The organism is Shewanella putrefaciens (genome assembly GCF_016406305.1).
GTDB lineage: Bacteria > Pseudomonadota > Gammaproteobacteria > Enterobacterales > Shewanellaceae > Shewanella > Shewanella putrefaciens_C.
This window is the reverse complement of sequence record NZ_CP066369.1, coordinates 3,797,441-3,854,961: the sequence shown is the minus strand read 5'-3', so window position 1 is coordinate 3,854,961 and position 57,521 is coordinate 3,797,441. Positions and strand designations below refer to the sequence as shown.

Here is a 57,521-nt window from a genome sequence, read left to right as displayed (position 1 = left end):
ACTGCCGAGCAAAATCTGCCTGACCTGATCGCTTAACTCATAGATATTCAAGTTCGATGTATCTATGTAGTGATCCATTTGCTGGGATAGGGGTTCGAGCAGTTTGCCTTCGAGCTTAATGGCTTCTTGCAGTGAGACACGGCTCTTAGATAAAGGATGTAAGCGGCGGGTCTCGCTATAGCGTTTAAGCAGTATCTTATCGCTAGAATTGAGGAAAAAGCTGGTTAGCTCGGTGCCCTCGGGGAGACTGGCAAGCTGTTGAACCAGCACTTTATCTTGCTCTGGCAGGTTACGCACGTCGACACTGATGGCGACGAGATCGTTACTGCCCTTGAGCTGTTCAAGCAGGCTGCCAATCAGCGGCAAGGGGAGATTATCGACACAGTAGTAGCCGAGATCTTCAAGCACTCTTAGTGCGACAGATTTGCCTGAGCCCGAGCGCCCTGACACTATGACCAGTTTCATCCAGTGATTACCTGATAGAGTTCCGTTTCATCATGCGTCTTGCGCAATTGTTTCAATACTTGTTTGTCACTGAGCTTTTCGGCCATACAGGACAAAGTACTTAAATGCTGCTGACATTGATCAGCAGGGACAAGCAATGCAAATAAAATATCGACAGGTTGCTTATCGATAGCATCGAAGGCTATCGGCTCCTCACATTTTACGAGTATCGCAATGGGTTGTGTTATATCGGTTAATCGACCATGTGGAATGGCGATACCGTTACCTATACCTGTGCTCCCCATCTTTTCGCGCGCCACAAGGCTTTCGAATATCTCTTGAGATGAGAGGGTGGGGTACTGGGCAGCGGCTAAGTCACTGATGAGTTCCAGTACCTTTTTCTTACTGCCCGGAGTGGCGCAGGTAGTGCACTCCGGCCGCAGTATGGTACAAAGTTCCATGGTTAGTGTTTTGTTAACTTCTCTTTGTGTTTAATAACCTGACGGTCAAGTTTGTCTATCAGGACGTCTATGGCAGCATACATGTCTGCATGCTCTGAAGTTGCAAAAACTTCACCACCGGTGAGGTTAATTCTCGCTTCGGCAATTTGTTGCATTTTCTCAACATTGAGCACAACGTGCACATTATTGATCTGTTCGAAATGACGTTCAAGTTTTGAAAACTTTTCCTCTACATATGCCCGTAACGATTCAGTAATCTCTATATGGTGTCCACTTAGGTTTATTTGCATAGAAACGTCCTCCGATATCCACTGTAGGCTATAAACTTTTACGCTGATTAGAAGGGGGAATAAGCATAGCTTCTCGATACTTCGCAATGGTTCTGCGGGCTACGTTTATCCCCTGTTCTGCCAGAAGTTGCGCCATCTTGCTGTCGCTTAATGGTTTTTTCTGGTTTTCCGCGGCAACCAGTTTCTTGATGAAGGCTCTGATTGCGGTGGATGAGCACTCGCCGCCATCGTCGGTCCCGACGTGGCTTGAGAAGAAGTATTTTAGTTCAAAAAGTCCCTTAGGGGTATGCATGTATTTTTGTGTGGTCACCCGAGAAATGGTGGACTCATGCATTTCAACGGCTTCGGCAATATCATTGAGCACCATAGGCTTCATCGCCTCTTCACCATATTCGAAGAAACCCTGCTGATATTGGACGATACAGTTCGCCACCTTGAGCAGAGTCTCGTTGCGGCTCTCTAAGCTTTTGATAAACCACTTGGCTTCCTGCAGATGGCCACGGATAAACTGGCTATCGGCTTGGCTCTTAGTGCTGCGAGCCATAGCAGCATATTGCTGATTGACATTGATTTTTGGCATGCAATCTGGGTTTAGCTCCACCACCCAGCGGCCATTTTTCTTCGAGACTGAGACATCGGGGATGACATATTCTTCATCCACTGGCGTGATCAATAAGCCCGGACGAGGGTTGAGCGTCTGGATCAGGGCAATGCCGTCCCTTAATTCATCTTCTTTGAGTCTTGTCTTACGCATTAACAGTCTAAAATCGCGGGCGGCGATCAGATCTAAATGATCTCTGATCAACATGCGGGCGTTTTCGAGGTGCGGTGTATCCGGTGAGAAATGGGATAGCTGGATAAGCAGGCATTCGCTTAAATCCCTCGCGGCCACGCCAACGGGGTCGAAGTGCTGAATACGTTTAAGCACGGCCTCAACTTCATCCAGTTCAATTTCTGGATTGCCCATGGCTTCGAGAATATCTTCGGTGCTTTGGGTGAGATAACCTTGATCGTCAATGGCATCAATAATGGCGGTAGCGATCGCTAAATCTGTCTCAGAAAAGGGCGTGAGATTTTTTTGCCATTCTAAATGTTCGTATAGGCCTTCGCTGGTTTCACCTTGGAAGGGCATATCGTCTTCACGGCTGCCACCTGGACCCGAGTTCGGTGAGGCGGTAAAGACTTCATCCCAAGTGGTATCCATGGGGAGTTCGTCCGGCATGGACTCTTTAGTCAAAGACTCCGCCGTGTCGACCGTAGAGCTATCCTGTTCGGGCGGCAGAGTGCTGGACTCGCTGAAATCTGTGTCTGCTATGGTCTGGTTGCGTTCGCTAGGTGCGTCAAATTGCTCCTCTTCCAGCTCGAGAAGAGGATTAGAGTCTAAGGCTTGCTGGATCTCTTGCTGCAGTTCCAATGACGATAGTTGCAACAGACGAATGGCCTGCTGTAATTGTGGCGTCATAGTTAACTGTTGACCCAGTTTGAGCTGGAGTGACGCTTTCATGTTACCGCTGATCCCTAGGTTATTATTTTAGAATGAGGTCGCTTGTTATCATTATGAAGGGAGCCGGATGATGTTAAATTTAATGATCATTGGCTCCATTTCAGTAACTATAGCCTGAATTGTTCACCTAAGTACACAGCCCTAACTTGCTGATTGTCTAAGATCTCTGCGGGTGTGCCTTCGGCGATCAGGTTTCCGTGACTCACGATATAGGCATGTTCACATACATCTAATGTTTCGCGCACATTGTGGTCGGTGATCAAGACACCCAGTCCACGGCTCTTAAGTTGCTCGATAATTTTTTTAATATCGATAACTGAAATCGGGTCTACACCGGCAAAGGGTTCATCGAGCAAAATAAACTTAGGGTTGGCGGCAAGGGCTCTGGCTATCTCCACTCTGCGACGCTCACCACCGGACAATGACATGCCCTGGCTGTCGCGAATATGGGTGATATGGAACTCTTCGAGTAAGTGCTCCAATTCTTCCTCGCGCTGCTCAGCCTTTAGCTCTTTACGGGTTTGCAGTACCGCCATGATATTGTCGTGCACTGTGAGTTTACGAAAGATACTGGCTTCCTGTGGCAGGTAACCAATCCCTTTACGAGCACGCAGGTGCATAGGGTCGGCAGTTAAATCGTCATCGTCGATAAAGATATGGCCCTTATCGCTTTTAACTAGCCCGACTACCATGTAGAAAGTGGTTGTTTTGCCGGCACCATTCGGGCCGAGTAGGCCAACGACCTGACCCGTTTTGACCGTTAGGCTGACATCTTTAACGACTTGGCGGCTCTTATAGCTCTTCGCCAGATTTTGTGCTCTTAGGGTGATCTGGGTCATTTAGAGTCCTGCTGTTTCTTCACAGGTTTATCCACCGGGGTTTCTGGCTTGGCATCATCTTGATAGCTTTCGGGTTGGATGATAGTGATCACCCGATCATTGCCGCTGCCCGTGCTTTCAGCGATGAGTTTTTGCTGAGTGATGTTGTAACGGATGAGATTTCCCGTCACTTGGCTACCCGCTTGATCTAGGGAGGCAGATCCCGTCAGCGTTAGGGTGCGAGTCGCCATTTCGTAGCGAATTTCTTTCGCGCTGGCGGAGGCGGGGCGACCATCGTCTAAAATTTGGGTATAAGTTGCAGGATTACCCGTGGCCACCAAAATTTTACTGCTTTCACCCTCTGCCGAAAATGCGCGCAGCTGTTGTGCATTGATTTTAATCGAGCCCTGGGTGACTTCTACCGGGCCAAAGAAGATGATTTGGTTGTTTTTAATATCCGCCGTTTGGCTCACAGCCTTGATTTTTACTTCTTGCTTTAGATCATCCACTTTTGCGAAGGCGCCCATGCTTATCATTAGCATTAGGCTGGCAAGTAATACGTTATTTTGCTTCATAGGTTCCTACTACCTGACTGGTCAATTGCACTTCCTGCGCGTTTAGGTCGGCATAAAGGCCTTGCCCTTGAATATGAAAATCTTTCCCTGTGACATAAATGATACGGTCTGAGGTCATTATCATAGTATTGAGATCGAGTTCCAGAAAACTGGTGGACAGGGTCTGTATCGGCTCCTGCGAGTTAATGGCATCGATAATAACATTATTTTCTAATACAACCTTGCCGGTATTTTTATTGAGCCGACCTTGATCTGCCCGAACCTGCCATTGTGCTTTACCTTGGTCGGGGTAGACAAGGTATACGGGTTGCGTGAAGAAGGTTTGGTTCTTTAGCTCGTAGTGCTCCATGTGCTTCGCCGTGACGCGGCTATTCACTTGGCCCTGATCGTTAAATTCAACGCTGTGTAGGTCTTCGATTATGTAATCGGGTCTGTCAGTGTTGCTCAAACTACCATCCGTATCACCACCACGCTTTTGTTGCACTTGCCAATAGAGGATAAGTGCGGTGCCAAAAAAGGCGATGATGGCGAGGGTCACACGACTCATATACTCATCCCGTGTGCCGTGGTGAACTTATTCTGGCTAAGCAACAACAAGTCGGTTAATTCCCTGAGTGCGCCGTGACCGCCGTTGAGGTTGGTGACTAAATGGGCGTGTTGGCGTACATAGGGATGACCATCGGCGACACTGACGGCTAGGCCGACAAGATTCATCACCGGCAAATCGACAATATCATCACCTATATAGGCGACTTCTTCAGGTGAGACATTATAGAGCGCTAACAGTTCTTCATAGGGTTCGAGTTTATTATCAACCCCTTGATAAATATGGGTGACGCCCAGCGCCGTCATGCGGTTTTCAACAATTTTAGATTGACGCCCCGTGATCACGGCGATGTTGAAACCGCTGGTTAACAGTGAGCGCACGCCGTAACCATCACGGGTGTGAAAGGCTTTAAGCTCTTCCCCCGAGTTACTTAAATAAATGCGTCCATCGGAAAACACGCCATCGACATCACAGATGAGCAGTTTAATCTTTTGTGCCCTTTGCCACACATCATCACTGATGGGGCCATAAAATCCTTGCTGTGGCATTAAATCACTCCCGCTTTAACCATGTCGAGCATGTTGAGTGCACCGATAGGATGGTGGTCTTTGTCTATCACTATCAGGCCGTTGATATTTTTCGAATCCATCACTTGCAGTGCTTGTGCCGCGAGTACGTTGTCGGTAATTGTGACACAGTTTCGGGTCATCACGTCGGCAATCGGTGTGGTGCGCAGATTGACTTGTGCATCAATCACTCGGCGTAAATCACCGTCGGTGAAAATCCCGACCAACTTCTGTTGTTCATCGATAATCGCCGTCATTCCTAGGCCTTTTTTGGAGATTTCATACAGGGCTTCGGTGATGCAAATATCGTGATTAACCAGTGGTAAGTCGTCACCGCGGTGCATCACATCGCTGACTTTTAACAACAATTTGCGCCCCAGCGCGCCCCCTGGATGGGACATGGCAAAATCTTCCCGGGTAAAGCCTTTGGCCTGAAGCAGGGCGATAGCGATAGCATCACCCATCACTAAGGTTGCAGTGGTACTCGATGTTGGGGCAAGCCCGAGTGGGCAGGCTTCTTCCGGTACTTCAATACATAAATGAATTTTAGCCAAGCGCGCCATATTGGAATCAGGTTTACCTGTCATGGCGATCACTGGGATAGCCTTGCGCTGGATCACTGGCATTAAGGTGAGGATTTCACTCGACTCGCCGGAGTTGGAAATCGCTAAAATAATATCGTTGTCGGACAATACGCCTAAATCGCCGTGGCTGGCTTCCCCTGGATGTACAAAGAAGGCTGGCGTCCCCGTGCTGGCGAGGGTGGCGGAAATTTTATTGCCAATATGGCCGGATTTGCCCATGCCCATAACAATAACTTTGCCAGTACAGTTGAGGATCAGTTCGCACGCCTGTGCAAATTCGGCGGAATCCACGTACTGATATAGATTGTCTAGGGCCGACTTTTCAATGTCGATAACGTTGCAGCCCCACTGGCGTAGTTGTGATTGGTCTACCATGTCTATCTCTCTTCTTGCATTGTCTTTGTCGCCCCATTGATGGGATTGGAATAGCACAATTTGGTACGCGATAAAGATGATAAAAAAATTGGGCGTCCTGCCAGGGTTAGGTTGCTCTTAGGCTATTTTTCTAGTTAGGTGCATGTCTATCATATCTAACCAGCCTATTGCGGCAGGCTAGTGTTAAGGCGTTTGCGCGTCAAGTAGCCTATGGCTAATGGCTCAGAATAGCCTGTTTAGTGCCCCAATGTCTTGAGCAGTATCATCGTCTTTGCCGTTTATGCCGATGAAATCATTCTATAGGGCCAGCCGCCTTGCCATGGCCTCTTCGAATATGACCGCCAGGGTTAGTTTTTGCATCCTTTGCCGCCGGTCAGGATACAGTGCTATTTAGCGATGAATTAAACGGCGATGACCAATTTCATAACCCACTGGAAAACATTAAGTAACATTTTACCCTGAGGGATCGGAAACTTCGCGCGCATTTTCGCTGGAAATGAGGCAAATTGAAAGTATCGCAGGACGATAGTGTCGATTCGGTTGTAGGTTAAAGCGCAATTACGTACAATTTGCGGCTCTTCGATTGGTCTGCATCAGGAAGGCGCAGATCACCTCTTTTCAAATATCGGAATCAAGCATGACTCAAGAACAAACGCCGTTGGTTGAGATCCGTCATTTGGGGTTTAGCCGTGGCCAACGTGTCATATATGAAGATATTAGCCTGTCTATTCCTAGGGGCAAAGTGACCGCCATCATGGGGCCGAGCGGTATTGGTAAAACCACATTATTAAAGTTAATCGGTGGTCAGCTCACTCCCGACCATGGGCAAGTATTGTTTGATGGTCACGATGTGCATGGCGTGAGTCGTAATGAGTTATTCGAATTACGTAAACGCATGAGCATGTTGTTCCAAAGTGGTGCTTTATTTACCGATATCAATGTCTTCGATAACGTGGCCTTTGCCCTGCGTGAACATTCTGGCCTACCCGAAGAAATTATTCGCACTATTGTGCTGATGAAGCTTGAGGCAGTCGGGCTGCGTGGGGCGGCGCAAATGATGCCTAGTGAATTATCCGGCGGTATGCAGCGCCGTGCAGCATTGGCTAGAGCTATCGCCCTTGAGCCAGAAATGGTCATGTATGATGAACCTTTTGCTGGGCAAGATCCTATCTCTATGGGCGTGTTAGTGAAGCTTATCCGTGAATTGTCCGATGCGCTTAACCTCACCTCGATAGTGGTCTCCCACGATGTGGATGAAGTGCTAGGGATTGCCGATTATGTCTATGTGGTTGCAGATAAAAAGGTTATCGCCCATGGTACACCTGAGCAGCTGAAATATGCGGATAACCCGCAGCTTAAACAATTTATTCAAGGGGCGCCGGACGGTCCTGTCCCATTCCATTATCCAGCGAATAATTATCAGCAAGAATTGATGGCAAAAGGAGTTGGCAAGTGAAGTTATTAGACAGTATTGCCGACTTAGGTCGCGGTGCGATTGAGCTAGTGCTCGGTTTTGGCCGTGCGGGCCTTATGCTGTGGGGCGCGATTTTTCGCTGGCCACGCGTGCGTAAAGGTTTTCCATTATTAGTGCGCCAGATCTATGTGGTCGGCGTGCAATCTATGGTGATCATCTTAGTGTCAGGCCTCTTTATCGGCATGGTTTTGGCGCTGCAAGGCTACAACATCTTAGTCGGTTTTGGGACAGAGGAAAGCCTAGGTCCCATGGTGGCTTTGAGTTTGTTACGTGAACTTGGGCCCGTGGTCACTGCATTGTTATTTGCCGGACGTGCGGGTTCGGCATTAACCGCTGAAATCGGTTTAATGAAGAGTACCGAGCAGCTCTCAAGTTTAGAAATGATGGCTATCGACCCATTAAGACAAATTATTGCGCCACGCTTTTGGGCAGGGGTTATCAGTATGCCACTGTTAGCCTTGATGTTTACCGCTGTGGGTATCTATGGCGGTCATTTAGTGGGCGTGGAATGGAAAGGGATAGATAACGGTGCCTTCTGGTCGATTTTACAGGCATCGGTAGAATGGCAAAAAGATATAGTTAACTGCTTGATCAAGAGCGGTGTCTTTGCCGTAGTGGTCACTTGGATTGCCCTTTATCGTGGTTATCAAGTGATCCCTAACCCTGAAGGAATTAGCCGGGCAACGACATCGACCGTAGTGCAATCAAGCCTCGCCGTACTGGCATTGGATTTTTTACTGACAGCCCTGATGTTTGGCCGCTAACGGAACACTGCGGATTTCGACACAGGTTAAATGGATTAATAGAGTGGTAACTGAGCATGTTGACACGAAAAATTGAATTATTAGTGGGTGTGTTTCTTTTAACGGGTTTAGCCGCCTTCTTGGTATTGGTGTTTAACGTCGCCAATATCGAGGTGAAAACCAGCGACAGTAGCTACACCTTAACGGCCAATTTCACTAATATTGGCGGCCTTAAAGTGCGCTCTCCGGTCAAAGTGGGCGGGGTTGTGGTTGGACGGGTGAGTAATATTGACCTCGATCCAGTCAAACTGGTGGCCGTCGTGACGATTGTGATGGACAAACGTTACGATAAATTCCCAGAAACCAGTAGTTTAGCTATTTTGACTTCGGGTTTGCTTGGAGAGCAATTCCTCGGTTTAACCCCAGGGTTTATGGATGACGATGTGGGCATGCTTAAGGATGGCGATAAGATTGACGATACTCGCTCAGCCTTAGTATTAGAGGACCTGATTGGTCAGTTTTTATATAGTATGGGTTCAAAGGATAAATAGGGGTTACCACTATGTTTAAAAGCTTATCTCGCTTTTTACTGCCGTTAGTGATGGTTTTTACCGCGGCGAATACTATGGCAGCCGATGCCACGATTAACACTATGGATCCTTATGCCATGGTGAAAGCCGCTGCGAATAAAACCTTCGATCGTTTCCACCAAGATAAGGCCTTAATCGATGCCGATGCGGATCATCTAAAGGTGATTGTGCGCGAAGAATTAATGCCATACGTCGACTATAAATATGCCTCTTACAAAGTATTAGGCCAGTATTTGAAGGAGTCTACCGAAGATCAACGCAATCGATTCGTCACAGCCTTCGAGGGATATTTAATCTCTACCTACGCACAGGCATTTACCGAATACACTAATCAGAAAGTTGAATTTTCACCCGGTGTCGATTTTAGCAACGAGAAAATTGTCGACGTTAACGTGCAGATCATCGAAGCGGGTCGTCCACCGATAAAGTTATTGTTTAAAGTGCGTCGTTTGAAGGATGACTCATGGAAAGCGTTTGATTTAGTGGCTGAAGGCGTGAGTTTGCTGTCATCTAAGCAATCTGAAATCTCTAACCTTATCCGCCAACAGGGGATTGATCCCGTGATTAAGATGCTTGAAGAGCGCACTAAAGAAAAAGTGGTTAAACAATCTAAATCAGGGAAGTAATCGCGGTGGTTGAATTTGTGCAGCAGGGCAGAGTGTGTCATCTCAAAGGACGCCTTTCACAGGCGCAAGTGATAGCGCTGTGGCCGCAGAGACAAAGTTTGCTCGAAAAACAGACGCAAGTGTTGTCTTTGTCAGAGCTTGAATATAGTGATAGCGCCGGAGTGGCTTTTTTGTTGGCCTTAGTGCGTGCCCATCACTCGCCCCTGGCACTTGATTCAGCCTCGGAGCAACTTAAAAAACTAATTGATTTATACGATTTACAGTGCTTCTTTACCGAAGAAGCACTTTGAAAACAAGGTAATAGATTTATGGAATGCAGCTTAATAGAACAGATTTTACGTGATGCGTTAGCGCTTGATGAAGTTCACGCTAGCTCCGATGGCAGCCATTATAAAGTGATCGCCGTGGGCGAATGTTTCGATGGTATGAGCCGAGTCAAACAGCAACAAGCCATTTATGCACCGCTAACGGCACACATTGCCAGCGGTGAATTACATGCATTAACGATTAAAACTTTCACGCCGACTCAATGGAAACGCGAAAAAGTTTTCAACATGCCTAGCTAGTGAGGAAAAGTGGATAAATTAACGATTCAGGCAAGCCCTCCGCTTGCCGGTGATGTGATCATTTCTGGTGCCAAAAATGCGGCCCTGCCTATTCTGATGGCGGGCGTATTGGCCGAAACCGACTTTGTGGTTTCCAATGTGCCGAATCTGCGCGATGTGAGCACTAGCTGTAAATTATTACGCTGCCTAGGCGCCGAAGTGACCGAGCTTGGCGACGGACAGATCCGCATTTCGACCACTAATCTGAATGAGTTTTGTGCTCCCTACGATCTAGTGAAAACTATGCGCGCTTCTATCTTGATCTTAGGGCCGTTATTGGCCCGTTATGGTACCGCTGACGTTTCATTACCGGGCGGCTGCGCCATTGGTGCGCGTCCAGTGAACTTGCACTTACATGGCCTCGAAATGATGGGCGCCAAGATTGAAGTGAAAGAAGGTTATATCAAGGCCCGTGTCGATGGACGTCTTAAGGGCGCACATATTTTCATGGACATGGTGAGTGTTGGCGCGACCGAAAACCTACTAATGGCGGCGGCATTGGCCGATGGCGAAACCGTGATTGAAAACGCGGCCCGCGAACCTGAAGTGATCGATCTGGCTAATTGCTTAATTGCCATGGGCGCAAAAATTACCGGAGTAGGCAGTGCAACCTTACGTATTCAAGGGGTTGAGCGTTTACAGGGCTGCAATTACCGCGTGATGCCAGACCGTATCGAAACCGGTTCATTTCTGGTTGCAGCGGCGGTGACCCGTGGCCGTATTCGCTGCCTAAAAGCCGATCCAGCTTCATTAGAATCCGTTATCGCGAAACTTGAAGATGCGGGCGCTAAGATCACCACAGGTGAAGATTGGATTGAGCTTGATATGCAAGGTAAGCGTCCAAAGGCCGTGAATATCAAGACGGCGCCTTATCCTGGCTTCCCAACCGATATGCAAGCGCAGTTCTGCGTGCTCAATGCGTTAGCACAAGGTACAGCAACCATTACCGAAACCATCTTCGAAAACCGCTTTATGCATGTGCCAGAACTTATCCGTATGGGCGCAACCATGGAGCTTGAAGGCAATACCTGCATTATCCAAGGCATTGAGTCTTTGAGTGGTGCGCAGGTAATGGCCACCGATTTACGCGCGTCAGCGAGTCTAGTGATTGCGGGCCTAGTGGCCGATGGCAAGACAATCGTCGATCGTATCTATCATTTAGATCGTGGCTATGAGCATATCGAGCAGAAATTCCAAGGATTGGGCGCGCATGTAGAGCGTGTGCAATAACATTTGCTTAGAACTAGCTCCTAATAAAAAACCAGCCAAGTGCTGGTTTTTTATTGCGCGCAATTTGTTCAGCTAAAAAGGAAATGGACAGAAGTGCGTTAGATTTAATGCACTAAAGGTGAGTAATAGCATTTAGATTCGTTGGCTGATATCCACTAACGCAGGCTTGCCATGGTGTTCACTCTCCGACACGCAGCAAGTCCATCCGTGGATGCTCGACCGCCCCGTCCATGGGGCGGACGGTCGTCTCGCTAATCACCATGGCTAGCCTTTTTAGCACTAGCGTAATCTGTAAGTTTTAAAGAAATACACAGCACGTTTTGGGACAAAAGCCTGCTGCGTTTTGCGCGGAATTATCTTCATTTCGGATAAACAAAAATAATCCCAAGCGCTGAATCGTGAGCAGTTATGAGCCTAAGGATGTAACGCTTGGCTTGATGCTTTGCCTTTACACCATTTCCCGCTGTTGTGCTGCTTTTTAAACTCGCACATGCTATCCCAACGGCCACTTATACCACTGTATTGACGGCGAAATTCTTTGGCTGAAGTCAACCAAGCATCGAGCGCAATGCCTAGTTCATTGAGTAGTTTGGGTCGTTGATTATCGATATAGCCTTTTTTATCAAGGCGGATGGCTCTGCCTGTCCAATCAATCAGTTCCAGATAATCGGCAAAATGAAACGGAATGCCCGTTTGCTGACTTAGATGTGTTGAACCATCAAATTTAGCAAGGGATTGGTGTGTTGTTTGCGCTCGTTTATTGGCAGATTGAGCCAATGTGCTAAGTGAGTCAAAATCGTCATCTTGCGGGTCTAGCGAGTTAATCCGCTCTTGAATCGATGTAAAATCAGAGGATTGCAAAGAGTCAGCAATGCCCGCTCGAATTGGATTTAAATCCACATACATCATGCACGCCAGCAAAGCTTGTTCATCCAATAATGCTTGCGACTTAAACCTCCCTTCCCAAAAGGCGCCTTTGCACTCATCTTCACGATTGGCCTTACGGGCAATTTCTTCATTTAAACAGCGCATAAACCAAGAGATACTGCTCAATCGCTCATGCCACTCGGCAAGTAAGCCATCGAGTAACATGACTTCACCGTCGATCAAAGCATCACCATTCATATACTTAGTGGCGACGGCATGGCCTTTAGTGATTTGACACCAGCGGCTGATAATGTCTTTGGGGGTTAGCGATTTGGCCTTCTCAAGATCAATTTTAAGCACTAAATGATAGTGGTTACTCATCACTGCATAAGCGCAGATATCAATGCAAAAAATCGCAGATAATGCCTTGATTTTATCCACAATCCAGCCACGCCTATGCTCGTAATTGCGGCCAGTGAGTTTATCCTCACCACATAAAAAAGCCCTACGAACACAGCGATTTATCACATGATAGAAAGGCGTCGCATTGGCATCAATTAACTGTCTTCTGGCCGAGGTCATCACAAACTCCACACAGACAAAATCAGGATAGTTTAAAGCCTAGTAGAAGATGCTGAAAAACACAAAAAGATATGGCTGTCCTTGCCTTCTTTGCCATACTTTACTTGAAGAACTCATTGATCCAAGCGATATGGCTTTTGCTGACATTTTTTAAAGGAGCCAAAGAGTTAAAATCTAGCTCCCAACGTTTAAATAATACGAACAACTGGTTTATTGTACTCTGCGATACTGGCTCATTTAACTCAATTATTAAATCCAAGCCGCGGCCAGTTACCGACTGATAATTTGGCAGAGAGTAAATCCACTCAAAAAACTTATCTTCATCTTCCTGACACCAGAAACTTGGCCCTTTTACTGTAATCTTCACGAATTTTCCTTGTATGGCTAACTTCTTAGTATTTATGCGCTGCGCTGTTTGCAGGGCATAAATCGTTTGTTGGACTCGGCCGCTGCCACATTCGTAAATTTTGGTATTAAGGATGAGGTTACATCCATTATTGGTAGGTACTTTGTATTATTACTAAAAAATGGTCAACTGAAATGCTTAAATTGGAAAGGTTCCTACATCCGTAACACTGAATGTGGCATCGTATAGATTGCAAATCTAATTAGAAAAAAGATAATTTTAGGAAAACAACATTAACACTCACTAATAGTTATAGGTATTTAAAACCACTTCGCCCACTGTATAGTTTTGATTGTACCGAACAATATCGTGAAAATATTACAAAAATACCTTTCAAATTATATGACTAATTGTTTCCTCTCAGGTAACTTACACATCATATTGGCTAATTAGCAGCGGAAGCGTCAATGCACGAACAAGTATCCAAATGGGTCGACATATTTGAAAAGATTGTTAATCTCATCAGGCCCAATGCGTATAACGTCATAGCTAAATGGGTAATCGGTGTCGGTTTGTGTCAAATTGCAGAGTCCCAAGTAAAGATTGCTCATGCTTTCGCTATTGCACTGTTTGAGGAATATGTAAGCAAGTCTGAGATTCTTCGAGCTTTTCTAAATGCGACTAGCGACCCTACTTCTGGCATCATTCTTGTTCTAAGCGGATTGGGATATCACCTTATAGCCACAATAGGCAAAGGATACATCGATACACGAAAGGCAGAGCTTCCAAAACTTCCTTCACTTAATTGTCAATTACTGAACGGTGATAATGAAGTACTTGAGGCACAATTTACTATCCGTGGCAGCAGAGTAAACCTACCTAATAACGATGACATACCAGATTATAAAGAAGATAAGCCCGACTTTAACCACCCTATCTTTGGTCATCTGCATATAATAGCTGCTATACAAACTCCTAACTTTGGTAAACATAGGAATACCGAATTATTCAGAGAAAGAGCTAAGGTGCTTTCTGAGTGGGCCGGTGCAGAGCTTCTTTATCTAAAGATTACGAATGACAGCCGCATTTTAGCGAGCGGCGTATCAATTAAGCTAGAGATTCCTAGGCATAAAGGTTTATCAGTAACTATGCCTGGTAAACTGCCTAGTACACCTCAGAAAGATATTGACGATTTTCCCAATCTTGTTCCTCACTACCAAAGAGCAAAGCATATTGACCCTAAGGCTATAACTCTACATTCGGAACATAATTTTTATTACATATCTTGGAGCATATCTAAGATGCAAGCGCAAACAGAAGAGGTATCTACTGAAAGCATTTTGCTCAAGACGGATAAGACGGTAGAGATTGAGTGTACCATATTCTGTGACGAGCTACCTGAGCCAATCACAACTAAATACAAAGTTCATCCATCCCTAGAAATTATTGATATAGATGTAGAGCAACTTATTGATGGCGATTCATACAATAAAATTAGCGATAAACTAATAATGGACGGCTATGAGACTAGAGTCTTTAGATCATTGTTTGAACAACGTGAAATGGATGAAGCTAGGTAATCCTTGTTACGAACTGTGATGGTCACAGTTTCAGTCGTCACTTTGTCGCATTACTCAACTTTGATCAACATTAGACAAGTGATGCTCATCTCAAGTCGCGTTCCTAACTTCGAATGGGGCAATAGCTTTTTAGCTAAACGAACAGCAGAAGTGTTAGTTAAGATTGGCATTGTTGCACCAGTGACCGTTGGCGACATGGATGTCGCCGTCGAGCCTATAGGGAAGCCTATAGGGATGATGAGATGGACACCTCTTGTAAAGTAGGCGTCATTAACGCCATATTGAATCTGCAAGCTCAATATCAACAAAGGTGTCCACTATGAAAATTACTCTAATTGGTATCGATTTGGCAAAAAATGTTCTCCAGGTTTGTGGTGTTAATCAAGCAGGGAAAGCCGTATTTAATCGCACAATTAAACGCACCCAACTATTAAAAACGCTTGTTCAATATCCCGATGCTGTCATTGCTATGGAAGCCTGCAGTGGCTCAAATTATTGGGGCAGAGAACTTATCTCTCAGGGTTTTGAGGTCAGATTAATTCCACCACAACATGTGAAACCATTCGTGAAAGGGAATAAAAATGACCGCAATGATGCTTTTGCTATATGTGAAGCGGCTCAACGTCCTAACATCATCTTTGTTAAACCAAGATCTTTAGAGCAGGTCGATGTGATCATAAGCCATCGGATCCGAGAGCGCCGTATTAGGGTCAGAACGGCATTAACTAATCAGATCCGTGGTTTATTAAGTGAATATGGCATCGTTATCCCTAAAGGTCGTGATCCACTTAACCTAGCACTTCCTGAGTTACTCGAAGATGCAAGTAACTCGCTTACCACTATCGCTCGTCGGTACATCAGGGAATTGCTCGATGAGCTTTATGCCGTAAATGCTTCGATTAAGTCATTAGAAAAAGATATTCGGATACAAGCAATGAATCATCCAGATACCAAACGGTTAACCGCAATACGAGGTGTCGCTGAGATTATTGCCACAGCAGCGGTATCCTTTGCTGGAGATGGCTCCAGTTATCAAAATGGTCGACATTTTTCTGCCAATTTAGGGCTCGTTCCAAAAGAGTTTTCAAGTGGTGGAAAACAGAAATTAGGTGGCATAACCAAGCGTGGTAACAGCTATCTAAGGCGTCAGTTAATTCAAGGTGCATGGTCTGTCATACGCTACGCAACAAACAACGATGATAGGCTGTCTGTATGGGCGAGAAATATCATTGAACGAAGAGGCAAGCAAAAAGCAGCCGTGGCAGTTGCAAATAAACTGGCGAGGATAATTTGGGCGATGCTCTACTATAAAACAGAGTACAGACCCTGTTAACTAAATGAAGCAATAACATACCCTAAAAAACCGAACGCAATTAATGAAGTAACAGGTAATACCGGCCTTTGCAAATGCTGAGAGAGTATAAGGAGTTATAACTCCGAAGGGACGATAAGCAGCAAAGGCGCGGTTCTCATTAAGGCCAGAGAGCAAAGATTCTCACGAACAGGTCGGATATACGTACGCAGTATTACTTTCTGTTACTCAAAAAGTGGTTGATCTATTCGAGGTGTCCATATATATATTCACGGCGAGTCACTGGGGAAGCAATGACAATTAATGCGTAATGCGCGTAGCTCAACTGTCTTGCTCTGGGGCAAAAGTAAGCTAGAAATTACAGTGCTATTTTAGCTCTGCCATTTGAGGGATGAGGTAGTAGGTGATTTTAGGATGACTCAGAATGAGGTTTTATACATGCCTCATTCTGAGGTTAACAAGGTCAGTTACTGAGCTTAATTATCAACCACAACCTTTTCATCAATAATGACGGGTAATTCTTGCGGTTTACCTTGGCGGATGACTGTCATCATGACTTTTTTGCCTGGGGTGGTTTCTGCGATGCGGTCCATCAGCATCTCGACGCCGGGGACATCTTCGCCATCATATTTAATAATCACATCCCTTGGCATTAACTGGGCCCGTGCCGCAGGGCCGTTAGGGTCGACTCCTGTGACTAATACCCCCCGCAAATCGGGCAGATTTAGAATTTGTGCCACCACGGGGTTTATCGGCTCGCCGGAAATCCCTAAGGCACCGCGGATCACGCGGCCGTTCTTAATCAACTTGCCCATAATGCTGTGGGCTAATTTAATCGGGATAGCGAAGTTAATGCCGTGGCCACCACCTTCTTCACCTATTTGGAATGCGGCGGTGTTAATCCCAATGAGGCTACCATTGGTATCGATTAAGGCGCCGCCGGAATTGCCCGCGTTAATCGCGGCATCGGTTTGCAGGAAGTCTAAATAACCCGAACTTAAACCGTTACGGCCAGTGGCACTAATAATGCCTTGGGTAATGGTTTGGCCTAAATTGTAGGGGTTGCCAATCGCGAGCACCACGTCACCGACTTGGGGTGGGCTATCTAGATTAACGGGGACAATCGGTAAGTTATCGCCTTCGATTTTAAGGACAGAGAGATCGGTTTCAGGATCGAAACCCACTACTTCCGAGGTAAATTTACGGCCATCCTGTAGGGCGACCACAATTTCATCGGCTTTTTTAATTACATGATAATTCGTGAGAATATAGCCCTCTTTACTCATTATCACCCCAGAGCCTAGGCCTTGGAGTGAGCCTGAATTGAGTGGGCGACTCTGATCTATGCTGAGGCTGTAAATATTGACAACGGCAGGGGCTGCGCGGCGCACCGCCTTGGCAAAGGACAACTCTACCGTGTTATTCGCCCTGGGCTGGAGCAGACTATTGCCAAGGTGTTGATTATCGAAATAACGGGTGACCAATAAGAACATTGCCGCCATGATAAGACCGAAAAGGATGGCTTTACCTAGATATAACAGGGTGTCTTTTATTGTCATGGCAGGATAAATATTGGAAAAGGTGAGTTAGATTAACATGGTTAACCGCGCGAAGCATAGGGAACGAGTGTTCCCTATGCTGATCTGAGTCTGAAAAATTGCTGAAATTTCAGACACGAGCGTCGATTAACGTAACACTAAGTACAACATGCTCTTATTGCGGAGGATCTTCAGTGCTACCGCTCCTTCTTGATCTTTAAGTTGTGCTTTGAGTGACTTGAGATCCTTCACCGCAGAACGGTTAATTCCCACAATCACATCGCCTTTTTGTAAGCCACTCATGGCCGCGGGTGAACCTTGCGCCACTTCGGTAATTTCAATGCCCTTAGCTGAGTTTTCTAGGGAAGCGCCCTGCAGCATTGGGTGAACTGCGCCAGCGGCAGCCTCAGTGGTTTGGCTGGCTTCGCCTAAGGTCACTTTAACCGTTTTAGTGTCGCCATCGCGGATCAGCCCTAACTCGACTTTAGCGCCAGCGCCCATAGTGGCAACTTTAGCGCGTAGCTCTTGGAACGACTTAATCGCACGTCCATCGACACTGACGATAATATCGCCCGCTTTAATACCGGCTTTTTCGGCAGCACTGCCCGCAGTGACTTCATTTACAAAACCACCGTGCTGGGTATCTAAACCAAACCCCTGTGCGAGTTGGCTATCGAGGTCGCGTCCTGAAATCCCGAGCACGCCGCGGCGAACTTCACCGTGTTCGGCAATCTGTGCAACCAAGTTTTTCACCATATTGGCGGGGATCGCAAAGCCAATACCGACGTTACCACCGCCAGGCGCAACGATTGCGGTGTTAATCCCAATCAGTTCTCCGTTTAAGTTAACGAGTGCGCCACCCGAGTTACCGCTGTTAATGGCGGCGTCGGTCTGGATAAAGTTTTCGAGCATTTCAATGCCGAGGCCACTACGACCTAAGGCGCTGACGATACCGGATGTGACTGTTTGCCCTAAACCGAAGGGATTACCAATGGCAACAGCAAAGTCGCCTACACGCAAGTCATCTGAGTTTGAAGACTTAATAGCAACAAGGTTTTTGGCCTCAATTTGCAGTAATGCGATATCAGACTCTGAATCAGTACCAATGAGTTTGGCTTTAACTTCACGGCCATCGTGCAGCCCGACTTGAATATCATCGGCACCATCAATCACGTGATTGTTGGTGACTATATAGCCCTTCTCTGCATCAATAATCACCCCTGAGCCTAAGCCTCTAAAGGGGCGTTCTTGCACTTGCTCCTGTGGCGCATTGGGGCCGAAGAAATAGCGGAATACATCGGGAACACGTTGCTTAGACACATGGGTGCCTGTCACTGCCACAGAAACCACCGCGGGAGTGGTGCGCTCCAACATGGGTGCTAGGCTTGGAATAGGTTGTCCCTCAACAGATTGTGGAATTGCGGCCTGTGAGATGGCAGGCATTATAGTCAAGGTAGCGGCTAACATTGCGGCTGAAAGTACAGATAGTTTTGTTTTCATCTATTCATAACTCCAAATAAGGGATCAAGGATCTGGATGTAATGCGTCGTTATAGAGTGCGCACCAGATCAAATCTGTATCGGTACCGGCTATTTGCCTAGGTAACCATTCGGACACGCACCTATTTGAAAAAGTTCATCAATATTAACAAAGGTTAATTTCTTTATGACTATTTTATCGGCTCTTCCTTGAATGTAACTGAAGTGAAAATTATGGACGCCGAGCGTATTTTTCAAGACCAAAAAGTCAAATAGTGAGCTATTGCCTAAAGGGTTATAACACAGACTATGGCAATAGGGACTGGGTTTTAAGGGAATAGGGCATTTACCTTGTTTGCCCAATGCGGCATTAATATATCCTGCGTCATATTTGCCGTGCTAATATCGTCACAGTTTTATTAAAGGATATAAGAGAATTAAAAAGTGCCTCAGTTAAGCCCTTGGCTGCATTATCAAAGAGATCTTACCCGAGATGGTTTTTCCCATGATCCGGCTCAAGAAATTGCCGTTAAGGCATTGCAACGAGTCTATGAGGATTTAACCGCCGCAGAGGAACCCAGTTCGGTCATCACTAAGTTGTTTACGGCAATAGGATTAACATCTGCACCTGCTGCAACTAAAGGTCTGTATCTTTGGGGCGGAGTGGGGCGCGGTAAAACCTATCTGATGGATACCTTTTATGATGCGCTGCCTGGCGATAAAAAATTGCGGGCTCACTTTCATCGCTTTATGCACCAGTTGCACTTAGATTTGGATAGCCTCAAAGGCACACGGGATCCCTTATTAGCCATCGCTAAACAGATGGCGGCCAAGTATCGAGTGATTTGTTTTGACGAATTTTTTGTCTCCGATATTACCGATGCGATGTTGCTCGGCACACTCTTTCAGGCCCTATTTAAAGAGGGCGTCGTATTAGTCGCCACATCGAATATCATTCCCGATGACTTATATAAAAACGGCTTACAGCGGGCTCGTTTCTTACCGGCAATCGCTTTGATTAATCAACATTGTGAAGTGTTAAATGTTGACTCTGGCATTGACTATCGACTGCGAACATTAGAGCAGGCGGAGATTTATCACTATCCCTTAGATGCGCAGGCCGATACTAACCTGCTGCATTACTTCGAACAATTGGCGCCTGAGGCTGAAGTATCAACCGAAGCCATTGAAATTGAAGGGCGTGAAATCCAAATACGTCAGCAAGCACAGGGCGTGTTACTCGCAGATTTTAGGGCGCTCTGTGATGGGCCGCGTAGCCAGCGGGATTATATGGAGTTAGCGCGGATTTATCATACAGTGCTTATAAGCGGTATAGAGCAAATGGGCGCTTTTCTGACGGGAGACGATATTGCCAGACGTTTTCTCGCCATGGTGGATGAGTTTTACGAGCGCAATGTAAAACTGATTGTATCGGCCCAAGTGCCGCTGGAGGACATCTACGCCGACGGATTGTTGAGTTTTGAATTTAGACGTTGCCGCTCACGTCTTATTGAAATGCAATCCCATGATTATTTAAAAACCGAGCACCTACCTTAACCTTGTATGGCCGTGTTTTTTTACAATTTCCTCCTCGAATCGCTAGTGGCTTGTTAATCCGTCGGATGACGGGCCACATTGAGCGAAATATTGTAATTTTTGGCAAAAAATCAGGTGATTTTTAACTCAGCTTTGTCTATACTCCGCCACCTGCCCACGTTACTCCGCCAATTGGGCGGAAGTTGTAAGCCGAATTAAGTGCTCGAAGGGGTACCGAAAGGCAATTTTGTGTTGTTTGCAAATGCAAACAGCATGTGAGACAGAAAATTAACTTTGGGTTTTTGTAATAATGAAGACTTTTACTGCTACACCAGAAACTGTAACTCGTGACTGGTTCGTCGTTGATGCAGACGGCAAAACTTTAGGTCGTATCGCTACTGAAATTGCTACCCGTTTACGCGGAAAGCACAAGCCAGAATACACTCCTCATGTTGACACTGGTGATTACATCATCGTTATCAACGCTGAGAAAGTTACTGTTACTGGTAACAAAGCGAAAGGCAAAACGTACTACTCGCATTCAGGCTTCCCTGGTGGCATTAAGCAAATCAGCTTTGAAAAGCTGCAAGCGCATAAGCCAGAAATGATCATCGAGAAGGCAGTTAAGGGTATGTTACCAAAAGGTCCTCTGGGCCGTGCCATGTTCCGTAAACTGAAAGTTTACGCTGGCGCAGAACATAACCACGCTGCACAACAACCTCAAGTTCTTGATATCTAAACGGGATTAAGCAAATGGCTGCAACTCAGTACTACGGCACTGGCCGTCGCAAAACCTCTACAGCTCGCGTATTCGCTAAAGCTGGTAGTGGCAACATCGTTGTAAATCAACGTCCTTTGGATCAGTATTTTGGTCGTGAAACTGCTCGTATGGTTGTTCGTCAGCCATTAGAGTTAGTTGAAATGACTGACAAGCTGGACATCTATGTAACTGTTAAAGGCGGTGGTATCACTGGCCAAGCAGGCGCAATCCGTCACGGTATTACCCGTGCTCTGATGCAATTAGATGAAGCTCTGCGTCCATCGTTACGTTCTGCTGGTTTCGTTACCCGTGACGCTCGTAAAGTTGAGCGTAAGAAAGTGGGTCTACGTAAAGCACGTCGTAAGCCACAATTCTCTAAGCGTTAATACGTTTTCGGAATATCAAAAAACCCAGCTTATGCTGGGTTTTTTATTGGCTGAATTTGGCTATCATCTGGAAAATAAAGTAGAACTTGAGAGGGGAAGATGACATTTCAATTATTTATGCTGGCGGTTGCATTGGTGTTGATTCTAGAGGGCGTAGGCCCGCTGTTATTCCCCAATAAATGGCGTCGTTATTTGAATGAACTTTCTAATCAAAATCAGCAAGTTTTACGCAGAATAGGCGGTGCTTTAGTCACTTCTGGGGTCGTTATTTTGATTATTTTTTCATAAATGCCTTACCACTTGGCCGTTAAAATCTGTTAGAATTCTTTTTTAACCACAACCTTGCAGCAAACAATGGGCAAAAACGTAGTTGTTCTCGGCACCCAATGGGGTGACGAAGGAAAAGGTAAGATTGTCGACCTTCTAACAGAACAGGCAAAATATGTAGTTCGCTATCAAGGTGGCCACAATGCTGGTCATACTTTAGTTATTAATGGCGACAAAACCGTACTTCATCTGATCCCATCGGGTATTTTACGCAATAATGTGAAATGCATTATTGGTAACGGCGTGGTGCTTGCCCCCGACGCCCTGATGAAAGAGATCAACATGCTCAAAGATCGCGGTATTCCCGTTGAGGAACGTCTGCTGATTTCTGAAGCATGCCCGCTGATCCTACCTTTCCACTGTGCCTTAGATATCGCCCGTGAAAAAGCCCGCGGTAACAAAGCTATCGGTACAACTGGCCGTGGTATCGGACCTGCGTATGAAGATAAGATCTCCCGCCGCGGTCTACGTGTAGGCGATCTGTTCAACGCAGAGCTATTTGCTGAAAAGCTAAAAGAAGTGATGAAATATCATAACTTTATGCTGACAGAATATTATCAGGTTGAAGCCGTAGATTACGAACAGACGCTAGCAGATGCATTGGCGATGGCCGATTATCTGAAGAGCATGTGTGTTGACGTGACTGAACTTTTGGATACCGCCCGTAAAGCCGGTGAGCCAATACTGTTCGAAGGCGCCCAAGGTACACTGCTAGACATCGACCACGGTACTTATCCGTTTGTAACCTCTTCAAATACCACTGCCGGTGGTGTTGCGACGGGCAGCGGTTTTGGTCCACGTCACTTAGATTATGTCCTAGGTATCATGAAGGCTTACACCACTCGTGTGGGTGCAGGTCCTTTCCCGACTGAACTTTTATGTGAAGTGGGCGATCATTTAGGTACTAAAGGCCATGAGTTTGGTGCGACTACGGGGCGTAAGCGCCGTCCAGGTTGGTTGGATGCAGTAGCAATGCGCCGCGCGGTACAAATCAACAGTGTCAGTGGTTTTTGCCTGACTAAGTTAGACGTACTCGATGGCCTGAAAGAAGTGAAGATTTGTGTTGGTTATCAACACCCTGATGGCACTATTGCAAAGGTTACGCCACTGGCAGCTGAAGGTTATGAGCAGGTTACGCCTGTTTATGAAACTATGTCGGGTTGGAGCGAGTCGACTTTCGGTGCGACGTCGATTGATCAATTGCCACAGGCGGCGATCAATTACATCAAGCGTATTGAAGAGTTGCTAGAAACACCTATCGACATTATCTCTACGGGTCCTGACCGTAACGAGACGATGATTTTAGTGAGTCCGTTCAATTAAGACTTAAAAGGCCGTGTTTCACGGCCTTTTTCTCCGCTGCTTTATGCCTTTCTCTATTCGTTTCTGTGGTTAGATGTTTAGCTCAAGAAATCAGCTCAAGCTCAAGAAATAGGTTATACTGCCGATGCAAGTATTCACCCTATTGTCATTGAGAGTCGTTATGCTACGTACAGCATTAGTTGCACTACTGCCCTTAGTATCTTCAATGTGTTTTGCAGAAACACAGGCTGTGGATATTTATAGTCAAGCTCAGCTGCTTGAGTTGATCAATAGTAATCAATACTTAGCGAAAGTGAAGCGTGATGACTGCCAGCTAGTTCAAGATATAGAGGCGCGTGCCGAAGTCTTGAAACAGCCGCTATATCAGTTCCTATGGGGCGAAATGCTTAATCATGGGGCCTGTGTGAAGGCAAATCCCGGGAAGGGGATGAACTTGCTACGGGACTCGGCCGAGCAAGGCAGCCCTGAGGCTATGGTAAAACTTGCCGAGTATTACCAGAGTGGTAAATTTGTTATTCGTAATAAAGACCGTGCAGTTAACTATTTACTGCCGGCAGCAGCGGGTGGCAGCTTACCCGCTCGTATGATGTTAGTGCGTTTATTCGGTGAAGGTTATGGTAGTCCACGAGATTATGAGATGGCCTATCACTGGTTATATAACGATGTTTTTGCGGATGAGGCGACTAAGAATAAAGCCTTATCTTTACTGCAGGTGTTAGCAGCTAAAATGCCCCCAAGTGCAGTGGCGCGGGCTCAGCAAGCTCAGTTGCGAACCCATTAGGATGTCTCTGAAAGCAGGGACACATTATTTGGATATTGAATGATTAAAGACCCTCATTTTGAGCGTGAACAGGATAAGTACGAAAACCCTATCCCAAGCCGTGAGTATATTATCGATTACTTACGTTCTCAGAAATCACCTATAACCCGTGACAGCATTGCCGCGGCGTTAAACATCCACGAAGAAGAGCAGCTTGAAGCCCTGCGCCGTCGCCTACGGGCGATGGAGCGCGATGGCGAGCTAGTGTTCACCCGTGGGCAGAGCTATGGCTTACCCGAGAAGATGGATCTTATTTCCGGAACTGTGCTTGGGCATAGAGAAGGCTTCGGCTTTTTCAAACCCGACGAAGGTGGTGATGATTTATTTATCTCTAACCGCGATATGCTGATGTATTTCCACGGCGATAAAGTGCTGGCTCAAAAGGCGGGCATGGACCGTAAAGGCCGCCGTGAAGCACGTATCGTGCGACTTATTCAGCCACGCAGCGCCGCGATTGTCGGCCGTTACCACGTGGACAGCGGCATGGCCTTTGTGATTGCCGATGATAAGCGAATTACCCAAGAAATCTTAGTCGCCAATGAAGACCGCAATGGCGCCCGTCAGGGCGATGTGGTCGTGGTGGAGTTAACCCGCCGTCCCGGGCGTTTTGTTAAAGCTGCGGGTAAAGTCACCGAAGTGCTCGGTAAGCAAATGGCGCCGGGGATGGAAATCGAAATTGCCCTGCGTAATTATGATTTACCCCATACTTGGTCACCTGTGATCGAGAAGAAACTGCGCCGCATCCCCGATGAAGTGGTCGAAGCCGATAAAGTCGGCCGTGTTGACCTGCGTCATCTGCCATTAGTGACTATCGATGGGGAAGATGCCCGCGATTTCGACGATGCGGTTTATGCCGAAGTTAAGCCGAGCGGCGGCTGGCGTTTATGGGTCGCGATTGCGGATGTGAGTTACTATGTGCGGACCGATTCGGCCTTAGATGCCGAGGCGCGTGCCCGTGGTAACTCGGTATATTTCCCGTCGCAAGTTATCCCTATGTTACCGGAAAAAATCTCCAACGGCCTGTGTTCACTCAATCCCCATGTTGACCGTTTATGTATGGTCGCCGAGATGACAGTGTCTGCTAAAGGCAAGTTATCGGGTTACAAGTTTTACCCAGCGGTGATGCACTCACACGCGCGTTTTACTTATACCCAAGTGGCAGCCATGTTAGAAGGTGGGCCGATTGCGCCTGAACATGAAAGCTTGTTCCCGCATTTGCAGTGTTTACAGTCATTGTACCTCGCGCTCGATGAGCAAAGAGCCGAGCGTGGCGCGATTGCGTTTGAGACTATGGAAACTCAATTCATTTTCAATGAGCAGCGCAAGATTGAGAAAATTGTGCCGCGTGGTCGTAATCAAGCCCATAAAATCATTGAAGAATGTATGATTTTGGCTAACGTTTCCGCGGCCAAATTTGTGAAAAAACACAAAGGCGAAGTCTTGTACCGTGTGCACGAAGCGCCATCTGAGCAAAAATTGGCGAACTTCAAAGAGTTTCTTGCTGAACGCGGTTTGACAATGACCGGCGGCCTTGAACCTACTCCGTCGGATTATCAGAACGTCATGTTACAAATCGCCGACCGTCCCGATGCCGAACTTATCCAAGTGATGTTGCTGCGCTCAATGCGCCAGGCGATTTACACGCCGGATAATGAAGGCCATTTTGGTTTGGCTTTAGAAGAATACGCGCATTTTACCTCGCCAATTCGACGTTATCCTGATCTTATACTCCACCGAGTCATTCGTTATTTGCTGGCGAAGGAGCGTGGTGAGGCGACAGAGAAGTGGACGCAGGATGGTGGTTATCACTATCAACTCGATGAGCTCGATCAATTAGGTGAAGAGTGTTCGACCACAGAGCGCCGTGCCGATGAAGCGACTCGCGATGTTAGCGATTGGCTCAAGTGCGAGTTTATGCAGGATCACGTTGGCGATACCTTTGATGCTGTGATTGCTTCAGTAACCAGTTTTGGTTTGTTTGTTCGCCTCAATGAGCTATTTATCGATGGCTTAGTGCATATCTCAAGCCTAGGAAGCGATTACTATCAATTTGACCCTATGCGCCAGCGTCTTATCGGCGAGAATACGGGGCAGATCTATCAGGTTGGCGATCCTGTGACGGTTAAGGTTGCGGCGGTTAATCTAGATGACAGACAGATTGATTTGCTTATGCTTGGCGATGACAGTAAAGGCGGCAAGCGTAAAGCATCTGCCAGCCGCGATAAGCCGCTAACGGCCCGTGAGCGCGTCAATCGTGAAGGCGCAAAGTTGGCTAAGGCGACTAAAACTGGGACGGCTAAATCGAAAACCAGTTCCGCTAAGGCTAAACCCAAGGCGAGTGCCAAAGCAAAGAAAGATGTAAAAAGTCCGGCTAAAAAGCCTAAGGCCGCTAAGCGGAGCACGAGAAAGAAATAAATGAAAAAACAAGATATTATTTTTGGGATCCACGCAGTCGAGGCCCTGTTAAAGCATAGCCCCGAGCGGATTATTGAGCTTTGGTTATTGCAGGGCCGTGATGATGAGCGTTTAACTGTATTGGCTAATCAGGCCAAGGCCTTTGGCACAACGATTCAAGTGGCTTCCCGTAAAGCGTTAGACGACAAGGCTGAAAGCAGCCAACACCAAGGCATAGTTGCACGTGTAAAAGCGGCAAAGGTATTGAGTGAGCATGATTTAGACGATTTATTGGCTAAAACAGAATTGCCCTTTTTGCTGATTTTAGATGGTGTTACCGATCCCCATAACCTAGGTGCTTGCCTACGTAATGCCGATGCGGCGGGTGTACAGGGGATTATCGTTCCTAAGGATAACTCCGTTGGTTTAACCGCTACCGTGAGTAAAGTGGCCTGCGGCGCAGCCGAAACTGTGCCCTTATTCCAAGTGACTAACCTTGCGCGCACTATGCGCCATCTGCAGGAAAAAGGCATTTGGATCGTGGGTACGGCGGGCGAGGCGGATTGTGAGTTATATCAAGCCGATCTTAAGGGGCCGCTGGCGATTGCTATGGGCGCTGAAGATAAAGGATTGCGCCGTTTAAGCCGCGAGTCCTGTGATTCGTTGATTTCCATTCCGATGGCGGGAAGCGTGTCGAGTTTGAACGTGTCGGTAGCCACTGGCATTTGTTTATTCGAAGCCGTGCGTCAACGCCGCAGCGGATTGTAATATCCACTAGTGCATTGTCATAAATGAAAAAGACGGATAAATTCCGTCTTTTTTTATGGCTTTTTAGTCGCTAAAGCGCTTTTGTTAAGTCATTCTGGGCGGATACGGGGTCAACTGTTTGCTGCTCGGTTTGCTCATCGGCCTGTGTTAAAGAATCACCCAGTGGGCTGAGTGTACTAACGGGCTCAAAGTCAAAACTAAACACAAGTTGTTGCTCCTCCTCTAAGTCTTCTTCATCTTCACCCTGTTCAGTCGCATCGGCCCCTAAGTCATCTTCATCATTGTTAGATGTCGGGGTCATTTGATCCTGAATCGACTCGACATCGACACGGGGATCGAGGGCTGCTGCAAGGGGCGATGACACTAAGTCCCCCGTTGCCATCATATAGTCTTGGGTCACATGGGTTTCGGCCTTTTGCTGTGAATGTACATAACGCAGGCGTAAAAACAAGATTAAGGTGCAGGCCGACATAAAGCCATAGAGCATACTGTTACCAAGCCATTGCATCAGTGTCGAGGCGATAAGGGGGCCAATACTGGCACCTAGGCCAAAGGTGAGCAAAATAGTGGCCGATAATCCCACTCTATCGCTCTGTTCAACCCGAGAGTTGGCGAGTGCGGTGGCGAGCGGATAGAAGGTAAAGCCTAAAATACCGAAGAGAAACGTCATCACCAGTGAAACCACAGGGTGATAGGGGGTGATGGCGATGCCTAAAGCTAGAATCCCCAAGAGAATGCAATTGATACGGATAAGTCGGCTGCGGGACATAATGTCGGACAGTTTTCCCATTGGCCATTGTGCCAAAAGACCCGCGAGAATAGTGGCCGTCATATAAGTGGCGACTTTCTCTGGGGGTAACCCTAAATTGCTGGCGTAGGCTGGGGCGAGACCATAAAAGGAGCCCACTATCATGCTACCTATGGCAATCGTTGTCAGGGCCTGCGGGGCTTTTTTCCAATAATGGGCAATTTTCAGCGGTGCTGGCACTAAGGGCGCAGGGTGAATGCGACGTGTTAATGAAATGGGGACGATACACAGGGCAAAACAAATGGCGATAAGAAGCAGCGGCTCTAAGCCCAGTTCGGGGTAAATACTGATGGCGCCTTGGCCTAATATCAAGCCAAAGTAAGAGACTATCATATAGCTGGCGAAAACTGTGCCGCGTTGGCTGCTCTCCGCCTGTTCATTCAGCCAGCTTTCGAGCACCATATACTGGCACATCATGCCCATGCCGACGATAAGTCGAAGTAATATCCAAATGGCTAATTGATCGACAAGGGCATGACCTAAGGCCGAAGCGGCGACAATTCCGGCGCTGGCGACAAAGGCACGAATATGACCAACCTGGGCGATAAGTCTATGGCCGATCTTGGACCCCGCCACCAGACCAACGTAATAGGCTGACATCATGGCACCAATCCAAAGCTGTGGAACATGGGTGACCGAGAGTCTGAGTCCCAAATAGGTCGTCAGTAAACCGCCTGCCAGCACAGTTAATAACGTGGTGCTATATAAAGAGGCGAAAGTACGTAGCGGGTTGGCCATAAACGACTCCTTGTAAGATTGCTCGGGTGAGTATATCAGGAGTTAGTGTTTATTCGGTGTTGCAAATTGTTGGTATTTATCGATTAAGTTAGCGTTTTTATGTGTTGATCACTAAATTGTGTTGCAACGGGATTTGGCTGAGGGGGGATTATTTCAGCCAAGCCGCTTTCTATCGGATTTATCTAAAGGTATAGAGCAGGTTGAATGTGGTGATAGTGTCGGTCTGCTGGCTTCCTTCTGGTACGATTTCGGTATATTTGATGTTCATACCTATCTTAAATGCCCAATCTTGAAACACCAGATTCTTATAGTTCATATCTAATGTGAGGGTGTTGTTATTCTCGCCCACCTCGGCGGTGAGATCGGCATTGAGACTGCTATATTCTTGCAGTTTTTGAGAGAACTTTGCTGCGGTACGAAGAATGACGTCTTTTTCGGCATCAGGATCTGGGATAGTGACCGACTCTGCTGGCATGTTATATCGATAACCTGGGCCGACCTCGAGACTGAGCTTAGTTTTATAACTATTGATAGCGTTAAAACCATAACCGCTTGAAAGTGTAGATATTTGTGTGTAACTACCGAACTGATCCCAAGTAAAATCTCCGCGGCCAAAGATATAACCCTTAGTGAGCTTATAGTTGGTCTGTAACTGTAACTCATATTTTTCTGAGGTGACTTCGCTTTTTTCGGACGCAAAGTAAGCCTTGAGCGTGGCTTCTTGTTTGGTTTGCTTAGTATCGTAAATCAGTTGGGTTCGACCATTAAAACTGCTGGATTCAGTATTGCCCGTATTCAGTTGCAAGCCCGCTTCGATTTCCGCAGTAAAATCGCTGGGCGGTTCCTGATAATCGGGTGGAACGAGCGCAACTGCCGGGAAAGAGAGGCAAAACAAACTCATTGGAGCAATAACTTTTAGCATTGTATTTTATTCTTGGTTGGCTGATTTTGGCTGTCCGAACGGGGGCGAGGCGCCATCATACCCGTATTGACACTCGAGGCAAAGTTATTGCTTGAGTTTCGCGTCTGCTTTCTGTACTATCTCGCGCTCAAATCAGTCACTATTTTTCGTTCCTTGCCTCCATTTGGTTTGACTGAGCCAATAACGAGGCTACATAACCGTAAGGAGCAATAAATGCGTCATTACGAAATCGTATTTATGGTTCACCCAGATCAAAGTGAACAAGTACCAGGTATGATTGAGCGTTACACAGGTGTTATCACCGAAGCTAACGGCACAATCCACCGTTTAGAAGATTGGGGCCGTCGTCAACTGGCTTACCCAATCCAAGATCTGCACAAAGCTCACTACGTTCTGATGAACGTTGAAGCACCTGCAGAGACGATCGAAGAGCTAGAAACAGCTTTCCGTTTCAACGACGCAGTTCTGCGTAACATGGTAATGCGTACTAAAGTTGCCGTTACTGAAGCATCTCCAATGGCTAGAGCTAGAGATGAGCGCGATTCACGTCGTGGCCCAGCTGGCGAACGCTCATACGATGAAGCTCACGCTGAAGAAATCGGTGAGTAAGTTTATCTGTGACCACCAATAGCTTGGTGTTGTCCGGAACCATAACCCGTTCCAGACGCTTTAAAAGCCCAGCGGGGATCGCACACAGTGTGATTATGCTGGAACACAAGTCGCAGCGTTATGAAGCCGAAATGCTCCGCAACGTCTACGTACAAATACAAGTGATATTGAGTGGCCCGCGCTTTGAAAGCGTCGCAGACAATCTGAAAGCAGGTGTGGAAGTGCAAGTGCAAGGCTTTATGACCCTTCAACAGGGTAGAAATGGTCAAAATCGCTTAGTCATCCATGCCGAAAATGTCGAATTGAAAACTTAGGAGACTGTCACATGGCACGTTATTTCCGTCGTCGCAAGTTCTGCCGTTTCACCGCTGAAGGTGTTGCAGAAATTGATTACAAAGATATCGTTACTTTAAAGAACTACATCACTGAAAGCGGCAAGATCGTTCCAAGCCGTATCACTGGTACTAGTGCTAAATATCAGCGCCAACTAGCTCGCGCTATCAAGCGTGCTCGTTATCTTTCTCTACTGCCATACACTGATTTACATCAGTAATTGCAGTATTAATTCTTAATCGAATATAGAGGATTTGATAATGAACGTTATTCTGCTTGATAAAATCGCTAACCTAGGTAACTTGGGTGACCAAGTTGTAGTTAAGGCTGGTTACGCTCGTAACTACCTGCTGCCACAAGGTAAAGCTGTTGTTGCTAACGAAAGCAACGTTAAAGTATTTGAAGCTCGTCGCGCTGAATTAGAAGCTAAATTAGCTGCTGAATTAGCTGCTGCTAACCAACGCGCTGAGAAAATCACTGCACTGGAAGCGGTTGTTATCGCTTCTAAAGCCGGTGATGAAGGCAAACTGTTTGGTTCAGTTGGCAACCGTGACATCGCTGATGCAGTTACTGCTGCTGGTGTTGAGCTGGCTAAATCAGAAGTTCGTTTACCATTAGGCGCTCTGCGTACTACTGGCGACTTCGAAGTTGAAGTTCAGTTACACACTGAAGTTAAAGCTGTTGTTAAAGTTTCTATCGTTGCTGAAGCTTAATTACGACTCGCTTTAAATCTAAAAAGACACCGCTTCGGCGGTGTTTTTTTATGGCTGAAATTCAATGTTGGACGCCATGATATAGCTGATAGCAGCTGGATATTGACTTGAATGCGGCTTGATTGGGAATGAATGCGGGGAGTCATGTCGGCACTTATTCAATCTTACAGTGCATAAGTGGCTAAAGTGCTCGCCCAAATAAAAACCGCTCATTGCATAACAGTGAGCGGTTTTTTGTCTAGTGCAACTGATTTAGCTTAGAAGGTTAATTTCTCACTAAATCCAGTTCTTTAATCAGATTATCGGCATGGTCGACTTCATCCATCATCCATAGGATATAACGGATATCCACGTGAACTGCGCGGGTGATGGTCGGATTGAAGAACCAATCCTTGGTAATCGCCTCATAGGTGGAGTCGAAGTTAAGGCCAACGAGTTCTCCTTTACCGTTAAAGACGGGCGAACCTGAGTTGCCACCCGTGGTATCTACACTCGATAAGAAGTTAACCGGCACTGAGTTAAACTCTTCAGGCTTATCTAAGCAAGAGAATAGACGGCAAATCCAGCCACGGGGATCTTGATACACGGATTTGACTAAGTGATCGCCAAAACGCTGCCCGTTAATCGCATCGAGCAGTTTTTTCGGGGCATTATAGGGCTCAACACCTGTGTGTTTGGCGGCTATGCCATCGAGGCGAGTAAAGGGCTGTTTGTACAGCGCATCGCGGGACTGGTAACCATCGACCATGCCGTAGCTGATGCGTAGCGTACCGTTAGCGTCGGGATACACTGGCCAGTTGTTGGCTTTGTAGTAGTCGATAACGGCAGCCATGTAAGCAGGGCGAGCGGTAGACAATTTACCCGCAAGGATTTTTTCTGCTTTTTCCTGGGCCATATTGGTGTCGTAGAGTGCGACTGCTAGGCAAATAAAGGGATCGCTACTGGTTTCAAAGGCTTTGGCATCGGCGTCCATCCATGCCAGACGTTGAGCCTGATCTGTCAGCGTCGTCAGCGAATATAAGCCAGCGAGTTTAGCCTCTAAACTCACGTTCATATCGTCGAGTTTAAGCATATTATCTAAGGCGGCAACACGATTTGGCTGCGATAAATAGGCATTTAAGTCCTGTAGCCAAAGGGTTTTATCGACATTAATGTGAAAGCTAGAGTCGATACGTTTTAGACGCGAGCTAAACATGGCCAAATCGCGCTCTTGGTAACCGATTTCACGTTCCGCATCGCTCTTTTGCTTTTCTTTGGCTAAGCGATAGAGGTTGTTTGCCGCGGTGAGCAAAGTGCTCGATTGGGCATTGGTGAAGTAATAATTGGTTTGGGTTTGCAGTTGCTGCTCGGCCAGTAACACTTCTAGTTCGCTGATAAGATTTTGATTAAGGCTAGGGTTTTTCTTTAACCAAGCCAGAAAGTCATCTTCACGTTGCTGCTTAATGCCGATGATATCCGTGGCTTTAAAGCCCGCCAGCAGACCGTTGAGCTTTTTCATCCGGTTAGCCATAGACGCCATATTGCCCGCATATTTAATCGCGATGTCGGCATCTTCCTGACCCATGGCTTCGATAGTATCAATCTGTAATTGATAACGTTTTGCCTGCGTTGGGTAGAGCCAGTCGCTGGCAAATTTAAGTTCGCTGGTGAGATTGTAACGACTGGTGGTGCCAGGATAGCCCGCCACAAACACGCCATCGCCAGCCTTTACGCCATCGGCATTGACTTTAAGGTAGCTCTTGGGCGTGTAAGGGATGTTATCTTCGCTGTAGGCTGCTGGTTTACCGTCTTTGCCCACATAAGCGCGTAGGAAGGCAAAATCCCCCGAGTGGCGTGGATACTCGTAGTTATCGATATCACCACCGTAGCCGCCGACACTTTCGGGCGGTGCATACACTAAGCGCACATCGCGGATCATCAATTGCTTGATTAAGTAGTATTCTAGGCCGTTATGGAAGCTGCGGACATTACAGCGGTAATTGGCATCGGCCTCACAGCTTTTGATCAAGGCTTTGCTATGATTTTCAATGTCTTCGTAGCGTTGTAGGGGATCTTGGCTTAAGTCTTTAGTCACTTCGCTGGTGACATCAGTCACAGCTTCGGTGATGTATAAACGCTCGTTAGGACCGGCTGAGGGCTCCTTGTCCATGGATGTCGCTAAAAAGCCTTGTTCTAGATAGTTATGTTCTTGCTTAGTGTTATATTGTATCGCCTTATAGGCGCAATGATGGTTTGTTACAACTAGCCCTTGGGGGGAGACAAAACTGGCGGTACAATAGCCCAGCCCTACAACGGCGTTCATTGGATAGCTTGTGAGATCGGCCAGTTTTTCAGCAGGAATATCGATTCCGCGTTCACTGAGTTTGTCTGCAATTGAAGGCATTTGATAAGGTTGCCATTGTCCTTCGTCGGCATTCGCTATGCCGGATGTCAAAACTAAGGCCGCAACCAATGCAATACGCATGTTCTTTCCTTATTGATTGTTAGAGTGTCCGTTGAAACAGGATAACAGGTAAACCACCTGTTGCTTGACACGGGTTTTATATCATATTTTGTTAAGTTGTTGGAAATCGGGAGTGTTAATGTCACAACAAGGTGCTTTTAAGCCTAAAAGTAAGCCAAGGGATTTGCAGCTCGATGGACTCAAGCTGCCACCGCATTCTATTGAGGCTGAACAATCGGTATTAGGCGGCCTAATGTTAGACGCCGACGCTTGGGATAAAGTGGCTGAAACCGTGGTAAAAGAAGATTTTTACTCGCGCTCGCACCGGATGATCTTCGCGGCGATGCACCGCTTAGTGGAAACCAGTCAGCCCATCGATTTGATCACAGTATCCGAACAACTTGAGCTTGAAAATCAGCTTGAAGAGGCGGGCGGTTTTGCCTACTTAGGTGAAATTGCTAAAAATACTCCCAGTGCTGGCAACATTGTCTCCTACGCTGAAATTGTTCGCGAGCGTGCCGTCGTGCGGGAAATGATCCGTGTAGCCCATGAAATTGCCGATGCGGGCTACAATCCCGAAGGTCGAGACTCGAGTGCCTTGCTCGATCTGGCTGAAAGTAAAGTGTTTAAGATTGCCGAGCAACGCACTAATGCCAATGAAGGTCCCGAGGGCATTAAAACCATTCTTGAAAAAACCGTCGATAAGATAGAGCAGCTCTATAATAACCCACATAATGGGGTGACTGGGGTGTCGAGTGGTTTTAGCGATCTGGATAAAATGACCGCAGGCTTCCAATCCGGCGACTTGATTATCGTGGCCGCCCGTCCATCTATGGGTAAAACGACCTTTGCGATGAACCTCTGTGAACAGGCGGCGATGAACGAAGACAAGCCTGTGCTTATTTTCAGTCTCGAGATGCCCTCGGAACAGATTATGATGCGTATGCTCGCCTCCTTGGGGCGCGTCGATCAGACTAAAATCCGTACCGGTCAGCTAGATGATGAAGATTGGGCGCGGGTGTCATCGACCATGGGCATCATGCTCGAGCAGGGTAAAATGTATATTGACGATGGCTCGGGGCTTACCCCGACCGAAGTGCGTAGCCGCGCCCGCCGTATCGCCCGTGAATACGGCGGCCTGTCGATGATCATGGTCGACTACCTGCAGCTAATGCAGGTGCCCGCTTTATCGGATAACCGTACCCTAGAAATTGCCGAAATTTCTCGCTCTCTCAAAGCATTAGCTAAAGAGCTTGAGATCCCCGTTATTGCTTTGTCCCAGCTTAACCGCTCGCTTGAACAGCGGGCCGATAAACGTCCGGTCAACTCGGACTTACGTGAATCGGGATCTATCGAGCAGGATGCGGATCTCATCATGTTTATTTACCGCGATGAAGTGTATAACAACGATTCTCCAGACAAAGGCACGGCCGAAATCATTATCGGTAAGCAGCGTAACGGCCCCATCGGCCGGGTGCGCTTAACTTTCCAAGGTCAGTATTCTCGCTTCGATAATTATGCTGGTCCGCAGTTTGAAGAAGATTAAGTGTGTGGCGATAGAAGATAAGCAAAGCTTATGTATTCTTTTTATTTCTCTGGCTTTTTATTTCCTGACTTTTTCCAAAATAGGCAAAGTAAATTTTGAAACCTTTTCCCCGTGCAGAAATTAGCAGTAGTGCACTGCAAAATAACTTGGCCGTGCTGCGTCAGCAGGCAAGCGCAAGCCAAGTGATGGCTGTTGTTAAGGCTAATGGTTATGGACATGGATTACTGAATGTCGCCAACTGCCTCGTCAGTGCCGATGGTTTTGGCTTAGCCCGTTTAGAAGAAGCCTTGGAGTTGCGTGCTGGTGGTGTAAAGGCACGCTTGCTATTGCTCGAGGGTTTTTTTCGTGGGACCGATTTACCCTTACTGGTTGCCCACGATATAGATACTGTGGTTCACCATGAGTCACAAATTGAAATGTTAGAGCAGGCCAAGCTTAGTAAACCCGTCACAGTCTGGCTTAAAGTCGATTCTGGTATGCACAGATTAGGGGTGACGCCTGAGCAATTTCCTGCGGTTTATGCTCGCTTGGTCGCGTGCGCTAATGTGGCGAAACCCATCCATTTGATGACCCATTTTGCCTGTGCCGATGAACCTGAAAAACCGTACACAGAAGTACAAATGGCGGCCTTTAACGCCTTAACCGCAGGTTTACCGGGGTTTAGGACCTTAGCGAACTCGGCGGGAGCGCTCTATTGGCCTAAAAGCCAAGGGGATTGGATTAGACCCGGTATCGCCCTCTATGGTGTATCACCCGTTGCGGGGGATTGTGGTGCAAATCATGGGCTTATCCCCGCGATGAATCTCGTCTCGCGGCTTATCGCCGTGCGTGATCATAAAGCGGATCAACCCGTAGGCTATGGCTGTTATTGGACGGCCAAGCAAGATACCCGTTTAGGCGTTGTCGCTATTGGTTATGGCGATGGATATCCCCGTAACGCGCCCGAAGGGACACCCGTGTGGGTCAATGGCCGCAGGGTTCCTATTGTTGGCCGAGTGTCTATGGATATGTTGACCGTCGATTTAGGTCAGGGTGCCCAGGATAAAGTCGGTGACGATGTTTTACTCTGGGGGCAAGCACTACCGGTAGAAGAAGTTGCCGAACATATTGGCACTATCGCTTACGAATTAGTGACTAAGCTCACCCCTAGGGTTGCTGTGTGTTTGGCTTAATCATAGGGTTTGAATAGTCGCGCTATAGAAGAGTTTAGTATCACAAGGGGCTCTTTACTTTATAAAGGTGTGCTTCACTTTATATGAGATAAACATAGCTGCGCACTTATGAGCATGGATGCTGGGTAGACTGGGTGATTAATGCATTTGGCACGCGAGTGCGTTGCCCTGGCATACAGTAGCTTGGGGTCATTTTTAAGATAAGGGCACAGGATTGCCTAGACTGAGCGGCGATAAAAGCTAATGTTGAAAATTAGTTTTCAAAACAAATTTCGATAAAGGCTGTGCCGTAAGGACTAGTGAATGGCATGATAATTTTAGTGCCGTTAGCCTTATGGGAAATGGTATGTCCCTTTCCCGAAACCACCATAGGGGTGGCCATCTCAAACTCGTAGCCTTTTTGCCCTAAAAGGTTTTTAGCACCACCTGTAACCATATTGGTTATTTCTCCGACAAGATCTGTCACTTCCTCATTAATCTTGCCTGGGTTTTCTCCCAGCATATTTTGCATAATTTGCAGAGCGAGCTTTTGCTCAAACGTAATCGACAGCGAACCCTTAGTCTGTGGCCCCACCATGCCGATTAAACCAGAAACGTCACCTTTGGCTAAGTTGTCGGTTTTCACTTGGGGTTTACCCGGCGTTAAATCCATACTCGCCATAGTTGAAATGACATTGAGTAGGGATTGCAGGAAAGGATTAATAAAATTAACGTTCATGCCTAAGTTTGTCCTCTTTTGAGTCTAAGCCACCGACTAATGATACGTTTAAGGCTAGTAGAAAAATTGCTTAACCACAGCAATCTTGATCACACTCTATCAGCTTAGATGAGACAAATAGAAATGTGCGCCTAATTTAACGATTTATCTGATGTTTTAGGCCCCTATAAATCAAAAAACCGTCTAGATATTGATACCTTTAGCCCTATTCATAGTGACGCATAAGAGCCGATGCTGCAAAGTTTTTGGCTTTTTAGGTATTTTCAACCAACAACAAGTTTAACCATGGGCTGATATTGCATGGTTTTTTGCATTTTGCTCACCTTAATTTTCAATCAATCAGAGAGTCGCCAAGGCGAGGAATGATGGCTCCAAGCTCCTAGGTAGAAGATGATTTGCGATGGGGCTTAACCTCCCCAAGACGGCCAATTTAGGTTATACTGCAGCGAGCCTTGTGGGGCATATAAAACAGCAAACGTTAGCTCGTTTGCTGTTTTTCCGTTTTTAAGCTTGGGGTTAGATCCTAAGTTAAGACGAATTTGACGCCTTAATTTAGAATGACTCATCCGTATAAACGGAACCATGACTGACGAATTCCCATCACCAGAGTTGATAGTAACGTGTTGAAAAATAGTAATATTGATAACTTTAGGCTCGATCGCACCTTTTCCATTGCACCGATGCTCGATTGGACTGATCGTCATTACCGTTATTTCGCCCGTTTAATGTCGGCAAATGCCCTGTTATATACCGAGATGGTGACGACAGGGGCGATCTTGCATGGCCGTGGGGATTACCTAGCCTATAACCAAGAAGAGCATCCGCTGGCGTTGCAGTTAGGGGGCTCCAATCCCTCTGATCTAGCTCGCTGCGCTAAATTGGCGGCCGAGCGGGGTTATGATGAGGTTAACCTCAATGTGGGATGCCCTTCGGATCGAGTGCAGAATGGTCGCTTTGGTGCTTGCCTGATGGCTGAGCCCGAATTAGTGGCTGAATGCGTCGATGCCATGAAGCAAGTGGTTGATATTCCAGTTACCGTAAAAACTCGCATCGGGATTGATGCCCAAGATAGCTATGAATTTCTGACTCAATTTATTGATATTGTACAGGCAAAAGGGTGCGATGATTTTATCATTCACGCCCGTAAGGCTTGGCTTTCGGGCTTAAGTCCGAAGGAAAACCGCGAGATCCCGCCGCTCGATTATGGGCGCGTCTATCAACTCAAGCGTGATTACCCCTTACTAAACATCAGTATCAATGGTGGCGTGACAACACTTGCGCAGGCAAAAGAACACTTAGCACAACTTGATGGCGTGATGATGGGGCGCGAGGCGTATCAGAATCCTTATATTCTCGCTGAGGTGGACCAAGTGCTCTGTGGTCGTCAAAGGGAGGTGATCAGCCGTGAAGCCGTTATTGAGGCAATGCTGCCTTATATTGAAGCCCATCTTCAATCCGGTGGGCGGCTCAATCATATTACTCGCCATATGATAGGCCTATTCCAAGGTTTGCCCGGTGCACGCGCTTGGCGTCGTTATTTGAGTGAAAATGCCCATAAAAACGGTGCGGGTGTTGAAGTGGTTAGACAGGCATTGCAGAGTATTCAGACTGAGATTGTTGATTGATTTTTGCTCACATCAAAAGATGGTGAAATTAGCTAAAGTTAGTAGCATTTTTCACCACTTCATTATTCTTTCACGCTGTGCTCGTAATAGTATTTTGTAATATATTGATGTTATTTATAATAATATCAATATATTACAAATATTTTTATAAGTTGGCACGCCCTTTGTAATAGTCCCTATGTCAAGTTAATCAATCGAAAGGGACGACATCATGTTTACATTAAATCTTAAAAAATCAGTTCAAGTGAGTATGTTAATCGGTGCGTTAGTGGGTAGTGTAGCGGTCCATGCCGAAGCAGCCCCAGTATCGGATGTTGTGGGCGCCATCGAGCAAACGCTGAGCACCCAGGCACAAGAACTGCTCGCCAGCACCAAACGTGAGTTAGTGTTATCGCTACAAACTCAGCTTGCTGAAAGTATCTATGACTTTAATAGCCAGCTTAGCCTCAGTGCCGACAATAAAGACGAATCGGCCACAAGCGATGAATATAGCGCTAAGTAATAGGAGCTGCCTATGTGGTTTGTAGCCCCTCTAATGACCTTGCTACTGCTACCAGTGATTAGCCTTGCGTTGTTTTCAGGAATTATCTGCTGGTTTCAGTGGCATTGTTACAGCGATAAATGAGTGAGTATCCTTGCTATGTGGGAGATTAAAATGAAACGAGCTAAAGTGCGGATGGACAATCCAGAACGGTTAGTCTGTGGTGTTGCAGCTGGCATGGCGTGGCAATTTGGTTGGTCCTGTTTTTGGACTCGCGTAGTATGGGCTGGAGCCATTGTATTTATGCCTGGTGTGAGTTTATTGATTTACTTTGTATTGGCGCTATTAGTTGACCAATGGAAGAAACCGATATAAATCCATGGGGATAAATATCGGCTAATAGATTTTTATGTTGAGATTATTCGATACAGAGCGGCATATTGGACTTTGCCATTGCTTCGATGGGGTAGCGGGATGCTATCAACAAGAGGGCGTTTAGACCCCCATGCCAATAGTCAGTGCTTTGCGATTTAAGTGAGTATTACTTTTTAAGAAAAGCCTTAAATCTGGCTTTCGCTTCATCACTCTTCAACCTAACACTAAATTGCTCTAACTCTTGATGCATTTGATGCTGCACTCGGTTTTTATGTGGTCGCATCAATTGGCGAGTGGTTTGCAGGGCCTGTGGCGGCTGATTCGCCAGCTTTTTAGCTTGGGCGAGGGCGTGACTCAATAATTCTTCCTGGGCAATGATATCGTTAATCATATTGAGTCTGTGGGCCGTATTGGCATCGAAGCTTTCGCCGAGCAGCAGTAGTTCTGCCGCTTTTTGGTAACCCACGAGTTCAGGCAAAAGTAAGCTTGCCCCCGCCTCGGGTACCAGCGCTAAGTTGACAAAGGGCAGTTGAAACTTTGCGGTGTTATCGGCGTACACTAAATCACAGTGCAGCAGTACCGTAGTGCCAATACCAATCGCAGCCCCTGACACGGCGGCGACCAGAGGTTTTTTGAGTTCTAATAGACAAAATAAGAAACGTACCGCGGGATGGTTTGGCCCTAAGTCACTATTTTTTAAAAATTCTGCAATATCATTGCCTGAGGTAAAGCAATTATCTTGGCCGTGGAGCATAAAGGCACGAATGTCGTTGTCTGCCTCACCTTCGATCAGGTATTCTGTCAGTTGTTTATACATATCAAGATCAAGTGCATTGCGTTTATCGAGGCGATTAAAGCTGATAATACGTACGCCCTGATCATCCCGAACCTGTATATGACTCATGGGTTGTTTTCCTTTACGACGACATTGGGTAGACATGGAGTTTAAGACATTGAAACCAATATTCAAACAGATGTTTAATTGTCTCGCATTATCCTGTGCATCATTTTCTGTGTTGGCGAGTGTGGTTATGACCGAAGGCCACGTCCGAGCTATGCCGGATACTGTACCCAATACCGCAGCCTACTTTACGCTCGAAAACCACACCGAGAAAGCTGTCCGTCTGACGGGCGTATCAACCAGTGTGGCAAAGGAAGCTCAGCTACACACTATTATTGAAGAACAAGGCATGGTTAAAATGCGCCAGGTCGAAGGTTTTGATATCCCATCCCACGGCAGACTAATACTCTCACCATCGGGCGAGCACGTTATGCTGTTGGGGTTAAAGGCCCCCCTCGTTTTGGATCAAAAAGTGGAGCTGCAATTACAGTTTAACGACGGCGAACAAATGTCGATCACATTACCCGTGAGCAAACAAGCTGAAAATACTGCAGAGCAAGAGCATCATCACCATCATTAAGGAGTCGCTTGATGCAAATTACATGGAAAAAAGTTACCGGAGTCGGTTTATTTTTAGTCTTAATCGGTTATGGCATGAGCGTGTGGTGGAGTATCGAACCCGATCCTATCAATCCTCAACAGCTTACGGCCACTGATAAAAATGTCGTTGGTTATGCTACGACAACCTCATTGATTTTGACAGTAGAAACCCTGCTGGATAAACAGGGTGGTTGGTTATCCAATGATGTGATGCCACCATCTATTTTTATGGATAACATGCCCGCCTTTGAATACGGCGCACTCGAGCAGGCGCGCGATCTGGCACTGATCATGCGCAAAGAGTTTAGTCGCTCCCAATCCCAATCGGCCGCCGATAAAGATTTAGGTGAAGCCCAATCTAAGCTCAATATCGACCATACAAGTTGGCTAGTACCGAGCGCCGAAAGCGAATACCGCGATGGTGTTAAGCTACTGAAATTGTACCGCGCCCGCATGATGGACCCTAATAACCAAGATGCGCAGTTTTATGCCCGTGCCGACAATCTCAATGAATGGTTAAAAGAGGTGCAAAAGCGGTTAGGCAGTATGTCTCAGCGTTTATCGGCCAGTGTTGGTCAAGAACGTCTTAATACAGATTTGGCTGGTGATAACGCTGCCCGCCAATCGACCCCCAATTTAGCGAGCCATCAGGTCAAGACTAGCTGGTGGAAGATCGATGATGTTTTCTATGAAAGCCGAGGCGCTTCTTGGGCATTGCTGAATTTTATGCGTGCCGTGGAAGTCGATTTTGCCGACGTTTTGAAAAAGAAAAATGCTGAAGTGAGCCTAAGACAAATCATTCGTGAGTTAGAGGCGACTCAGCAAACTGTCTGGAGCCCTGTCGTGTTAAATGGCAGTGGTTTTGGTCTAGTCGCTAATCATTCATTGGTTATGGCTAACTATGTATCCCGTGCAAATGCCGCGGTGATTGACTTAACGAACTTGCTATCTCAAGGTTAATTATGAAAAAAACACTCCTCGCCAGTGCGGTATTAGGATTTTTTATGGCCACCTCGGCCCAAGCGGCCACTGTGGTTGGGTTTAAAATTGGTGGTGACTATTGGGATGCCGATACTAGCGGTACTTTTGCCGATGATGGCCAACCGCAGCAAACTTTTGACTACAGTTCATCGGCCCAGGGCAGTTACTGGCTCGCGGTTGAGCATCCGTTGCCTTTTATTCCGAATGTTAAAATTCGTGAAAACAGCCTAGATCAGAAAGGCAGTGCATCGGTTAAAGATTTCAACTTTAACGGTAATGTCTTCAATGGCAATGTCACGTCCTATACAGATTTAAGCAATACCGATTTTGTGCTTTATTATGAGCTGCTGGACAACGACATAGTGTCATTCGATCTCGGCGCAGCCTATAAACTGATGCATGGTTCAATGCGCGTACAAGACGCGGGCCACCCAGAAGAGATAGATGTCGATAGCGGTATCGTGATGGGCTATGCCAGTACTCATATTGGTATGCCTGGCTTAGGTCTATTTGGTTTTGCGGATTTAATGCTCGGTGTCAATGAGTCGAACGTACACGATTACTCCGTTGGCCTAGGCTGGGAGTTTGATGGTGTTGCGGTCGATACTCGTGTGCGCGTGGGTTACCGCGAATTTTTATTCGATGTGAATAATTTCTCAGGGATCAGTGCCGACACTAAGTTCGATGGTTATTTTGCGGGCGTAGAAATTGATTTCTAATCCTCCCCTTTAATAAATCCCATAAAAAAACCGCCAGTTGGCGGTTTTTTTATGGAGCGATGACGCTTACTCGGCTCTTAGGCCATTGTTGATGGCGATAACGTCATCTTCATTCAATGTACCCGCCGCCTGTTTTAGGGCGACAATCGAGTAGATATAGCTATAACGTGCATCGGATAATTTACGTTTTGAGTCGTACAAATCACGGGTACGGTTCAATACGTCAACGATAGTACGAGTACCCACTTCAAAACCTGCTTGAGTCGCTTTTAACGCACTCTCGGATGAAATCACCGATTGCTCATAGGCACGAATTGAGCTGATAGATGCACCTACGTTGTTGTAGTTATTGCGAATATTCTTCACAACACTGCGGTAGGTTTGCTCTAGTCTTTCACTGGCTTCAACGAATTGATATTGCGCTTCATTGACTTGTGAAGTCACTTTAAAGCCTTCAAAGATAGGAATGCTTAAGTTAACGCCAACGTTGACATCGTCAAAATCAGGCTCGTTAATGCTACCTGTTTTTTGCTCAAGGCCTTTGTTGTAACCTGCATTTAAGCTCAGCGATGGCATATGGCCCGCTTTGTAGAGACTGATAGTCTCTTGAGCGATATCTTTACCAATGCGTTGGGTCATAAGATCGACACTGTTTGTTTCAGCAATCTTTAACCATTCGCTTGAAGACGTTGGTGCGGGAGTCACGGCAGAGAAACGGTTGGTATCGAGCACGTTTAATGTCTTGTGATCGATACCTGTGATTTCACGCAGGGCTTCATAGCTATTGGCTAGGGTATTTTCAGCTAAAATTTCAGTGGCTGAGGCTAAGTCATATTGAGCTTGGGCCTCATGTACGTCGGTAATCGCGGTTAAACCAACGGCGAAACGCTGTTTGGTTTGTTCGAGTTGACGTTCAATTGCACGTTTTTCGGCGCCCTGGAACTCGTAGTTATCCTTAGCGGTTAATACATCGAAGTACGCCCGAGTCACTCTAGAGATAAGCGTTTGTAAAGCGGATGCATAGCTTGAATCGGCTTGAGAGGCGGCTTTTTCTGCAAGGCTTAACCCCACCCAAGCGCTGTGATCATAGATCACTTGGTTAAGTTTGATGCTACCCGTTAAACCGCTAGTGTCATTCCGTGGGTCATTCCACGCCTTGTCATAGCCGACATTGGCGCTAATGGTTGGCAACAGCGGTGCCCGGTTTTGTTCAATTTTCTCGAACAATGCATCACGCTGAGCTTGGGCTTGCAACACGAGCGGGTCGTTAGTCAGTGCCTGTTGATAAATTTGCAGTAAATCATCTGCTTGTACCGCTTGAGCGGAAGCGGCGAGAGTCAATGCTACGCATAAAGAACGGATCTTAAATTTCATTTGCTGTCCTTATTAGACAAAATCTCCCAAAGGAGAAATATTTTAACTTCGTTTAGACTAAGTAATGCCTTTACCAAGGCGGTTTGCGCTTCCCGACGCTTCCCGATACAGCTAAAACTTAATGACGTAGAGTCTAAAAACTCCGACACTTTCAAGTCAAATGCGAAGTGTAACAGATTTTATTTTAAAAATGTGTCAAATTGCCTTGATAATAGACGCAAATTCAACTTTTAAGGATAGAGTATGACCCCACCTGTTTTTTCGCAAACGGATATTGAAGTTCTCGAAAAAAAATCATTGTACCAAGGCTTTTTTGCGTTAGAACAGTTTACGTTTAAGCATAAGCTCTTTGCCGGCGGTTGGAGCCAGCCCGTCACCCGTGAAGTGTTTGAACGGGGGCATGCTGTGGTCGTGTTGCCCTATGACGTCAAGCGTGATCAGGTCGTATTGATTGAGCAAGTGCGTTTTCCTGCATTAGCAACCTCTAAATCTCCTTGGCTTATGGAGTTAGTCGCAGGTATGATTGCGCCCGAAGAATCGCCGCTCGATGTCGCTCACCGTGAATTGTTAGAAGAAACTGGCCTAGTTGCTAGTAATATGCACTATGTGAACAGTTATTTAGCGAGCCCAGGTGGCAGTACCGAGCGATTTTATTTCTATTGGGCCGAGGTAGATTCCACTCATGCCCGTGGATTGCATGGACTGGCAGAAGAACACGAAGATATTCGATTGCATGTTTTAGACCGTGAACAGGCCTATAATAGGGTGGTTGCGGGGGAAATAGACAATGCATCGACCGTAATTGGATTGCAATGGTTGCAATTAAACTATCAGCAACTGGTTTAAGTTGGAAAAACATTTGGCTACTTCGACTTCGCATCAAAAACCGCGTTACCAACCGAACGTCAGTGACTTTCTAGCACTGTGCGGCCGTAATTATGGTTATATGCTGAAGTGGTTACCACTGGATATTACCGTTGATCAATCATGGCAGCTCGAAGGTGAGTTCGGTATATTAGTGGTGCGTATTTTAGAGAATACCAAATATACTCAATTGGTTGAGATATCTCGCCCCCTCGAAATTCTAGAGTTTGTTAATACTCCCAAGGTGTTAGTGAGAATTTACCACGATGCTAAATTAGCAGAAGTGTTAACTGGCCAACAGATTTACCAATTACGCCCAGTGTATGATTACCCCAATTTACGCATGTATCATAGTGATGAAAAGTACCAGGTAAATGCATTCCTGGAAGAGTTATTGAAGATTGGATGCCAACAACGTTTGGTGTGCCAGTCTTAGAATTGGGTATTCAATGTGCTGAAAGAGGCTGTCTCTTACTCCATAGCTGAAGAAGAAAGTGTGCGTATCGTGCAAGTCACAGATCCACACCTTTTTGCCGATCCTGAGGCCCAGCTATTAGGAGTCAACACAGGCAAAAGTTTTGCCGCTGTGCTTAATACGATTAGGGCTGTCGACTATCCTGCACATTTGATGTTAGCTACCGGTGATTTAAGCCAAGATTACTCGGCCGAATCATACCGTCAGTTTGTTACAGCAGTGACACCCCTCAATTTACCCTGCCATTATCTCCCCGGGAACCACGATGATCCTCGGATCATGTTTCTGCATATGCAGGGCGAGCAGATCTTTGGTCAGCAGCGCATTTTGGCGGGTAAATGGCAGATTTTGATGTTGGACTCAACCGTGCGGGGAAAGCCCGGTGGCAACATGGCCGAGAGTCAGTTCGAGCTGATTGAGCAGGCTATTGCCGCCCATCCTGATTACCATACCTTGCTCGTGATGCACCATAATCCCATTTTGGTGAACTGCACTTGGCTAGATCAACATTGTATGGACAACGGTGCCGAGTTTTTAACGCGAGTGTCCCAGTACCCACAGGTAAAAGGGTTACTCTGGGGGCATGTACACCAGAGAATCGACACCCACTACGATGGGCCCCATGGCGCACTGAAGCTCATGGCAACACCTTCTACTTGTATTCAATTTAAGCCTTTATCACCTTATTTTGCCTTAGACGGACTGCAACCGGGTTATCGTTTGCTGGAGTTGAAGGCCGATGGTAGCATCGGCACCAATGTGTATCGCGTACCGGGTAACCATTTTTCCCCCGACAACGATTCCAGCGGTTATTAACGCGAGTGACCGCAGCTTGAGGAACTATGCTGCTCTATATTCACGGATTCAACAGTTCACCTTTTTCCGATAAAGCGGTGATGACTGCGCAATATATGGCGCAGCATCATCCGTCGCTAGCCTTTCATCAGCCCCAATTACCCAATACCCCTAAGGCCGCGATGTCGCTGTTGCTGGAATATGTGATGGCGGCGCGAGAGGCAAATGAGCCTCTCACTTATATAGGCTCATCCTTGGGGGGATATTTCGCCAGTTATTTGGCCGAGCACTACGGTGGACGTGCGGTGTTAGTTAATCCTGCGGTGAGGCCCTTCGAGTTATTCGACGAATTTATGGGGCCACAGTTTAATCCGTACACTGGGCAGCATTATCAGGTTTTGCCTAAACATAAGCTGGAAGTGGCTGAATTTAATACCGCTGTTATCCGCAATCCGGATCGTTTTTTGGTACTATTGCAAACGGGCGATGAAGTGCTGGACTACCGTGAAGCCCTGAACAAATATCACCATTGCCAATTACGGATTGAAGCGGGTGGCGATCACAGTTTTGTGGGTTATGGGCAGCATTTGCAAACTGTAAGCCATTTTTTACACTTACCTTGACAAACAGTCATCCAGAGCCGCAACATGGCCGGATATAACAACTTATAGCGTACACTATGACGAATCAATACACCTCTGACGCCATTGAAGTCCTTAATGGACTCGATCCTGTTAAACGCCGTCCAGGTATGTATACCGATACCTCCAGACCTAACCATTTAGGCCAAGAGGTCATAGATAACAGTGTCGATGAAGCTTTAGCGGGCCACGCCACTAAAATTGAAGTTGTTCTGCACACCGATAATTCCCTCGAAGTGACCGATGATGGCCGTGGTATGCCAGTGGATATCCATCCCGAAGAAGGTATTCCTGGGGTCGAGTTGATCCTGACTAAATTGCACGCCGGGGGGAAATTTTCCAATAAAAACTACCAGTTCTCCGGTGGTTTGCACGGCGTGGGGATTTCCGTCGTCAATGCGTTATCTCGCCGGGTCGAAGTCACGGTAAGGCGGGATGGTCAAGTCTATGATATTGCTTTTGAAAATGGCTTTAAAGTTGAAGATCTTAAGGTCACTGGTACCTGTGGTCGACGCAATACCGGGACTAGCGTGCATTTTTGGCCCGATCCGAGTTATTTTGATTCGGCCAATTTCTCTAATTCCAAACTGATTTATTTACTGCGTGCTAAGGCCGTACTCTGCCCAGGTTTACGGATCAAATTTACCAATAAGCATACCAATGAAGTACATGAATGGTTTTATGAAAGTGGTTTAACTGATTATCTTAAAACCGCTGTCGGCGATAACCTGATGTTGCCCGAAGAACCCTTCGTTGGCAGTTTTAAGGGGCAAATTGAGGCGGCCGACTGGGCTATCACTTGGTTGCCTGAAGGCGGCGAGTCGATCAACGAGAGTTATGTTAACCTTATTCCCACCCCCCTTGGTGGCACCCATGTAAATGGTTTTCGCCAGGGCCTGCTCGAATCCATGCGTGAATTCTGTGAGTTTCGAAATTTAATCCCCCGAGGGATTAAATTATCCCCGGAGGATATTTGGGACAGAGCGGCTTTTATTCTGTCGGTGAAAATGCAGGATCCGCAATTTGCAGGGCAAACTAAAGAGAAACTCTCCAGCCGCCAGTGCTCGGCTTTTGTCTCTGGCATAGTACGTGATGCCTTTTCCCTGTGGCTAAACTCAAATACAGAACTGGCCGAATCCTTGGCCGAAATGTGTATTAACAATGCCCAGCGCCGTCTAAAAGCCGCGAAAAAAGTAGCACGTAAAAAGGTGACTTCTGGCCCCGCATTGCCGGGAAAACTCACCGATTGTAGCGGCCAAGATCCCATGCGCGGTGAGCTATTCCTCGTGGAAGGGGATTCTGCTGGCGGGAGTGCTAAGCAGGCGCGGGACCGTGAATTCCAAGCCATTATGCCGCTGCGTGGGAAAATCTTAAACACGTGGGAAGTGGATGCATCACAAGTACTCGCCTCTCAGGAAGTCCATGATATTTCGGTCGCTATTGGTTGCGATCCCGACAGCAGTGATATTTCGGAGTTAAGATACGGCAAAATTTGTATTCTCGCTGATGCAGACTCCGACGGATTGCACATTGCTACACTATTGTGTGCCTTGTTTTTAAAGCATTATCGCGTACTCGTCGAACAGGGCCATGTCTACATAGCCATGCCACCACTGTTTCGTATCGATATTGGTAAGGACGTTTATTACGCCTTAGATGAAGCAGAAAAAGAAGGTATTCTCGACCGTATTAGCGCGGAAAATAAGAAAGGTAAGGTCCAAGTGACACGTTTTAAGGGCTTGGGTGAGATGAATCCGCTCCAATTACGTGAAACGACTATGGACCCTAACACCCGTCGTTTAGTACAGTTGACTATTGATGATGTTGAAGAAACGGATTCTTTGATGGATATGCTGCTTGCGAAGAAACGTTCGCCCGATCGTAAATCTTGGCTCGAGGATAAGGGCGACATGGCGTTACTTTAATGTTGTGCAAGATTGCCGATAACAATAAAACTTAGGCATAAAGAATATTACAATGTTGTGTATTAAAACTAATAATTATAAATACTTAAAGCTATTGTCTGCCTATCTTCCCCTGCTGGCATGTATGGCTTTTGGACCGAGCCAGAACGCCATCGCGGGGTCTCAGTCGATCATGATTACCGTCTCCAAGGGATTTGGTTTATCACTGTTCGCTTCGGATGTTGGCGATGCTAAGCAGCTCGCCATGGGCGCCAATGGCACCCTGTTTGTGGGTTCCCATAAAAGCGGCACAGTGCATGCGCTCGTCGACAGCAATCAAGATGGCCGTGTAGATAAACGTTACGTTATTGCAAAAGGGCTGGAATATCCCAATGCCCTCGCATTCCATAATGGCGATCTTTTCGTTGCCAGTGAAAGTAAAATTCTGCGTTTTGCTGATATAGAACAGCGTTTACGTCGCCCGAGTCGTCCGAAGGAAATCTACAGCGATCTGCCCGAATCGGACAAGAAGAGCGCCCGTGCGATGCATTTTGGTCCCGATGATAGGCTGTATGTCTCCATCGGGGCCCCCTGTAACGTCTGTGAGGCGGCCGCGCCCTATAGCAGCATTATTGCGATCAATGTCGATACCGGTGCGAGTGAACAGATAGTCTCTGGGGTACGTGATGCGACGGGGTTTGATTGGTCGCCCGTCGACGGTAAATTATGGTTTGCCGATCAGGGCCGAGATTGGATGGGGGATAATTTACCCCCAGATGAAATCAACCGTGTCGATGTTGTGGGGAGTCACTATGGCTTCCCTTATCTACATGCCACATCCGTTGTTGAACCCGCCTATGAAAAGCCGAAAAACCTAAAGGTTACAGTGCCAGTGTATGAGTTGCCCGCCCATGTTGCACCGACGGGGCTGGCGTTTTATCGCGGGGATAAATTCCCTGAAATTTATCATAATCAATTATTTGTCGCAGAGAATGGTTCCTGGAATCGTTCGAGCAAAGTGGGTTATCAAGTGGTGATGCTTAAGCTTGAAAACCAGCAAGTGGTGGGACGTGAAACGATAGTGAGTTTCCTCGATGGTGAATTTCCCGTCGCTCGCCCCTATGCCTTGTTATCGGCCGATGATGGTGCCATGTACATCTCAGATGATTTAAAAGGTAACGTGTATCGCTTGTTCTTTAAAAATGGCGATAGTACTGAAGAGACACAGGAACTAGAAGACAATGAGTGACGCAATCAAGTTAAGCCTAGATGGGGTAGAGCAAATGCCACTGCGGCGCTTTACCGAAGAGGCTTATCTGAACTATTCCATGTACGTCATCATGGACCGAGCCCTGCCGCATATTGGTGATGGGCTTAAACCTGTACAGCGCCGTATTATCTATGCCATGAGTGAGTTAGGTTTATCGGCCCAATCTAAGCATAAGAAATCTGCCCGTACCGTCGGCGATGTATTAGGTAAATACCATCCCCACGGTGATAGCGCCTGTTATGAGGCAATGGTGCTGATGGCGCAGCCATTTTCCTACCGCTATCCATTGGTTGATGGTCAAGGTAACTGGGGTGCACCCGATGATCCTAAATCATTTGCGGCCATGCGATACACTGAGGCGCGGCTATCTAAGTTCTCCGAAGTGTTGTTATCCGAGCTTGGCCAAGGTACGGTCGAGTGGGGCGCGAACTTCGATGGCACCTTAAAGGAGCCAAAGGTCTTACCCGCACGGTTACCACATATTCTGCTCAATGGGATTACTGGTATTGCGGTCGGGATGGCGACGGATATTCCGCCGCACAACGTCAGGGAATTAGTCTCTGCCTGCGTGGCCTTGCTCGATGATCCTAAGCTCGAACTCGAGCAATTGATGAGTTATGTGCCTGGGCCGGATTATCCCACCGAAGCCGAGATCATTACGTCGTCTGCCGATATTGCCAAAGTGTATGAAACTGGCCGTGGCTCGTTAAAGGCGCGCGCCGTTTACACTGTGGAAGCGGGGGAGATCATCATTACCGCGCTGCCACATCAGGCCAGTAGCGGTAAAATCCTAGAGCAAATCGCCGCCCAAATGCAGGCAAAAAAATTGCCTATGGTGGCCGATCTGCGGGATGAATCAGACCATGAAAGCCCAGTGCGTTTGGTGGTGGTGCCCCGTTCTAATCGTGTCGATTGTGATCAATTGATGGCGCACTTGTTTGCCACTACCGACTTAGAAAAAAGCTTTAGGGTAAACTTAAACGTACTTGGCCTAGACGGTCGACCAAGGGTGAAGGGCTTAAAAACCTTATTAACCGAGTGGTTAGAGTTCCGTGTCGATACCGTCAGGCGTCGTCTCGAATACCGTTTAGATAAAGTGGTTTCACGCCTACATATCCTTGAAGCTTTGATGATCGCCTTCCTCAATATTGATGAAGTGATTGAAATCATTCGTTTCCACGATGATCCTAAAGCCGAGTTAATGGCGCGTTTTTCCTTAACGGATAAACAAGCCGAAGCGATCCTCGAGTTAAAATTACGCCATTTAGCTAAGTTAGAAGAATTTAAAATCAAGGCTGAGCAGGATGAGCTTGAAGCCGAGCGCGAAAAGTTAGAGCAACTGCTTGGTTCTGATCGTCGCCTAAAAACCTTGATTAAGAAAGAATTGCTTCAAGATGCGCAGACCTATGGCGATGAACGTCGTTCACCCATAGTGCAACGCCATGAATCCCGCGCATTAACAGAGCAAGAGTTAACGCCGAGTGAGTCAGTGACTGTCGTGCTGTCTGAAAAGGGCTGGGTGCGTTGTGCCAAGGGCCATGATATCGATCCTTTGTCCTTATCCTATAAGGCTGGCGATCAATATCTCTGTAGTGCCATGGGCCGCAGTAATCAGGCCGCCGTGTTTATCGACTCCTCGGGGCGGGCCTTTGCGACCGATAGCCACAGCTTACCCTCGGCGCGCAGCCAAGGTGAGCCCATCACCACCCGCTTTAATATGGCGCCGGGTGAGACCATGCAACATGTCATCATGGGGGAAGAGGAGCAATGCTTCCTGTTAGCGACCGATGCGGGTTATGGGTTTATTTGCACCTATAACGATATGGTGTCACGCAATAAGGCAGGTAAAGCGCTGCTCAGCTTACCAACTAATGCTAAGTCGTTGCCGCCTAAGCTGATTGATCGAAATCGTGAGATGTCTATCCTAGCGATCACCAACGAAGGGCGGATGCTACTGTTCTCCCTTGAAGCCTTGCCGCAACTCTCAAAGGGTAAGGGCAATAAGATTATTGGGATCCCAACAGAACGTGCTAAGAGTCGTGACGAGCTGATGACGCATCTGCAGCTAGTGCCCAGTGATACCCCTGTGACGCTCTGGGCCGGAAAGCGTAAGCTGACCCTGAAACCGAGCGATCTAGAGCATTACCGTGGCGAGCGCGGCCGCCGTGGCGCTAAGCTGCCACGGGGATTACAACGGGTAGATAGTGTGGAATTAGGTGATGGCGGCGAAGTGTTGCCAAGCCTGTAATCGTTTGCCTAAAACCGAGTTTAACAAAAGCCACTGAGGTCTACCTTCAGTGGCTTTTTTCTACGGCTAAATCGAATGATAAAATTCAGTCTTTATTGGTATCAGTTTGATTAGAGGCCGTAGATCAGTAAGTTTGCTGTAAAGGCCTAATCTCAATATCGTCACTGTTATTTCAGCATCATGGCAGTTTTGCCATGTTTAACTTAGATTGTTTTCAAAAACATATTTGACCATCCCAGCGAGGTGCGAATTGCTGGATCCCCACGCAGCTGAGAAGCCGAGTGAGGATAACAGTGATGCTAAGCTAGTTTTTCAATCTTAGCGGGCAGTCCTTGTCTTGCTGATGCGCCACTTGCCCAATCCACCAGCGGGTAGCGGCCGTGGCGACTCGGATCAAACAGATTCAAGTCGTTCATATTGATGCCGACTCGGATCAGCGGATTGGCGGCGATTTTAAGGTTGTCGATCACTACGTCCCGCGCGCCGAGTTCCTTATGGCCATAACCGTGTTCGATAGCGATGCAGTCAGGGTGCACTCCGGCAACACATTCCACTAAGGCAATCACGCTGCCGTTGGGCGTGCTGATCTTGACCGTGTCACCAGTGCTGATCCCAAGGCGACTGGCGGTTTTCTCGTTCAGTCGCACCGGATTATTAGGGTGCACTTGGCGCAAACGATCCGAGCCAATACTCATAGAGCTCATGGTGTGGGATTTGTAACTACTGATCAGCAAAGGCCATTGTGATTTATTAAACGCCTTATCGAGCGGTGTGCCATTGGCTAAGGCGGGTTGATATAAGCGTGGACAGCCACTCATAAATTCCCCTGTGAGACTGTTACGGCGACTGCCCACTTCGGGATTCCACAGCATCATAGGTTTTGGCCAAACCTTGGTTGGATTCCCCACTTCATCCCGTGCACCGCTCATATTTTCAAAGCGGCCGCCGCGGGCAAATAAGTAGCTGACTTTTTTGACTTCATCTGGCTTGAGTCTGGCGTTGAGCTCACTTTGAATACGACTCACACCGCTAAGATACATGTCCTCAGCGTTGATATCGGCGACGGCTTTACCCAAATAGGCCACGTTGGCGGCGCCGTAAAGTGAGTAATCCGCTGCGCGCGTTAACGGATGTAAACTGCCATCGGCGGCCTTAACGGCATTTTCGCCAAAGCCGGGTAGTTGCAGTTTCATCGCCACTTGGCTCAAGAAAGATTCCATGCAGACCACATCGCCACTGGCCATCTTTGTGACCCTTGGTTCGACAATCGGCCAGCGACCTGTCGTTTCCTTCGTCAGGGTCCCATGCCAAGAAGGGCTCCAACCCCATGACTCGTAAGTTAATGTGTCGGGCACGATATAATCCGATAGCGCCGATGTTTCGTTAATAAAACTGTCGATACTGATAAACAGTGGCAGCACTTTGGGATCTTTCAGTTGTTCACCAATGGCTTCACCTAGGCCCGCTTGACCATAAATCGGATTGCCCATGTGGTTAATCCATGCTTTGAGTCGATAGGGATAACCGTGCACCGCCGCCGTTAAATGTTCGCCAAGCAAGGGCGATGAAATCGGAAACCAAGGCTCCTTTGCAGGATAAGGCGATTCGCCCGCTTCGACTTTACGGCGATACTCAGAGGTTTTCTCGTAGGGGAATTTAGATCGCGATAGGAATACGCCCTTAGGCTCGACCATGTCGTCAAACTCCTGCAGATTATACCTTGGGCCTTTACCAAAGGCGGGAAAGGAACCGCCGGAAGCTAATGCGCCACCTTTTAAATTGATGTTACCTATCATGGCGTTGAGCATCATGATTGCCCACGCGCTATAAAAACCATTAGCGCTCATTGTACCGCCGTGGGAGATCACCGCAGCCTTAGTGCCATGGCTGGTAAATTTATCCGCGAGGGCGATAATTTGCGCCTCGCTGATATCGCACTCTTTGGCATAGTGTGCCATCTCGAAGCTCTGCGCCGCTTCACTTAACAGTTGGAAGCTAGATTTAACCGCAATCACCCCCTTAGGTGTGTCGACGTTTTGGTCAACGTCGAGCTTGGCTTTCAGGCTTTGGCTCGCCAAAACTATCTTGCCACTCGCGGCATCGACAACCAACTGCGAGTCTTGCTCGCCGTAGGCTTTGCCGTCGAAAGGTAAGCCAAGATCGCTGGCAAAGAGATATTGGCCATATCTTGGATGGGTAGGTTCGCTGACGATCAAGAAGCCTGCGTTACTAAAACCACGGTAACCTGAAGCTTTTGCGGCATCGACATTGGGCGCACTCAAAAACTCAGCGGCGTAGCGCTGGTTATCGATAATCCAGCGCAACATGCCCATGGCGAGGGCCGAGTCGGTGGCGGGGCGGATCGGCAGCCAAGTGTTGTTGCCCGCACAAGGTTGATTCGAGGTATTGGGCAGCATGGGCGACACCACCACATAACTGAAATTGGTGTTATTTACCCGCGCGTTAGCCAATTGTCTTGCTTGGCGTTTAAAGGGATTGCCCGATTGCTGCGGTGAAGTGCCGATAAAGAGTAAAAATTCACTATGGTCCCAATCGGGTTTTAAGTGGGCGTATTTTTTCAAATCATCCAATAAAGCGCCCGCTCCAGCACGGTAGGTAAATCCACAGTAAGCGCCGTGGTTGGCAAAGTTGCGCGTGCCAAAGCTGTTGAAGGTGAAGCGTTTGATTATGGCATCGCGGCCTTCATCGGAGGCGTTTGAGACCAGTAACTGGTTGGCCTTAGGGCCGTATTCTGGATTATTGGTATCGAGCGGCGTGGTGATATCACGAATTGCTCTTAAGCCTTCGACTTGGCCCTCACCAAATAAATCACCACCTTCGACGACTTCATTCAGCAATTGCTCAAAGCTAATGCTCTGCCATTGGCCGCTGCCGCGCTTACCCACGCGTTTAAGACATTGGGTAACGCGATGTGGGCTATCTAATTGTTCTAGCATGGCATTACCGCGGGCGCAGGCGGTGGAACGTCCTTGTAGCCCCTGTTCTTGAAAGGCGCTAAGCCCAACAAAGGCGGTTTTTATTGGCGTATCGAAATCGATATGTTCCCGCGATGACAACGGATGATAAGGATTACCGCTGATACGGATGATTTTATCGGTTTTTTGATCGATACGAGCGCGCACGCCGCATTTGGTCCAGCAACCTAAGCACATAGTATTGGCGATGCGTTGATCGTCATTGCTGATTAACTGGCCTGACTGTAAATCGACTTTGTATTCAGGTGCTAAGGAATTGCCGTGCAGCGGATCTTGGGTTGGTTTTCCTGAGGTACCATTGACGACACCTTTACCTATTTGCGCTAATGTATGGCTATAACCCGCAGCAAATAATCCCACACCACCCGTTACAGCGGCCCCTTTGATAAAACGACGTTTACTCTTATCCATGATGGACTCCTTAATTCTGTAAACTAATTGGGTGCTCAGCGAGCAAGTTTTGCCGCAGGCGTGTGGCGAATAAGTTCGGAGACCAGCGCCATTAATGCTAACCAGAGGCCGAAGGTCCCAGCTATGCCTAATAGCCCTTCGGGTCCCCAAGGCAGTTGATAGAGATAAGTCCCCGCGCCGTATTTAGGATCGGTTTGCGCTTGAATTAGCACTATCCAGCGAAATCCCCACGCAAGGTGAATGGCCGTGAGGCTGACGATTAGCATTGCAACATTGGGTAAGTGACGAATGGCGAGCATCAGTGCCAGCACGGCGAGTGTGACCAGTACCCAAATCGCAGCCAGTTGCCAGCTTGGGCTGGTTTCAAGCAATAGTGCGGCTTCAGGGGCCGAGCCCTTATCGAATAACGCCCAGCCGATAAGGCATAGGGCGAATAGACCAAAGCTGGCTCTTACCCAGAGTAATAGGCTGTCTTGGGTAGTTTGTTGGTAGCCCTTTAATAGTCGATTCAGTACCACCAAAGTGCCGCAGGCGGCGAGAAGGGCGCTCATTGCCATCAAAGGTGGCAGCCAATAGGTATGCCACAGTGGCCGCGCCTTAATGGCCATGGTTTCCATGCCAGTGTAGAGGGCGATACTGCAGGCACTCAGGGCCGTGATCAGTGCGATCGGCTTGATGAATTTGTCACTGTTCCAATCACCGAATCTCAATAATTGGCCTATTTTATTCACCCAATCTGAGTATTGATTCGTGGTGTGCTTAGGCAGATATTGACGCAGTAGCAGCCAAGCAAACACTGCGCTGGTGCCCGAGAATACGGGCAGTAAAAAGGCGCCATACCACATCCACGAATCGGGGCGAACTTGCGCATAAAAATGCCAAGCCCGCAGCGGTTGGTGTAAATCGGCGAGTAAGGCGATAGGAGCGACGATACCTGCTGTTAACATTAAACAGGCGCAGAGCTTCAGCAATCTGTCATCGGGTTTGGATTGGCTGAACAAATGTATTGTCGCTACCCATACGCTGGCGTAGGCGAGCCCCATCATAAAAAAGTATTGCACTGCCCAAGGTAGCCAAGTAATGGCGATATCTGGGGTAAAGATTTCTTTAATGACCATGGTGGATCTCCTCGCCAGTATCGGTAAGTAAGGTTCTAACGGGGGCTTGGCCGCTAATCTTGTCCTCAAAAGCGCTGCTCATGCCGATGTAGAACACCCGTGGCGCAGTATTAGCCGTCGGTTTGAGCACCTTGATGTCGGTTTTGTTGGCGGCGAGCAGTTGGCTTATCTGGCTGTTGGGATTATTCAGATCGCCAATCACACGGGCTTCTCCTACGCAGGTTTCGACACAGGCAGGCAGTAATCCTGCATCTAACCTATGGGCGCAGAAGGTACATTTGTCGGCGGTATTAGTGTCGTGGTTGATAAAGCGCGCATCATAGGGGCAGGCTTGTACGCAATAGCCACAGCC

58 protein-coding genes (2 of these 58 running past the window's edge) are annotated in these 57,521 nt (G+C 47.2%); 36 read left to right on the top strand and 22 right to left on the bottom strand.

The window, feature by feature from the left end:
- The 9 genes from rapZ to JFT56_RS16790 all read right to left on the bottom strand — a co-directional run.
- Window positions 1-465, bottom strand: partial view of an RNase adapter RapZ gene (gene rapZ / locus JFT56_RS16830; protein ID WP_198781140.1) — the 5' portion only. The gene continues 390 nt to the left of window position 1, outside the view; only the first 465 of its 855 coding nucleotides appear in the window; its start codon is at window positions 463-465; the stop codon falls past the left edge of the window.
- Complete coding sequence (gene ptsN, locus JFT56_RS16825; RefSeq protein ID WP_198781139.1) at window positions 462-905, bottom strand: PTS IIA-like nitrogen regulatory protein PtsN; 444 nt, start codon at window positions 903-905, stop codon at window positions 462-464. Before ptsN ends, rapZ begins: the two co-directional genes overlap by 4 nt.
- Before the next feature lie 2 nt (window positions 906-907).
- On the bottom strand, window positions 908-1,195 hold the full coding sequence (gene hpf, locus JFT56_RS16820) for a ribosome hibernation promoting factor (protein ID WP_007650503.1): 288 nt from the start codon (window positions 1,193-1,195) through the stop codon (window positions 908-910).
- Window positions 1,196-1,223: 28 nt separating this feature from the next.
- On the bottom strand, window positions 1,224-2,699 hold the full coding sequence (locus JFT56_RS16815) for an RNA polymerase factor sigma-54 (protein ID WP_198781138.1): 1,476 nt from the start codon (window positions 2,697-2,699) through the stop codon (window positions 1,224-1,226).
- A 107-nt stretch (window positions 2,700-2,806) separates the two neighbouring features.
- Window positions 2,807-3,538 carry an LPS export ABC transporter ATP-binding protein gene (gene lptB / locus JFT56_RS16810; protein ID WP_198781137.1) on the bottom strand — a complete coding sequence of 244 codons (732 nt, stop codon included), beginning with the start codon at window positions 3,536-3,538 and terminating at the stop codon, window positions 2,807-2,809.
- Complete coding sequence (gene lptA, locus JFT56_RS16805) at window positions 3,535-4,092, bottom strand: lipopolysaccharide transport periplasmic protein LptA (protein ID WP_198781136.1); 558 nt, start codon at window positions 4,090-4,092, stop codon at window positions 3,535-3,537. Before lptA ends, lptB begins: the two co-directional genes overlap by 4 nt.
- Window positions 4,079-4,639: an LPS export ABC transporter periplasmic protein LptC gene (gene lptC, locus JFT56_RS16800; RefSeq protein WP_198781135.1), complete on the bottom strand. Its 561-nt coding sequence runs from the start codon at window positions 4,637-4,639 to the stop codon at window positions 4,079-4,081. The genes lptA and lptC overlap by 14 nt, the downstream gene beginning before the upstream one ends.
- Complete coding sequence (kdsC, locus tag JFT56_RS16795) at window positions 4,636-5,187, bottom strand: 3-deoxy-manno-octulosonate-8-phosphatase KdsC (RefSeq protein WP_198781134.1); 552 nt, start codon at window positions 5,185-5,187, stop codon at window positions 4,636-4,638. The genes lptC and kdsC overlap by 4 nt, the downstream gene beginning before the upstream one ends.
- Window positions 5,187-6,164, bottom strand: coding sequence for a KpsF/GutQ family sugar-phosphate isomerase (locus JFT56_RS16790; protein ID WP_198781133.1), 978 nt, complete (start codon window positions 6,162-6,164; stop codon window positions 5,187-5,189). Before JFT56_RS16790 ends, kdsC begins: the two co-directional genes overlap by 1 nt.
- A 637-nt stretch (window positions 6,165-6,801) precedes the next feature.
- On the opposite strand from JFT56_RS16790, the gene mlaF reads away from it, so the two are divergent.
- From mlaF to murA, 7 genes are read left to right on the top strand one after another with little or no spacing between them, the layout of a single operon-like run.
- The gene (gene mlaF / locus JFT56_RS16785; RefSeq protein ID WP_198781132.1) at window positions 6,802-7,620 is read left to right on the top strand and encodes a phospholipid ABC transporter ATP-binding protein MlaF; all 819 of its coding nucleotides are present in this window, start codon (window positions 6,802-6,804) and stop codon (window positions 7,618-7,620) included.
- Window positions 7,617-8,402, top strand: coding sequence for a lipid asymmetry maintenance ABC transporter permease subunit MlaE (gene mlaE / locus JFT56_RS16780; RefSeq protein ID WP_198781131.1), 786 nt, complete (start codon window positions 7,617-7,619; stop codon window positions 8,400-8,402). Before mlaF ends, mlaE begins: the two co-directional genes overlap by 4 nt.
- A gap of 56 nt (window positions 8,403-8,458) precedes the next feature.
- Complete coding sequence (mlaD, locus tag JFT56_RS16775) at window positions 8,459-8,932, top strand: outer membrane lipid asymmetry maintenance protein MlaD (RefSeq protein ID WP_198781130.1); 474 nt, start codon at window positions 8,459-8,461, stop codon at window positions 8,930-8,932.
- An 11-nt stretch (window positions 8,933-8,943) separates the two neighbouring features.
- Window positions 8,944-9,597 (top strand): MlaC/ttg2D family ABC transporter substrate-binding protein, encoded by a 654-nt coding sequence (locus tag JFT56_RS16770; RefSeq protein WP_198781129.1) that lies wholly within the window; start codon window positions 8,944-8,946, stop codon window positions 9,595-9,597.
- A gap of 5 nt (window positions 9,598-9,602) precedes the next feature.
- Complete coding sequence (locus tag JFT56_RS16765) at window positions 9,603-9,887, top strand: STAS domain-containing protein (protein WP_198781128.1); 285 nt, start codon at window positions 9,603-9,605, stop codon at window positions 9,885-9,887.
- An 18-nt stretch (window positions 9,888-9,905) separates the two neighbouring features.
- The gene (locus JFT56_RS16760) at window positions 9,906-10,163 is read left to right on the top strand and encodes a BolA family protein (RefSeq protein WP_007650477.1); all 258 of its coding nucleotides are present in this window, start codon (window positions 9,906-9,908) and stop codon (window positions 10,161-10,163) included.
- A gap of 9 nt (window positions 10,164-10,172) precedes the next feature.
- A complete protein-coding gene (murA, locus tag JFT56_RS16755; RefSeq protein WP_198781127.1) occupies window positions 10,173-11,432 on the top strand; it encodes a UDP-N-acetylglucosamine 1-carboxyvinyltransferase in 1,260 nt (419 codons plus the stop codon).
- Between the two features lie 414 nt (window positions 11,433-11,846).
- Here the strand turns inward: murA and JFT56_RS16750 are convergent, their stop codons facing one another.
- Both JFT56_RS16750 and JFT56_RS16745 read right to left on the bottom strand, forming a co-directional pair.
- On the bottom strand, window positions 11,847-12,881 hold the full coding sequence (locus JFT56_RS16750) for a transposase (RefSeq protein WP_198781126.1): 1,035 nt from the start codon (window positions 12,879-12,881) through the stop codon (window positions 11,847-11,849).
- A gap of 100 nt (window positions 12,882-12,981) precedes the next feature.
- Complete coding sequence (locus tag JFT56_RS16745) at window positions 12,982-13,248, bottom strand: hypothetical protein (RefSeq protein WP_198781125.1); 267 nt, start codon at window positions 13,246-13,248, stop codon at window positions 12,982-12,984.
- A gap of 446 nt (window positions 13,249-13,694) precedes the next feature.
- Between JFT56_RS16745 and JFT56_RS16740 the strand changes: the two genes are divergently transcribed.
- Both JFT56_RS16740 and JFT56_RS16735 read left to right on the top strand, forming a co-directional pair.
- Window positions 13,695-14,807, top strand: coding sequence for a hypothetical protein (locus tag JFT56_RS16740; RefSeq protein ID WP_198781124.1), 1,113 nt, complete (start codon window positions 13,695-13,697; stop codon window positions 14,805-14,807).
- A 319-nt stretch (window positions 14,808-15,126) separates the two neighbouring features.
- Window positions 15,127-16,140 (top strand): IS110 family transposase, encoded by a 1,014-nt coding sequence (locus JFT56_RS16735; protein ID WP_198780376.1) that lies wholly within the window; start codon window positions 15,127-15,129, stop codon window positions 16,138-16,140.
- A gap of 455 nt (window positions 16,141-16,595) precedes the next feature.
- On the opposite strand, the gene degS is transcribed toward JFT56_RS16735, so the two are convergent.
- Both degS and degQ read right to left on the bottom strand, forming a co-directional pair.
- Window positions 16,596-17,678: an outer membrane-stress sensor serine endopeptidase DegS gene (degS, locus tag JFT56_RS16730; protein ID WP_198781123.1), complete on the bottom strand. Its 1,083-nt coding sequence runs from the start codon at window positions 17,676-17,678 to the stop codon at window positions 16,596-16,598.
- Between the two features lie 126 nt (window positions 17,679-17,804).
- The gene (gene degQ / locus JFT56_RS16725; protein WP_198781122.1) at window positions 17,805-19,157 is read right to left on the bottom strand and encodes a Do family serine endopeptidase DegQ; all 1,353 of its coding nucleotides are present in this window, start codon (window positions 19,155-19,157) and stop codon (window positions 17,805-17,807) included.
- A 422-nt stretch (window positions 19,158-19,579) separates the two neighbouring features.
- Between degQ and zapE the strand changes: the two genes are divergently transcribed.
- From zapE to rlmB, 8 genes are all read left to right on the top strand, one after another.
- Window positions 19,580-20,692, top strand: a complete 1,113-nt coding sequence (gene zapE, locus JFT56_RS16720; protein WP_198781121.1) for a cell division protein ZapE — start codon at window positions 19,580-19,582, stop codon at window positions 20,690-20,692.
- A gap of 289 nt (window positions 20,693-20,981) precedes the next feature.
- A complete protein-coding gene (rplM, locus tag JFT56_RS16715) occupies window positions 20,982-21,410 on the top strand; it encodes a 50S ribosomal protein L13 (RefSeq protein WP_007650458.1) in 429 nt (142 codons plus the stop codon).
- A gap of 14 nt (window positions 21,411-21,424) precedes the next feature.
- Complete coding sequence (rpsI, locus tag JFT56_RS16710; protein ID WP_006083052.1) at window positions 21,425-21,817, top strand: 30S ribosomal protein S9; 393 nt, start codon at window positions 21,425-21,427, stop codon at window positions 21,815-21,817.
- Between the two features lie 99 nt (window positions 21,818-21,916).
- Window positions 21,917-22,105 carry a DUF2065 domain-containing protein gene (locus JFT56_RS16705; protein WP_198781120.1) on the top strand — a complete coding sequence of 63 codons (189 nt, stop codon included), beginning with the start codon at window positions 21,917-21,919 and terminating at the stop codon, window positions 22,103-22,105.
- A gap of 66 nt (window positions 22,106-22,171) precedes the next feature.
- Window positions 22,172-23,467, top strand: a complete 1,296-nt coding sequence (locus JFT56_RS16700; protein WP_198781119.1) for an adenylosuccinate synthase — start codon at window positions 22,172-22,174, stop codon at window positions 23,465-23,467.
- 124 nt (window positions 23,468-23,591) lie between these two features.
- Window positions 23,592-24,248, top strand: a complete 657-nt coding sequence (gene motX, locus JFT56_RS16695) for a flagellar protein MotX (protein WP_198781118.1) — start codon at window positions 23,592-23,594, stop codon at window positions 24,246-24,248.
- Window positions 24,249-24,287: 39 nt separating this feature from the next.
- A complete protein-coding gene (rnr, locus tag JFT56_RS16690; RefSeq protein ID WP_198781117.1) occupies window positions 24,288-26,702 on the top strand; it encodes a ribonuclease R in 2,415 nt (804 codons plus the stop codon).
- A complete protein-coding gene (rlmB, locus tag JFT56_RS16685; RefSeq protein WP_198781116.1) occupies window positions 26,703-27,449 on the top strand; it encodes a 23S rRNA (guanosine(2251)-2'-O)-methyltransferase RlmB in 747 nt (248 codons plus the stop codon).
- A 70-nt stretch (window positions 27,450-27,519) separates the two neighbouring features.
- Here rlmB and JFT56_RS16680 read toward each other — a convergent pair whose 3' ends face one another.
- Complete coding sequence (locus JFT56_RS16680) at window positions 27,520-28,995, bottom strand: MFS transporter (RefSeq protein WP_198781115.1); 1,476 nt, start codon at window positions 28,993-28,995, stop codon at window positions 27,520-27,522.
- 178 nt (window positions 28,996-29,173) lie between these two features.
- Window positions 29,174-29,917 carry a DUF481 domain-containing protein gene (locus JFT56_RS16675; protein WP_198781114.1) on the bottom strand — a complete coding sequence of 248 codons (744 nt, stop codon included), beginning with the start codon at window positions 29,915-29,917 and terminating at the stop codon, window positions 29,174-29,176.
- 213 nt (window positions 29,918-30,130) lie between these two features.
- On the opposite strand from JFT56_RS16675, the gene rpsF reads away from it, so the two are divergent.
- The 4 genes from rpsF to rplI are packed head-to-tail and all read left to right on the top strand — an operon-like array spanning window position 30,131 to window position 31,572.
- On the top strand, window positions 30,131-30,526 hold the full coding sequence (gene rpsF, locus JFT56_RS16670) for a 30S ribosomal protein S6 (RefSeq protein WP_011790676.1): 396 nt from the start codon (window positions 30,131-30,133) through the stop codon (window positions 30,524-30,526).
- Between the two features lie 8 nt (window positions 30,527-30,534).
- Window positions 30,535-30,840: a primosomal replication protein N gene (priB, locus tag JFT56_RS16665; protein WP_198781113.1), complete on the top strand. Its 306-nt coding sequence runs from the start codon at window positions 30,535-30,537 to the stop codon at window positions 30,838-30,840.
- Window positions 30,841-30,851: 11 nt separating this feature from the next.
- Window positions 30,852-31,079 (top strand): 30S ribosomal protein S18, encoded by a 228-nt coding sequence (rpsR, locus tag JFT56_RS16660; protein ID WP_006083042.1) that lies wholly within the window; start codon window positions 30,852-30,854, stop codon window positions 31,077-31,079.
- Window positions 31,080-31,119: 40 nt separating this feature from the next.
- Window positions 31,120-31,572 carry a 50S ribosomal protein L9 gene (rplI, locus tag JFT56_RS16655; protein WP_011790674.1) on the top strand — a complete coding sequence of 151 codons (453 nt, stop codon included), beginning with the start codon at window positions 31,120-31,122 and terminating at the stop codon, window positions 31,570-31,572.
- Between the two features lie 265 nt (window positions 31,573-31,837).
- Here rplI and JFT56_RS16650 read toward each other — a convergent pair whose 3' ends face one another.
- A complete protein-coding gene (locus JFT56_RS16650) occupies window positions 31,838-34,036 on the bottom strand; it encodes a S46 family peptidase (protein WP_198781112.1) in 2,199 nt (732 codons plus the stop codon).
- Window positions 34,037-34,154: 118 nt separating this feature from the next.
- On the opposite strand from JFT56_RS16650, the gene dnaB reads away from it, so the two are divergent.
- Entirely contained in the window at window positions 34,155-35,561 is a 1,407-nt protein-coding gene (dnaB, locus tag JFT56_RS16645; protein ID WP_007650417.1) for a replicative DNA helicase, read from the top strand.
- 95 nt (window positions 35,562-35,656) lie between these two features.
- Window positions 35,657-36,733 (top strand): alanine racemase, encoded by a 1,077-nt coding sequence (alr, locus tag JFT56_RS16640; RefSeq protein WP_198781111.1) that lies wholly within the window; start codon window positions 35,657-35,659, stop codon window positions 36,731-36,733.
- 253 nt (window positions 36,734-36,986) lie between these two features.
- Here the strand turns inward: alr and JFT56_RS16635 are convergent, their stop codons facing one another.
- Window positions 36,987-37,451 (bottom strand): chemotaxis protein CheX, encoded by a 465-nt coding sequence (locus tag JFT56_RS16635; protein WP_198781110.1) that lies wholly within the window; start codon window positions 37,449-37,451, stop codon window positions 36,987-36,989.
- Between the two features lie 680 nt (window positions 37,452-38,131).
- On the opposite strand from JFT56_RS16635, the gene dusA reads away from it, so the two are divergent.
- The 3 genes from dusA (at window position 38,132) to JFT56_RS16620 (ending at window position 39,932) form a co-directional block, all read left to right on the top strand.
- The gene (dusA, locus tag JFT56_RS16630) at window positions 38,132-39,076 is read left to right on the top strand and encodes a tRNA dihydrouridine(20/20a) synthase DusA (RefSeq protein WP_233095615.1); all 945 of its coding nucleotides are present in this window, start codon (window positions 38,132-38,134) and stop codon (window positions 39,074-39,076) included.
- A gap of 211 nt (window positions 39,077-39,287) precedes the next feature.
- Window positions 39,288-39,578, top strand: a complete 291-nt coding sequence (locus JFT56_RS16625; protein ID WP_198781108.1) for a hypothetical protein — start codon at window positions 39,288-39,290, stop codon at window positions 39,576-39,578.
- 153 nt (window positions 39,579-39,731) lie between these two features.
- Complete coding sequence (locus JFT56_RS16620; protein WP_198781107.1) at window positions 39,732-39,932, top strand: PspC domain-containing protein; 201 nt, start codon at window positions 39,732-39,734, stop codon at window positions 39,930-39,932.
- Between the two features lie 166 nt (window positions 39,933-40,098).
- Here JFT56_RS16620 and JFT56_RS16615 read toward each other — a convergent pair whose 3' ends face one another.
- Window positions 40,099-40,836 (bottom strand): enoyl-CoA hydratase-related protein, encoded by a 738-nt coding sequence (locus JFT56_RS16615; RefSeq protein WP_198781106.1) that lies wholly within the window; start codon window positions 40,834-40,836, stop codon window positions 40,099-40,101.
- Window positions 40,837-40,870: 34 nt separating this feature from the next.
- Between JFT56_RS16615 and JFT56_RS16610 the strand changes: the two genes are divergently transcribed.
- The 3 genes from JFT56_RS16610 to JFT56_RS16600 are packed head-to-tail and all read left to right on the top strand — an operon-like array spanning window position 40,871 to window position 43,073.
- Complete coding sequence (locus JFT56_RS16610) at window positions 40,871-41,353, top strand: copper chaperone PCu(A)C (RefSeq protein ID WP_198781105.1); 483 nt, start codon at window positions 40,871-40,873, stop codon at window positions 41,351-41,353.
- An 11-nt stretch (window positions 41,354-41,364) separates the two neighbouring features.
- Window positions 41,365-42,333, top strand: coding sequence for a DUF2333 family protein (locus tag JFT56_RS16605; protein ID WP_198781104.1), 969 nt, complete (start codon window positions 41,365-41,367; stop codon window positions 42,331-42,333).
- A 2-nt stretch (window positions 42,334-42,335) separates the two neighbouring features.
- Window positions 42,336-43,073, top strand: a complete 738-nt coding sequence (locus JFT56_RS16600) for a TIGR04219 family outer membrane beta-barrel protein (RefSeq protein WP_198781103.1) — start codon at window positions 42,336-42,338, stop codon at window positions 43,071-43,073.
- A gap of 66 nt (window positions 43,074-43,139) precedes the next feature.
- Here JFT56_RS16600 and tolC read toward each other — a convergent pair whose 3' ends face one another.
- Complete coding sequence (gene tolC / locus JFT56_RS16595) at window positions 43,140-44,447, bottom strand: outer membrane channel protein TolC (protein WP_198781102.1); 1,308 nt, start codon at window positions 44,445-44,447, stop codon at window positions 43,140-43,142.
- 243 nt (window positions 44,448-44,690) lie between these two features.
- On the opposite strand from tolC, the gene nudF reads away from it, so the two are divergent.
- From nudF to parC, 7 genes are read left to right on the top strand one after another with little or no spacing between them, the layout of a single operon-like run.
- Complete coding sequence (gene nudF, locus JFT56_RS16590; RefSeq protein WP_198781101.1) at window positions 44,691-45,293, top strand: ADP-ribose diphosphatase; 603 nt, start codon at window positions 44,691-44,693, stop codon at window positions 45,291-45,293.
- A gap of 13 nt (window positions 45,294-45,306) precedes the next feature.
- The gene (locus JFT56_RS16585; RefSeq protein WP_198781100.1) at window positions 45,307-45,747 is read left to right on the top strand and encodes a DUF1249 domain-containing protein; all 441 of its coding nucleotides are present in this window, start codon (window positions 45,307-45,309) and stop codon (window positions 45,745-45,747) included.
- Between the two features lie 15 nt (window positions 45,748-45,762).
- Window positions 45,763-46,602, top strand: coding sequence for a 3',5'-cyclic-AMP phosphodiesterase (cpdA, locus tag JFT56_RS16580; RefSeq protein WP_198781099.1), 840 nt, complete (start codon window positions 45,763-45,765; stop codon window positions 46,600-46,602).
- Between the two features lie 26 nt (window positions 46,603-46,628).
- Window positions 46,629-47,204 carry a YqiA/YcfP family alpha/beta fold hydrolase gene (locus JFT56_RS16575; RefSeq protein ID WP_198781098.1) on the top strand — a complete coding sequence of 192 codons (576 nt, stop codon included), beginning with the start codon at window positions 46,629-46,631 and terminating at the stop codon, window positions 47,202-47,204.
- A gap of 56 nt (window positions 47,205-47,260) precedes the next feature.
- The gene (gene parE / locus JFT56_RS16570; protein ID WP_198781097.1) at window positions 47,261-49,147 is read left to right on the top strand and encodes a DNA topoisomerase IV subunit B; all 1,887 of its coding nucleotides are present in this window, start codon (window positions 47,261-47,263) and stop codon (window positions 49,145-49,147) included.
- A 52-nt stretch (window positions 49,148-49,199) separates the two neighbouring features.
- Window positions 49,200-50,375 (top strand): PQQ-dependent sugar dehydrogenase, encoded by a 1,176-nt coding sequence (locus JFT56_RS16565; protein WP_198781096.1) that lies wholly within the window; start codon window positions 49,200-49,202, stop codon window positions 50,373-50,375.
- Window positions 50,368-52,644 carry a DNA topoisomerase IV subunit A gene (gene parC, locus JFT56_RS16560; protein WP_198781095.1) on the top strand — a complete coding sequence of 759 codons (2,277 nt, stop codon included), beginning with the start codon at window positions 50,368-50,370 and terminating at the stop codon, window positions 52,642-52,644. The genes JFT56_RS16565 and parC overlap by 8 nt, the downstream gene beginning before the upstream one ends.
- A gap of 299 nt (window positions 52,645-52,943) precedes the next feature.
- Here the strand turns inward: parC and JFT56_RS16555 are convergent, their stop codons facing one another.
- The 3 genes in view from JFT56_RS16555 to dsrO are tightly spaced (at most 35 nt apart) and all read right to left on the bottom strand, a layout consistent with a single transcriptional unit that may run on beyond the window.
- Window positions 52,944-56,051 carry a tetrathionate reductase subunit A gene (locus tag JFT56_RS16555; RefSeq protein ID WP_198781094.1) on the bottom strand — a complete coding sequence of 1,036 codons (3,108 nt, stop codon included), beginning with the start codon at window positions 56,049-56,051 and terminating at the stop codon, window positions 52,944-52,946.
- A gap of 35 nt (window positions 56,052-56,086) precedes the next feature.
- A complete protein-coding gene (gene nrfD, locus JFT56_RS16550; protein WP_198781093.1) occupies window positions 56,087-57,169 on the bottom strand; it encodes an NrfD/PsrC family molybdoenzyme membrane anchor subunit in 1,083 nt (360 codons plus the stop codon).
- Window positions 57,159-57,521, bottom strand: partial view of a sulfate reduction electron transfer complex DsrMKJOP subunit DsrO gene (gene dsrO, locus JFT56_RS16545; RefSeq protein ID WP_198781092.1) — the 3' portion only. The gene runs 420 nt beyond the window's last position; the window shows 363 of its 783 coding nt (coding positions 421-783); the start codon falls outside the window, past its right edge; the stop codon is at window positions 57,159-57,161. Before dsrO ends, nrfD begins: the two co-directional genes overlap by 11 nt.

Excerpts from the sequence above, each read along its gene's own strand:
- JFT56_RS16635 (WP_198781110.1), bottom strand. The coding sequence starts at position 37,451 with ATGAACGTTAATTTTATTAATCCTTTCCTGCAATCCCTACTCAATGTC.
- nrfD (WP_198781093.1), bottom strand. The coding sequence starts at position 57,169 with ATGGTCATTAAAGAAATCTTTACCCCAGATATCGCCATTACTTGGCTA.
- ptsN (WP_198781139.1), bottom strand. The coding sequence starts at position 905 with ATGGAACTTTGTACCATACTGCGGCCGGAGTGCACTACCTGCGCCACT.
- JFT56_RS16760 (WP_007650477.1), top strand. The coding sequence starts at position 9,906 with ATGGAATGCAGCTTAATAGAACAGATTTTACGTGATGCGTTAGCGCTT.
- rpsF (WP_011790676.1), top strand. The coding sequence starts at position 30,131 with ATGCGTCATTACGAAATCGTATTTATGGTTCACCCAGATCAAAGTGAA.
- JFT56_RS16625 (WP_198781108.1), top strand. The coding sequence starts at position 39,288 with ATGTTTACATTAAATCTTAAAAAATCAGTTCAAGTGAGTATGTTAATC.
- JFT56_RS16740 (WP_198781124.1), top strand. The coding sequence starts at position 13,695 with ATGCACGAACAAGTATCCAAATGGGTCGACATATTTGAAAAGATTGTT.
- JFT56_RS16650 (WP_198781112.1), bottom strand. The coding sequence starts at position 34,036 with ATGCGTATTGCATTGGTTGCGGCCTTAGTTTTGACATCCGGCATAGCG.
- rplM (WP_007650458.1), top strand. The coding sequence starts at position 20,982 with ATGAAGACTTTTACTGCTACACCAGAAACTGTAACTCGTGACTGGTTC.
- kdsC (WP_198781134.1), bottom strand. The coding sequence starts at position 5,187 with ATGCCACAGCAAGGATTTTATGGCCCCATCAGTGATGATGTGTGGCAA.
- JFT56_RS16600 (WP_198781103.1), top strand. The coding sequence starts at position 42,336 with ATGAAAAAAACACTCCTCGCCAGTGCGGTATTAGGATTTTTTATGGCC.
- motX (WP_198781118.1), top strand. The coding sequence starts at position 23,592 with ATGCAAGTATTCACCCTATTGTCATTGAGAGTCGTTATGCTACGTACA.
- rnr (WP_198781117.1), top strand. The coding sequence starts at position 24,288 with ATGATTAAAGACCCTCATTTTGAGCGTGAACAGGATAAGTACGAAAAC.
- rpsR (WP_006083042.1), top strand. The coding sequence starts at position 30,852 with ATGGCACGTTATTTCCGTCGTCGCAAGTTCTGCCGTTTCACCGCTGAA.
- degQ (WP_198781122.1), bottom strand. The coding sequence starts at position 19,157 with ATGAAAACAAAACTATCTGTACTTTCAGCCGCAATGTTAGCCGCTACC.
- mlaF (WP_198781132.1), top strand. The coding sequence starts at position 6,802 with ATGACTCAAGAACAAACGCCGTTGGTTGAGATCCGTCATTTGGGGTTT.
- degS (WP_198781123.1), bottom strand. The coding sequence starts at position 17,678 with ATGACAATAAAAGACACCCTGTTATATCTAGGTAAAGCCATCCTTTTC.
- dusA (WP_233095615.1), top strand. The coding sequence starts at position 38,132 with ATGCTCGATTGGACTGATCGTCATTACCGTTATTTCGCCCGTTTAATG.
- mlaD (WP_198781130.1), top strand. The coding sequence starts at position 8,459 with ATGTTGACACGAAAAATTGAATTATTAGTGGGTGTGTTTCTTTTAACG.
- nudF (WP_198781101.1), top strand. The coding sequence starts at position 44,691 with ATGACCCCACCTGTTTTTTCGCAAACGGATATTGAAGTTCTCGAAAAA.
- hpf (WP_007650503.1), bottom strand. The coding sequence starts at position 1,195 with ATGCAAATAAACCTAAGTGGACACCATATAGAGATTACTGAATCGTTA.
- JFT56_RS16605 (WP_198781104.1), top strand. The coding sequence starts at position 41,365 with ATGCAAATTACATGGAAAAAAGTTACCGGAGTCGGTTTATTTTTAGTC.
- parC (WP_198781095.1), top strand. The coding sequence starts at position 50,368 with ATGAGTGACGCAATCAAGTTAAGCCTAGATGGGGTAGAGCAAATGCCA.
- lptA (WP_198781136.1), bottom strand. The coding sequence starts at position 4,092 with ATGAAGCAAAATAACGTATTACTTGCCAGCCTAATGCTAATGATAAGC.
- rpsI (WP_006083052.1), top strand. The coding sequence starts at position 21,425 with ATGGCTGCAACTCAGTACTACGGCACTGGCCGTCGCAAAACCTCTACA.
- JFT56_RS16555 (WP_198781094.1), bottom strand. The coding sequence starts at position 56,051 with ATGGATAAGAGTAAACGTCGTTTTATCAAAGGGGCCGCTGTAACGGGT.
- lptC (WP_198781135.1), bottom strand. The coding sequence starts at position 4,639 with ATGAGTCGTGTGACCCTCGCCATCATCGCCTTTTTTGGCACCGCACTT.
- JFT56_RS16610 (WP_198781105.1), top strand. The coding sequence starts at position 40,871 with ATGGAGTTTAAGACATTGAAACCAATATTCAAACAGATGTTTAATTGT.
- JFT56_RS16770 (WP_198781129.1), top strand. The coding sequence starts at position 8,944 with ATGTTTAAAAGCTTATCTCGCTTTTTACTGCCGTTAGTGATGGTTTTT.
- JFT56_RS16705 (WP_198781120.1), top strand. The coding sequence starts at position 21,917 with ATGACATTTCAATTATTTATGCTGGCGGTTGCATTGGTGTTGATTCTA.
- JFT56_RS16700 (WP_198781119.1), top strand. The coding sequence starts at position 22,172 with ATGGGCAAAAACGTAGTTGTTCTCGGCACCCAATGGGGTGACGAAGGA.
- dnaB (WP_007650417.1), top strand. The coding sequence starts at position 34,155 with ATGTCACAACAAGGTGCTTTTAAGCCTAAAAGTAAGCCAAGGGATTTG.
- parE (WP_198781097.1), top strand. The coding sequence starts at position 47,261 with ATGACGAATCAATACACCTCTGACGCCATTGAAGTCCTTAATGGACTC.
- JFT56_RS16565 (WP_198781096.1), top strand. The coding sequence starts at position 49,200 with ATGTTGTGTATTAAAACTAATAATTATAAATACTTAAAGCTATTGTCT.
- rplI (WP_011790674.1), top strand. The coding sequence starts at position 31,120 with ATGAACGTTATTCTGCTTGATAAAATCGCTAACCTAGGTAACTTGGGT.
- JFT56_RS16680 (WP_198781115.1), bottom strand. The coding sequence starts at position 28,995 with ATGGCCAACCCGCTACGTACTTTCGCCTCTTTATATAGCACCACGTTA.
- lptB (WP_198781137.1), bottom strand. The coding sequence starts at position 3,538 with ATGACCCAGATCACCCTAAGAGCACAAAATCTGGCGAAGAGCTATAAG.
- JFT56_RS16750 (WP_198781126.1), bottom strand. The coding sequence starts at position 12,881 with ATGACCTCGGCCAGAAGACAGTTAATTGATGCCAATGCGACGCCTTTC.
- JFT56_RS16815 (WP_198781138.1), bottom strand. The coding sequence starts at position 2,699 with ATGAAAGCGTCACTCCAGCTCAAACTGGGTCAACAGTTAACTATGACG.
- JFT56_RS16790 (WP_198781133.1), bottom strand. The coding sequence starts at position 6,164 with ATGGTAGACCAATCACAACTACGCCAGTGGGGCTGCAACGTTATCGAC.
- JFT56_RS16575 (WP_198781098.1), top strand. The coding sequence starts at position 46,629 with ATGCTGCTCTATATTCACGGATTCAACAGTTCACCTTTTTCCGATAAA.
- JFT56_RS16620 (WP_198781107.1), top strand. The coding sequence starts at position 39,732 with ATGAAACGAGCTAAAGTGCGGATGGACAATCCAGAACGGTTAGTCTGT.
- JFT56_RS16675 (WP_198781114.1), bottom strand. The coding sequence starts at position 29,917 with ATGCTAAAAGTTATTGCTCCAATGAGTTTGTTTTGCCTCTCTTTCCCG.
- JFT56_RS16735 (WP_198780376.1), top strand. The coding sequence starts at position 15,127 with ATGAAAATTACTCTAATTGGTATCGATTTGGCAAAAAATGTTCTCCAG.
- rlmB (WP_198781116.1), top strand. The coding sequence starts at position 26,703 with ATGAAAAAACAAGATATTATTTTTGGGATCCACGCAGTCGAGGCCCTG.
- tolC (WP_198781102.1), bottom strand. The coding sequence starts at position 44,447 with ATGAAATTTAAGATCCGTTCTTTATGCGTAGCATTGACTCTCGCCGCT.
- JFT56_RS16615 (WP_198781106.1), bottom strand. The coding sequence starts at position 40,836 with ATGAGTCATATACAGGTTCGGGATGATCAGGGCGTACGTATTATCAGC.